The organism is Pseudomonas sp. LAIL14HWK12:I10 (genome assembly GCF_900184205.1).
Lineage (GTDB): Bacteria > Pseudomonadota > Gammaproteobacteria > Pseudomonadales > Pseudomonadaceae > Aquipseudomonas > Aquipseudomonas kermanshahensis.
In genome coordinates this window covers 1-56827 of record NZ_FXWU01000012.1, presented here as the reverse complement: position 1 = coordinate 56827, position 56827 = coordinate 1, and the positions used below count along the sequence as shown (strand labels likewise).

Below are 56827 nucleotides of genomic sequence, written 5' to 3'. Positions count from 1 at the left end.
GTGCATTGTACAGGTTTGCCTGACAGCGTAGTCTGCTCACAGCAAGGTTTGAAGAGGCCATCATGACAGTACCTATTGCCATCATCGGTGCCGGTATCGCCGGTCTGTCCGCCGCCCAGGCGCTACAAAAGGCCGGGCAATCCGTGCACCTGTTCGACAAAGGCCACGGCAGTGGCGGGCGCATGGCCAGCAAGCGCAGCGACGCTGGCGCGCTGGACCTGGGCGCCCAGTACTTCACTGCCCGTGATCGGCGCTTCGTCGAACAGGTCCAGCAATGGGTAGCCGCCGGTTGGGCCGAGCAGTGGAAGCCGCAGCTGTACAACTACCGCGATGGCGAACTCACCCCCTCCCCAGACGAGCAAACACGCTGGGTCGGCGTGCCCCGCATGAGCGCCATTACCCGTGGCCTGCTCAAGGATGTGACCGTCAACTTTGGCTGCCGCATTGCTGAAGTGTTCCGCGGCAAACAGTACTGGCACCTGCAAGACACCGAAGGCTGCAGCCACGGCCCATTCAGCCGCGTGGTAATCGCCGTGCCGGCGCCACAGGCCACGCCGCTGCTGGCCTCGACCCCCAAACTCGCTGCGGTGGCCGCAGGCGTGCAGATGGAGCCCACCTGGGCGGTTGCCCTGGGCTTCCAGACCCCATTGGACACCCCGATGCAAGGCTGCTTCGTGCAGGACAACCCGCTCGACTGGCTGGCCCGCAACCGCAGCAAGCCAGGGCGGGACGAGCACCTCGATACCTGGGTGCTGCATGCCACGTCGCACTGGAGCCGGCAGCACATCGACCTGTCGAAGGAAGAGGTGATCGAGCAGTTGTGGGGCGAGTTCGCCGAACTGGTCGGCTGCGTGGTACCGGCCCCCACCTTCGCCCTCGCCCACCGCTGGTTGTATGCACGCCCCACCAGCAACCACGAGTGGGGCGCCTTGGCCGATGCCGATCAAGGCCTGTATGCCTGTGGCGACTGGTGCTTGTCCGGGCGTGTCGAAGGCGCGTGGCTGAGCGGCCAGGAAGCGGCCCGACGGCTGCTGGAACACCTCGACTGAGCGGGCGCTGAACCTGTACAAAAAAACTTGTTTGCATAACTCCGTAGCTGTGCTGGAATAAACTTGTACAAATTTGATTTCACGTACAGGTTTTCCGGAGACAGCCATGCAAGCCGCCACCGCCCACAGCAAGCCTCGCATCGCGATCAGCGCCTGCCTGACCGGCCACAGTGTGCGCTACAACGGCGGGCACAAGGCCTCCGACCTGTGCCGCACACAACTGGAAGCGCATTTCGAATGGGTGCCCGTTTGCCCAGAAGTGGCTATCGGCCTCGGCATTCCACGCGATCCTATCCGCCTGGTCGGCAACCCTGAGCAACCCGAAGTGGTCGGCACCCGCAACCCCGGCATGGACCTGACCGGCCCGCTGCGCACCTATGGCGAGCAGATGGCCGGCGAGCTCGATGATATCTGCGGCTACATCTTCATGCAGAAGTCGCCCTCCTGCGGCCTGGAGCGGGTCAAGGTCTACCAGGACAACGGCCACCCCGCCTTCCATGGCGGCCGCGGCGTTTATGCCCACGCTTTCTGCAGCCTGCGCCCGGACCTGCCGGTGGAAGAGGAAGGCCGCCTGCACGATGCCGTGCTGCGCGAAAACTTCATCAGCCGCGTGTACGCCTACGCCGATTGGCAGCGCCTGTTGGCCGAAGGCCTCAGCCGCGGCGCGCTGGTGCGCTTTCATGCGCGCTACAAGTACCTGTTGATGGCCAACAACCCCCAAGCCTACCGCACGCTGGGGCGGCTGCTCGGCACCATGAGCCGCGATGACGACCCACAGGAGATCGGGCCACGTTACTTCAGCGAGCTGATGCAAGCGCTGCGTCGCTGTGCCAGCCGTGGCACGCACTGCAACGTGCTGCAGCACCTGAGTGGCTACTTCAAAGATGCCCTGACCGCACAGGACAAAGCCGAATTGCAAACCCTCATCAGCCAGTACCAACAAGGCGTGGTGCCGCTGGTCGTGCCACTGACCTTGCTCAAGCATCACCTGCGCAAACACCCCGACCCTTACCTGATGCAGCAAGCCTACCTGCAACCACACCCCGAGAGCCTGGGGCTTCGTAATGCCGTCTGAAAGCCTGCTGCCTATCGGCGAGCTCGCCCGCCGCACCGGCGTCAACCCCGTCACCCTGCGTGCCTGGGAACGTCGATACGGCCTGCTCAAGCCGCAACGCACCGCTAAAGGGCACCGGTTGTATTCCATCGAGCAGGTCGAACGGGTCGAAGCGATCCTGGCCTGGCTGCAGCGCGGCGCGTCGGTGGGCCAGGTGCGTGAGCTGCTCGACAAACCCACCAGCAGCGCCCCGCAAAGCGACTGGCAGGCCCGGCAGGCGCAGTTGATCGAGGCCATCGCCAACCTCTCGCAACGTGCACTCGACCAGCAACTCAACCAAGCCATGGCGCTGTACCCCGCCATCACCCTGTGCGAGCAACTGCTGCTGCCCCTGCTCGACAGCCTGGAGCTGCGCTGGCGCAACTATTTCAATGCCCGGCTTGAACAGGTGTTTTTCCATACCTGGCTGCGCAGCAAGCTCGGCGCCCGGGTGTACCACGACAACCAACTGCTACAAGGCCCAGCGGTGCTGCTGGCCGAAGACAGCGAGCAGGCGTTCGACCCCGCCTTGTGGCTATGCGCCTGGCTATTGAGCAGCAATGGCATCCCTGTCGAAGTGCTGGAACAGCCGGTTGGCGGCCCGCAGTTGCAACGGGCGATCGCCGCACTGCAGCCGCGCGCCCTCCTGCTGCACCTGGGGCCACGCATCGACAGCAAAGCCTTGCAGCGCCTGCTGCAAGGCATACCGGGGCCAAAACTGCTGGGCGGCGCCACGCTCGCCCTGCATCAGGCCCACCTGAACGCCCTCGACCTTCCCGAGCTCTTCCTGTTCGATACCCCACAGTCGGCATTGCGCGTGCTTCAAGGCAATGGCCGCCGGCCTGTAGAGATGAATGCACCATGCAACTGATCTGGCTGCGCAGTGACCTGCGCATCGACGACAACACCGCCTTGAGCGCAGCTTGCGAACGCGGCCCGACCCTTGCCCTGTGGCTGGTCAGCCCCGGCCAGTGGCAGGCGCATGACGACGCCGCCTGCAAAGTCGACTTTTGGCTGCGCAACCTGCGCACGCTGCGTCAGTCGCTGGAGGCCCTCAACATCCCGTTGCTGATCCGCACCGTCGATACGTGGGATCAGGCGCCACAGGCCGTGTTGGACGCCTGCCGTCAGCACCGGGTCGAGGGCGTGCACTGGAACGAGGAGTACGGCATCAACGAAGAGCGCCGCGACCAGGCTACACGGGCACTGCTGGAACAGTCAGCGATCCAGGCGCACAGCTACCTCGACCAGCTGTTCTTCCGCCCAGGCACGGTCCTCACCCGCAGTGGTGACTACTTCCAGGTCTTCAGCCAGTTCAAGAAAAACTGCCTCGAACACTTGCACCGCAGCCTCCCGGCGTTAGCCCCTCGGGTTAAACCGCAGTCGCCCCTGAAAATCGCCAGCGATCCCATACCCGAGCAAATAGAGGGCTTCGACACACCGCCGCGCACCTTGAGCGACCACTGGCCAGCAGGGGAAGCCGAGGCGCAGAGCCGCCTGACGCGCTTTCTTGATGAGGTGATTGACGACTACCATCACCTGCGCGACCTCCCCGCCAAGCCGGGCACCAGCCAGCTCTCGGCTTATCTGGCCGCTGGGGTGATCTCGCCCCGGCAATGCCTGCACGGCGCCCTGGCGTGCAACCGGGGCGAGTTCGACAGCGGCAGCACGGGCGTCCAAACCTGGATTAACGAGCTGCTGTGGCGGGAGTTCTACAAGCACATCCTGACGGGTTATCCACAGGTCTCCCGGCACCGCGCCTTCCGCACCCACACCGAAGCCTTGCCATGGCGCGATGCGCCTGAAGACCTCGCGGCCTGGGAACAGGGGCGCACCGGCTTCCCGATCATCGATGCCGCCATGCGCCAGTTGCTGGACACCGGGTGGATGCACAACCGGCTGCGCATGATCGTCGCCATGTTTCTCAGCAAGAACCTGCTGATCGACTGGCGCAAAGGCGAACGGCATTTCATGCGCCATCTGATAGACGGTGACCTGGCGGCCAACAATGGTGGCTGGCAATGGAGCGCGTCCACCGGGACCGATGCAGTGCCCTACTTCCGCATCTTCAACCCGGTTTCGCAGTCTCAGCGCTTCGACCCGCAAGGGCGATTCATTCGCCACTGGGTACCGGAATTGCAAGCACTGGATGAGAAAGCCATTCATCAGCCCGTAAAGGCTGCGGATCTTTTTGCACCTAATTCGTATCACAATCCAATAGTCGATCTCGGCAGCAGTCGCCAGCGTGCATTGGAAGCCTTCAAAGGCCTTCCGCGCCGGCAGGATCAGGGGGCAGTATCGTGAACAGTACTCGCAGTTTCTGGGTAACAGGGGCCAGTAACGGATTAGGGCTGGCTTTGGTAGAGCGGCTGCTCGAGCAAGGGCATCGGGTGGCCGCCAGTGCCAGGGAATGCGAAGCACTGGATACACTGGGCGAACGTTTCGCCCCGCAGTTGGTGCGGCTGCCGGGGGAGTTGCAGGTACTGGAACAGGCGGATGCAGCCAGTACATTGTTGCTGAATACTTGGGGTTCGCTGGATTGCCTGATCATCAATGCCGGCACCAGTGATTACCTGGCCGACGACGTGCCCGATGACGAGCTGTTCGAGGCCATCGCCAGCGGCAACCTGGTGGCCAGCGAACATTGCCTGACCAGTGCCTTGCCGCTGCTGACGAAGGGTGATGCACCTCAGGTAATGGCCATCCTCAATCGCTACTCGGCCTCGCAGCTGTTTGCACCCACCCAGGTTGCCAGCGGCTTCAACAGCACTGCCCAGTGGCTTCGCGAGCAACGCCAGGTACTGGATAAGCTGCAGATCAGCTTGACGGTAGTGGGGCCACAATCGTTGAAAACACCCGTGACAACGGCGCAAGCGATACCCGAGGCCTGGACGCCTGAAAGCGCTGCCGAGGAACTGTTGCAGCGATTACCGCAACGCGAGCCGGAATTGGTACTGGAGACGCTGGACCTGAGCAGCTTGTGGCCACTACGGCCCTGATCTTGTAGGAGCAGCCTTGCGCTGCGAAGAGGCCGGTGAAATCACAAAGAATCTCGGCTGACATCACCGGCCTCTTCGCAGCGCAAGGCTGCTCCTACAAGGGTGCGGGGCAGCTTAGAGCGCCATGCGGTAACGCAGGCTGTAGCGCTCTACACCGTCATTGAGCTGCTTGATACCAGCATTGGAAGACGCCAGGTACCGGAAACGCTGGACCTGTAGGAGCAGCCTTGTGCTGCGAAGAGGCCGGTGAGACCACAAAGAATCTCTGCTGCTATTACCGGCCTCTTCGCAGCGCAAGGCTGCTCCTACAAGGGTGCGGGGTAGCTAGAGCGCCATGCGGTAATGCAGGCTGTAGCTCTCTACACCGTCGTTAGGTTGCTTGATGCCAGCATTGGAATAGTGAATGGCACGCACACCAATTTCATGCCCGCCCGCAAAGCGCAGTCCAAAACCGATTCGGTCTTCGAACTGGAACGCCGAGCCCAGTTCATTGCTTTCAAGCTCAGTGCTGGAAAAGGCCGCGACGCCAATCCCGGCCTCGATATAGGGCTTTACCGAATCCCCCGCAAACTCATAAACGAATACCGGTGCGAACGACAGGCTGTGGTTGCTCGCGGTCTTGTCGCCATCCCAGTAGGTGTAAGCCCCATCCCAATACCCGGTCAGGCGGCCAACGTTGGTCTGCCACCAGCTCGCGTCCCAGTTCGATTGCAGACCCAGCCGGTAGACCATGGTCGAGTCACCCGTCTGCCCCACCGAAAATGAAACATCGGCCGCCTGCGCCGACACTGCTTGCCCCAAGGTAAAGACGGCAGCCGCCGCCAAGCCGAGCAGTTTCCTCATAAGAAACATCCTTCTTCCTAATGCTGTTGTTAGTGTTCGCCTCGTGTCAGGCAAATCGGTAGAAATCGGCAGTGGTACGATAGTTCAGCTGATTTTCACGTTTTTTTCACAACGTAAAGCGTTGCACACTGTCGGACTTCTGCCACAGCAACGGTAGGATTTTTCTCAGGGATTGTGGGTCGGCACTGGTCCAGAAGCGGGTATCCACTGCCGGGCCCTCAGCCAGCAGGTCGCTGGCGCCCAGCAGACGCTGCAGTTGACGTGCCACGGCGGCGCCGGTATCGATGATGGCTACGTCCGCCGGCACCATGTCGGCCAGCAGCGTGCGCAGGAAGGGGTAATGCGTGCAGCCCAGAATCAGCGTGTCGCAGCCAGCCGCCAGCAGCGGCTGCACGTAGCCGAGCAACAACTGGCGCAAGGCCGGGCTGCTCAGGTCGCCGGTTTCGATCCGCTCGACCAGGCCGGGGCAAGGCTGGGTGACCACGCGCACATCGCTGGCGAAGCGGTCGAGCAACGCCGCAAACTTGGCGCTCTGCAAGGTGCCGGTCGTGGCCAGCACGCCGACTACACCGGAGCGGGTGGCTGCAGCAGCCGGCTTTACCGCTGGCTCCATGCCCACCAGCGGCCATTGCGGGTACAGCTCACGCAGGTCGGCAACGGCCGCCACTGTCGCGGTATTACAGGCCAAGACAAAGGCCTTGGCGCCCTGCTGCTGGAAGAACTCGGCAATACGCCGGCAGCGCTGGCGGATGTAATCCGCCGACTTTTCACCGTAAGGCACGTGCCCGCAATCGGCCACATACAGCAGTGATTCGTTAGGCAGCAGGCGCTGGATCTCGGCCAGTACCGACAAACCGCCGACCCCCGAATCCATTACGCCAATCGGCGCCGAACGCTCAGCCATCGCGCTTGCCACAGACCGCGCAAGCCGGGTCGCGCTTGACCCGCAGCTCACGAATGCGCGTGCCGAGGGCATCGATCAGCAATAGGCGGCCCACCAGCGGCTCGCCAAACCCCGCCAAGAGTTTCATGGCTTCCAGGGCCTGCAGGCTACCTACCAGCCCCACCAGCGGGCCGATTACACCGGCTTCGCTGCAGGTCAGTTCAGCCTCGCTGCCATGGCCATACAGGCAGTGGTAGCAAGGGCTGTAGTCACGCCGCGGGTCGAACACCGACAGCTGGCCTTCGAGGCGGATCGCCGCGCCACTGACCAGCGGTTTACCGGCAGCAACGCACGCAGCGTTGACCGCCTCGCGGGTAGAAAAGTTGTCGGAGCAGTCCAGCACCAGGTCGACCGCCGCCACCGCAGCGGCCAGCGAGTCCTCGTCCAACGCCTGGCGATGAGCGACCAGGCTGATCTCTGGGTTGATCGCCTCCAGGCGCTGCAGCGCCGAGTCCACCTTGCTCATGCCGACACTGGCGCTGTCGTGGATCACCTGGCGTTGCAGGTTGGTCAGGTCAACGGTGTCGAAGTCCGCCAGGTGCAGCTCACCCACGCCCGCTGCTGCCAGGTACAGCGCGACAGGCGACCCCAAACCACCGAGGCCGACGATCAGGGCCTTGCTCTGCTTGAGCCGCAGTTGGCCGTCGATATCGATCTGCGCCAGCAAGACCTGCCGGCTGTAGCGCAACAGTTCCTGATCACTCAGCATGGCAGGCGCCCCAGGGTAATGCGTTCATGGCGGCCCAGGTCCGTGCGGCTGGCCACCTCGCTAAAGCCGTGTTCAGCCAGCAAGGCACGCACCGCTGCGGCCTGATCGTAGCCGTGCTCCAACAACAACCAGCCACCTGGCAGCAGGTGACGTGGCGCCTGGGCGGCAATCACCCGCAGGTCGTCCAGGCCATCGGTGCCCGCCACCAGCGCGCTGCTGGGTTCGAAGCGCACGTCGCCGGCGACCAGGTGCGGGTCTTCACTGGCGATGTACGGCGGGTTGCTGACAATCAGGTCAAAGCGCGCATCGCCCAGGCCATCGAACCAGTGGCTGACACGCACCTGGACGTTAGCCAGCCCCAGGCGCTGTCGATTACGCTCGGCCAACGCGACCGCCGCCTCCACCCGGTCTACCGCCGTCACCTGCCAGGCCGGGCGATCGCCGGCCAACGCCAGGGCAATGGCCCCGGTCCCGGTGCCCAGGTCGAGCACCTTGGCCGGGGTTGCTGGCTGAAGCTCAAGGGCAGTCTCGACCAGCAGCTCGGTGTCCGGACGCGGGATCAGCGTATGTGGCGCCACTTCCAGGTCGATGTTCCAGAACCCTTGCTGCCCGAGGATATAGGCGACCGGCTCGCCACTACGGCGGCGCTGCAGGTAACCGGCGTAGGTGTCGGCCGCTTCGCTGCTGACGATGCGCTCGGGCCAGGTATGCAGGTAGCTGCGCGACTTGCCGATGGCCGCAGCCAGCAACAGTTCGGCATCCAGCCGCTCGGTGGGCGATTCGGGCAACTGCGCATTGCGCAGCAAGCTGGCGATGATGGTCATCAGTCCCCCAGGGCGGCCAGTTGATCGGCCTGGTATTCGGCCAACAGCGGTTCGATCACGGCGTCTACGCCACCGGCGAGGATGTCGTCCAGCGAATACAAGGTCAGGTTGATGCGGTGATCGGTGACCCGGCCCTGTGGATAATTGTAGGTGCGGATACGCTCGGAGCGGTCACCGGAGCCCACCAGCAGCTTGCGCTCACTGGCAATGGCGTTCTGCGCGGCACTGGTCTGCATGTCGTTGAGCTTGGCCGACAGCCAGGACATGGCGCGGGCGCGGTTTTTGTGCTGCGAACGTTCTTCCTGGCACTCGACCACCATACCGGTGGGTAAGTGGGTGATGCGCACCGCCGAGTCGGTCTTGTTGATGTGCTGGCCGCCGGCGCCGGAGGCGCGGTAGGTGTCCACGCGCAAGTCGGCCGGGTTGATTTCGATCGCGGCCTGCTCGTCGGGCTCGGGCAGCACCGCCACGGTGCACGCCGAGGTGTGGATACGGCCTTGGGACTCAGTTTCCGGCACGCGCTGCACGCGGTGTGCGCCCGATTCGAACTTGAGCTTGCCGTACACGCTTTCGCCTTCGACGCGGGCAATGATTTCCTTGTAGCCGCCGTGTTCGCCTTCGTTCTCGGAAAGAATCTCCAAGCGCCAGCCACGCTTCTCGGCATAGCGCGAATACATGCGGAACAAGTCGCCCGAAAAGATCGCCGCCTCGTCGCCACCGGTGCCGGCGCGGATTTCGAGGAACACGTTGCGCCCATCGTTAGGGTCCTTGGGCAGCAGCATGCGTTGCAGCTGGGCTTCCAGCGTCAGCAATTGCTCCTTGGCTTCGCGCACTTCTTCCACGGCCATTTCACGCATGTCCGGGTCGCTGTCCTTGAGCAGCGCCTGGGCGCCTTCGAGGTCGTCCTGGACTTTGCGCCACGCTTGATAGGCAGCGTAGACCGGCTCGACTTCGGCGTATTCGCGGGAATAGGCGCGGAAACGCGTCTGGTCGGAGATGACTTCAGCGTCACCGAGCAGTGCGGTCAGTTCTTCGAAGCGGTCCTGGATGATATCCAGTTTGTTCAGCAGCGACGCTTTCATTGCGAGGATTTGTCCGTCGAGCCCTCGTTGAGGGCAAAGAGTTCCTGGGCCATGGCCAGCGCATCGAGGCGGCCCTCGGCCGAGAGCTTTTTCAGCTGCACGCTGGGGGCGTGCAGGAGTTTGTTGGTCAGGCCCCGGGCCAGTTGGGCCAGCACGTCTTCGGGGTTGCCGCCGTTGGCCAGCAGACGCTGGGCTTTTTGCAGTTCTTCATCCCGCAGCCGCTCGCTTTGCTGGCGGTAGGCCTTGAGCACGTCCACCGCAGCCAGCTCGCGCAGGCGCACCATGAAGTCTTCGGCGCCCACCGACACCAGCTCTTCGGCGGCCTGGGCAGCGCCCTGGCGGCTCTTGAGGTTTTCTGCGACCACATCGTGCAGGTCATCGACGGTGTAGAGGTAAACGTCGTCGAGTTCGCCGACTTCGGGCTCGATGTCACGCGGGACGGCAATGTCGACCATGAAGATCGGCTTGTGCCGGCGTTGCTTCAACGCGCTCTCGACCGCGCCCTTGCCGAGGATCGGCAACTGGCTGGCGGTGGAGCTGATGACGATGTCGCTGTTGGCCAGCTCTTGCGGGATGTCGGCCAGCAGCACGGCATGGGCGCCAAACTGCTCGGCCAGGGTACTGGCGCGCTCCAGGGTCCGGTTGGCCACGACGATACGCCGCACGCCTTGCTCGTGAAGGTGGCGGGCGACCAGGGTGATGGTCTCGCCGGCGCCAATCAGCAGCGCCTGGCTGCGCCCCAGGTCACTGAAGATCTGCCGCGCCAGGCTCACTGCGGCGAACGCCACCGAGACCGGGTTCTCGCCGATCGCGGTGTCGGTGCGCACCTGCTTGGCGGCACTGAAGGTGGCCTGGAACAGGCGCCCGAGCAGCGGGCCGACAGTGCCGGCCTCACGCGCCACGGCGTAGGCGGACTTCATCTGGCCGAGAATCTGTGGCTCGCCAAGCACCAGCGAGTCGAGGCCCGAGGCCACGCGCATCATGTGCCGCACAGCGTCGTGCTCTTCATGGATGTAGGCGCTGGCGCGCAGTTCATCCAGGCTCAGGCGGTGATAATCGGCTAGCCAATGCAGCACCGCGTCGGCAGACAAGTGGTCCTGCTCTATATAAAGCTCGCTACGGTTGCAGGTCGACAGGATCGCCGCTTCACGGCTGGCGGTCAGTCGGCAGAGCTGCTGCAGGGCGTCCACCAGCTGCTCTGGGGTAAACGCCACGCGCTCGCGTACGTCTACCGAGGCAGTCTTATGGTTGATACCAAGTGCAAGAAAGGCCATGCAAGGTCGCTGGTTGTGACGAGAAGCCGATAATTGTCCTCTTTCGCAGGTTCCAGAACAACCACCGTTCGCTATTGTCGTGATGGCGCCGGAATATCCCCTGCCAGCGCTCACCCGGAACCTGCTTGCCCCTGCCATGGTCGCAGTTAACCAAATGCTTCGCAGGTGGGTTTGCCACCGCGCTTGTGTCATCATGCTCCGACCGCCGGTGAGTCCTTTTAAGCCTTTTTATGAACAGACCCTACGCACTGCTGCTTGCCTTCGCCCTGCTCCAGGGTTGCCAGAGCCTGGCCCCGCAAAAAGCCGAGCCTCCCGTTGCCGAGGCCGGCACAGGCGAGGCCGAAAAACCCGTGGTGTACGGTTCGTTCAAGCAAGACACCCTTTATAGCCTGCTGGTCGCGGAGCTGGCCGGCCAGCGCAACCGCTTCGACATCGCCCTGGCCAACTACACCGACCAGGCCGAAAAGACCCAGGACCCTGGCGTGTCCGAGCGTGCCTACCGTATCGCCGAATACCTCGGCGCCGACGAGCCGGCCTTGGACAACGCCCTGGTCTGGGCCCGCAACGACCCTGACAACCTCGACGCCCAACGCGCCGCCGCCATCCAGTTGGCCCGTGCCGGGCGCTACGACGATGCCATGGTCTACATGGAAAAAGTCCTGCAGGGCCAGGGCGATACCCATTTCGACTTCCTCGCCCTGTCCGCCGCCGAGACCGACCAGAGCACCCGCGACGGCTTGCTGCAGAGCTTCGAACGCCTGCTGGTCAAGTACCCGGACAACGGCCAACTGGTGTTCGGCAAGGCGCTGCTGCTGAACCAGGACGGCAAGACCGAAGAAGCGCTTGAGCTGCTTGAGGCGCACCCGCCGCAAGACGGCGAGATCGCCCCGGTCCTGCTGCGCGCCCGCCTGCTGCAAGCCCTCGACCGCGGCAAAGAGGCCCTGCCCCTGCTTCGCGGTGCGATCCGCGACAACCCGGATGACAAACGGCTGCGCCTGACCTACGCCCGCACCCTGGTCGAGCAGGACCGCATGGCCGATGCCAAAAGCGAGTTCATCAGCCTGGTCCAGCAGTACCCCGAAGACGATGAGCTGCGTTACTCGCTGGCCCTGGTCTGCCTGGAAAACAAAGACTGGGATGAAGCCGAAGGCTACCTGCAGGAGCTGGTCGAGCGTGACAGCAACGTCGATGCCGCCCACCTGAACCTGGGCCGCATCCGCGAAGAGCGCCACGACCCCGAAGCCGCCTTGCGCGAATACGCCCTGGTCGGCCCCGGCCCCGACTACCTGCCGGCGCAACTGCGCCAGGCCGATATCCTGATTGCCAACGGCCGCGGCAGCGAGGCCTCGCGCCTGCTCGCCGAAGCCCGCGAGGCGCAGCCGGACGTCGCTGTGCAGCTGTACCTGATCGAGTCGGAAAGCTACAGCAACAACAACAAGGATGCCCAGGCCAACCAGGTGCTGCAGCAGGCCATCCAACGCTACCCGGACGACCTCAACCTGCTGTACACCCGCGCCATGCTGGCCGAAAAGCGCGACGATCTGCCGCAGATGGAAAAAGACCTGCGCGCCATCATCGCCCGCGAACCCGAAAACGCCATGGCGCTGAACGCCCTGGGTTACACCCTGGCCGACCGCACCACCCGCTACGCCGAAGCCAAGGCGCTGATCGACAAAGCCCACCAGCTGACGCCGGACGACCCGGCTGTGCTCGACAGCCTGGGCTGGGTCGCCTACCGCCAGGGCAAACTCGACGAAGCCGAAGGCTACCTGCGCCAGGCCCTGGCGCGCTTCCCCGACCATGAAGTGGCCGCCCACCTGGGCGAAGTCCTGTGGGCCAACGGCAAGCGCCGTGAAGCCCGCCAGGTCTGGGCCAAGGCCTTCGAAGCCCAGCCCGACAGCCCTATCCTGCGCAAGACCGTACTGCGCCTGACCGGATCAGAGACCCTTTAACGCCATGTTCCTGCGCCATTTCATCACCTTCACCCTGATCGCCCTGCTCGCGGGCTGTGCCGGCTTCGGTAGCCGCGAAGCCCTGCAGGGCCAAGGCGACCCGCAGCAGTGGCGCCAGCACAAGGCGCAACTAAGCACCCTGGATGGCTGGCAGATCAACGGCAAGGTCGGCATCCGCGCCCCGCGCGATTCCGGCAGCGGCACGTTGTTCTGGCTGCAACGCCAGGACTACTACGACATCCGCCTGGCAGGCCCATTGGGCCGTGGCGCCGCCCGCCTGACCGGCCGCCCCGGTGGCGTGGTGCTGGAAGTGGCCAACCAGGGCCGCTACGAAGCGACCAGCCCCGAGGCCCTGCTGGAAGAACAACTGGGCTGGCAACTGCCGGTATCGCACTTGGTCTGGTGGGTGCGTGGCCTGCCCGCGCCCGACAGCAAGAGCAAGCTGACCCTGGACGGCGACAGCCGCCTGGCCAGCCTCGACCAGGATGGCTGGCAGGTCCAGTACCTGAGCTACACCGAGCAGAATGGCTACTGGCTGCCCGAGCGCCTGAAACTGCACGGCAAGGACCTCGACGTGACCCTGGTGGTCAAGGATTGGCAGCCACGCCAGCTGGGGCAATGATCGATGAACACGCTCACCCTGCCGGCCCCGGCCAAGCTCAACCTGTGGCTGCACATCATCGGCCGCCGCCCGGATGGTTACCACGAGCTGGAAACCGTCTTCCAGTTCCTCGACCACGCCGACGAATTGACCTTCGCCCTGCGTGAAGACGGCGTAATCCGCCTGCACACCGACATCGAGGCGGTGCCCCACGACAGCAACCTGATCGTACGCGCCGCACGCAAACTGCAAGCGCAATCCGGCACAACGCTTGGCGCCGACATCTGGTTGACCAAGGTCTTGCCCATGGGCGGAGGTATCGGTGGCGGCAGCTCGGATGCCGCGACCACCCTGCTGGCGCTGGCGCACTTATGGCAACTGGGCTGGGATGAAGACCGCCTGGCGGCCCTGGGCCTGAGCCTGGGCGCCGACGTGCCGGTATTCGTTCGCGGCCACGCGGCATTCGCCCAGGGTGTCGGCGAACAACTGACCCCGGTCGACCCCGACGAACCCTGGTATGTCGTGCTGGTGCCGCAAGTGTCTGTCAGTACTGTAGAAATTTTTTCACATCCGCAGTTGACACGTGATTCCCTCCCCCTTAAGATGCGCCCCGTTCCCGAGGGAAACAGTCGAAATGACTGCCAACGGGTGGTTGAGCAGCGTTATCCAGAAGTTCGAAACGCATTGAATTCTCTGGGTAAATTCACCGAAGCTCGGCTAACCGGAACTGGAAGTTGTGTGTTTGGGGCCTTCCCAAGCAAAGCCGAAGCTGATAAAGTTCTGGCCCTTCTTTCAGCGACCCAAACAGGGTTTGTGGCGAAAGGAAGCAATATTTCGATGTTGCATCGCAAGCTACAAAGTCTGGTCAAGAAGTCGAGTGCATAGCGCTCGCAGCAACAGATACAGGGGCGTCGCCAAGCGGTAAGGCAGCAGGTTTTGATCCTGCCATGCGTTGGTTCGAATCCAGCCGCCCCTGCCATTTTCCTTATACTCATCCAGGTATACCCTCAGCCTTCAGGTACTGCGCGTGTCCAAGATGATGGTCTTTACGGGGAACGCTAACCCCGATCTGGCTCGGCGTGTCGTACGTCAGCTGCATATCCCTCTCGGTGACGTCTCTGTCGGTAAATTCTCCGACGGCGAGATCAGCACTGAGATCAATGAAAATGTCCGCGGTAAAGACGTCTTCATTATTCAGCCGACCTGTGCCCCGACCAACGATAACCTGATGGAACTGGTAGTGATGGCCGACGCCTTCCGCCGCTCCTCAGCATCCCGAATCACCGCCGTGATTCCTTACTTCGGATACGCCCGCCAGGACCGCCGTCCGCGTTCGGCACGTGTTGCTATCAGCGCCAAAGTCGTCGCTGACATGCTCACTGTCGTAGGTATCGACCGTGTACTCACCGTCGACCTGCACGCTGACCAGATCCAGGGTTTCTTCGATATTCCTGTCGACAACATTTATGGCTCGCCCGTATTGGTCGACGATATCGAAGACCAGCGTTTCGAGAACCTGATGATCGTCTCTCCGGACATCGGTGGTGTCGTGCGCGCACGCGCCGTCGCCAAGTCCCTGGGTGTCGATCTGGGTATCATCGATAAACGCCGCGAAAAGGCTAACCACTCCGAGGTTATGCACATCATCGGCGACGTCGAAGGGCGCACTTGCATCCTGGTAGACGACATGGTCGACACCGCCGGCACCCTGTGCCACGCGGCCAAAGCCCTGAAAGAACACGGCGCTGCCAAGGTTTACGCCTACTGCACGCACCCTGTCCTGTCGGGCCGCGCGATCGAGAACATCGAGAAGTCGGTACTGGACGAGCTGGTGGTGACCAACACCGTTCCGCTGTCCGCCGCTGCTCAAGCCTGTGACCGTATCCGCCAGTTGGATATCGCACCGGTTGTCGCTGAAGCGGTACGCCGCATCAGCAATGAAGAATCGATCAGTGCGATGTTCCGCTAAGCGGAACACGTGTTGATGTGAAGCGCCCCGCCCCAGCATGTGTTGGGGCGGGGCTTTTTTGCCCACCCCGTTTGGCGCTGGTCGCAAACGCCTGCGGGAGATGGCTATTTTGGAGAAGCAAAATGACTGATTTCATCCTGAACGCCCAAAAGCGTACTGACCTGGGGAAAGGTGCGAGCCGCCGCCTGCGTCACTCGCTGAGCATCCCTGCCGTTGTCTACGGTGGCGGTAAAGACGCCGAGTCCCTGACCATCGTGTCGAAGGAAATCGCCAAACTGTTCGAAAACGAAGCTGCCTACAGCCACGTGATCGAGCTGAACGTTGACGGCGTCAAGCAAAACGTCATCGTCAAGGCCATGCAGCGCCACCCAGCCAAGCAATTCATCATGCACGCTGACTTCGTTCGCGTCGTTGCTGGCCAGAAGCTGACCGCCAAGGTTCCGGTTCACTTCATCGGCGAAGAAGCCCCGATCAAGAAAGGCGGCGAGATCTCGCACGTTGTTTCCGAGATCGAAGTTTCTTGCGAAGCCAAAGACCTGCCTGAGTTCATCGAAGTTGACCTGGCCAACGCCGAAGTCGGCAGCATCATCCACCTGTCGGACCTGAAAGCTCCGAAAGGCGTAGAGTTCGTCGCTCTGGCCCACGGTGATGACAAAGCTGTTGCCAACGTTCACGCGCCACGCGTTGCTCCAGAAGCTGAAGGCGCTGCCGAGTAATCCACTCGCACGCCGGTGTTGATCGGGTTACAGTGCCCCGCGCCCTGTAACCCACCAACTCCAAGGAAGAGCCCCTGACGTGACCGCCATCCAGTTGATCGTTGGCCTGGGTAACCCCGGCCCCGAATACGAACAGACCCGGCATAACGCAGGGGCTCTTTTCGTTGAACGCATTGCCAGCGCCCAGCGCGTCTCCTTGACCGCTGACCGCAAGTATTTCGGCCTGACGGCTAAATTCAGCCATCAGGGCAACGACGTTCGTCTACTCATTCCCACCACCTACATGAACCGTAGCGGCCAGTCCGTGGCGGCCTTGGCCAATTTCTTCCGCATCAAGCCGGAAGCGATCTTGGTGGCGCATGACGAACTCGACCTGCCTCCAGGCGTCGCCAAGCTCAAACGCGGCGGCGGCCATGGTGGGCACAACGGCCTGCGCGACATCATCGCGCAGCTCGGCAACCAGAACGACTTCCACCGCCTGCGGCTTGGCATTGGCCACCCGGGCGACGCCAAACTGGTCTCCAACTTCGTCCTGGGCCGCGCGCCGCGCGCCGAGCAGGAGAAGCTCGATGCCAGCATCGATTTTGCCCTCGGCGTGCTGCCAGATGTCCTCGCTGGCGATTTCGCCAAGGCGATGCGCGAACTGCACAGCCAGAAGGCCTGATTTCCTAGAGAGGGAATACCCATGGGTTTCAATTGCGGCATCGTCGGCCTGCCCAACGTCGGCAAGTCCACCCTGTTCAACGCCCTGACCAAGTCTGGCATCGCGGCGGAGAACTTCCCTTTCTGCACCATCGAGCCGAACAGCGGCATCGTGCCGATGCCCGACGCGCGCCTGGCTGCACTGGCGGAAATCGTCAAGCCTAACCGCATCCTGCCGACCACCATGGAATTCGTCGACATCGCAGGCCTGGTGGCGGGCGCTTCGAAGGGTGAAGGCCTGGGCAACAAGTTCCTCGCCAACATCCGCGAGACCGATGCCATCGCCCACGTGGTGCGCTGCTTCGAAGACGAGAACGTGATTCACGTTTCCAACAGCGTCGACCCCAAGCGTGACATCGAGATCATCGACCTCGAGCTGATCTTCGCCGACCTCGACAGCTGCGAGAAGCAACTGCAGAAGGTTGCCCGCAACGCCAAGGGCGGCGACAAGGAAGCCCTGGCGCAAAAGGCCATCCTGGAAAAGCTGATCCCGCACTTCACCGAAGGCAAGCCAGCGCGCAGCCTGATGAAGCACATGGCTGACGACGAAAAGGCCGTCATCCGTGGCTTCCACCTGCTGACCAGCAAGCCGGTGATGTACATCGCCAACGTCGCTGAAGACGGCTTCGACAACAACCCGCACCTGGACGTAGTCCGTGCCATCGCCGAAGAAGAAGGTGCGGTCGTGGTGCCGGTCTGCAACAAGATCGAGGCCGAAATCGCCGAGCTGGACGACGGTGAAGAGAAAGACATGTTCCTCGAGGCCCTGGGCCTGGAAGAGCCTGGCCTGAACCGCGTGATCCGTGCCGGTTACGAGCTGCTGAACCTGCAGACCTACTTCACTGCCGGTGTGCAGGAAGTCCGCGCCTGGACAGTCCGCGTCGGCGCCACCGCGCCACAGGCCGCCGGTGTTATCCACACCGACTTCGAAAAAGGCTTCATCCGCGCCGAAGTGGTAGCGTATGACGACTTCATCCAGTTCAAGGGTGAAAGCGGCGCCAAGGAAGCCGGTAAATGGCGCCTGGAAGGTAAAGACTACATCGTCAAAGACGGTGACGTGATGCACTTCCGCTTCAACGTCTGATGGGAGCCGTGGGATTCCACGGTCCTTGAAAGACTTCAAAACCCCCGTGATCGCCAAGCGATACGGGGGTTTTGTGTTTTTGGGCCACCATTTTCATCCATTGAGATCCGAGCGTTCCTTGACTAGTCTTCCGGGTACAACGCCCATAACCCGATTTCAAAAACCGGGTATGGCGAAAACCGGAGATCAGACGATGCTTACTGATACCCAATGCCGCACCGCGAAGCCCAAGGACAAGCCTTACAAACTCACGGATGGAAAAGGCCTGTATCTCGAGGTCAAACCCAACGGCACCAAAGCGTGGCGTTACCGCTTCAGCATCCGTATCACAGACACCGCCAAGGAAAGCACCTTCGCGGTGGGGTGACTATGCCATTGCGCCCCGTGGTGAGAGTGATGAGGACGCCTTGGCACGTCGTAAAGGTCGACGCTTCACACTGGCAGAAGCACGCGAAGAACGCCTCAAAGCCCGAGACCTGGTGAAACAAGGTATCAATCCCGCCAGACATCGACAACTGCTGCGCATCAAGCAGCAGCAAGACAACGCCACTACATTCGAGGCGGTCGCGCGGGAGTGGCTGGCACTCTAAAGACTGGGAAGACATCACAAAGGTCAAGCGCCTAGAAATGCTCGAACGCGTAGTGTTTCCGAAGATTGGTCCGTGGTCGATCAAAAGCATCACCCCCGCCCACATCCTGGACGTGCTCACCACCTCAGCGAAGAAAAAGGGTCTGACGGTCGCTGCGGCGGCCAAACGGAACATATCCGGTATTTTTGAACTCGCCGTCTCGACGCTGCGAGCAGATACAGACCCGGTCTATCCAGTGCGCCGCGCCCTGCCCGCTAACAAAACGCAGCACAAACGTCCGCTGACGACCGATGAAATTGGCCAGCTTTTACGCGACGTGGAAGGCCACTGCGGGCGCCATGAAACCGAAGTCGCCTTTCGCCTGATGTGGCTAACGTTATGCCGCCCAAATGAAGCGGTCGAAGCCCGCTGGGAAGAGTTCGACCTAGACGCGGCTCGCTGGCGTATCCCGGCTGAGCGAATGAAGAAGCGTAAAGAGCACAACGTGCCCCTGCCAACTCAGGCTGTCGCAGTGTTACGAGGCTTGCAAACCGTCACTGGCAAATACGAGCACCTCTTCCCCCATCGAGATGAACGCTCGAAACCCATGGTCGCGGCGTCGTTTCGCCAGATGCTGAAATCCCTGGGCTGGAGTGGGAAGTACAGCCCTCATGCCACCAGGACCACGGGGAGCACCCGCCTCAATGAATTGGGCTATCCGGGAGACTGGATTGAGCGTTAACTTGCCCATGCTGAACCGAACGCGGTGCGACGCACCTACAATCAGGCGGAATACTTGGCAGATCGCACAGTCATGATGCAGCAGTGGGCAGATATGCTCGACGCATGGATGCGCGGGCCAACGAATATTACGCCGATCACCAAGAGCATGGCCCGATAATGACGCGTCCACGGTGTGGCGACAGCGGCGACACTGGCGACATCCCACGTGCGACTTGGCCGGCAGCAGGCGACATCGGTGGCGACTGTCGCCGTGGTACGACGTGAACGACGGCTTTTCAGTCAAAGTCCCTGCGCATAGGAAGGCTCCGCATTCCCATGCACAGGGGCTCGCATCAAGAAGGCGACAAACGGCCCATCGTCCACTCACCACCACTCACGGTTACCTCTTTCCGCTATTGAATTTTGGCGCAATGAGCAGTGCCTAACTTGATTGACCCAGCCATCCCACCGGCGCTAGAAAGAAGCCTCGAAGCGCTGCCGCTGGCAGCACCCAGGTGACCCGAACCTTCAAGGTCACGCCGCGTTATGCGGTGGTTCTCCCAAGGGCGATTAGCATCCGGCAGCTCGCCCGGTCACCTTCCAGGTGATGGGTGCTCGCCCTCGTGCGCCAGCTACACCGTACTGCGCTGTCCTGCAGCAACCTAATCGCTTGGCCGATTCTTGCGCCAACTTGCGCCCGTTTCTTTTTCCAGAAAAGAGACGGGCGCTCCTGACACTGCTGCAGCCCTGATCGCACATGGCTTTGCGGCAATCCCCCTCGTGACAATCGGCGTGACAAACGCCGATGTCACCAGCAACAGCGCTGTAGATGATGGCGCCGCAGCCCAAGGAATGGACTGCACCTGACTGACAGTCAGGCATGCCCAGGTCATCGCATTGCTGCTTGCTTGTGGCTCAGGATCTCGCGGCGCTGGTCTCGTCAGTCAGTGCAGCCTCCACCCGCCCACCGCTATCGGTGATCAGGAGGCCAGATCATGAGATGCCCTTGCTCTTGGTCGTAAGGAGCCGCCAGTCCCGCGTCAGTGGACACCCTCACAGGTCGCAGGGGCCTTGATCCCTGATAACACTCAGCATTCTTGGCGGGATGACGTGAGGATGGACTTCAGGCTAGCTAAGAGAGGACACAGATCATGGCTGTAGTTGAAACGCGAGGTGGGTGGAAGGCCAGTCCCAAAACTAGCGAAGCCGGCCCCGTTCAAGCTTCACGAAAACCTGAAGTTGGACACCTCGTCATCGCAAGGGCTATTGTTTGGTAACCTCTACGCTTACCGGTTCACTGAGGATTGTAGCGAGAGGCTACAAGCTTCACCTGGGACGTAGAGGCTGAAGACGGTGATAGATACTAGCCTGGTGGCGAAGCTAAAGGCTGAGAATGCAAGATTGGTCGCCTTGCTGGATGCGCATGGCATCGATTGGCGTCTGCCGGCCGAGCCAGTCAAGATCGAGGTTGTTCAAGCAGAACACACACAACAATTTGGCACAGAAGCAAAGCTTGCCCTATTCCGGAGCTTGTTTCGTGGTAGGACAGACGTTTATCCAATTCGCTGGGAAAGCAAGGCAGGCAAATCAGGATACACACCCGCCTGCGCAAATGAATGGAAACCTGGCGTTTGTGAAAAGCCCCGAATTAAATGCGGGGACTGCGGTAATCGTCAGCTACTTCCTCTCACCGATGAGGTCGTTTATCGCCATCTCGCTGGTGAAGTGGTTATTGGCATCTACCCTCTACTCCCGGATGACACCTGCTATCTTCTGGCGGTCGACTTTGATGAAGCCGAATGGCGTGATGATGCACGAGCCTTCGCTCAGTCGTGTCATGAACTGAACGTACCAATGGCACTGGAAATATCCCGTTCAGGTAAAGGCGCTCATTGCTGGATTTTCTTCAAGCAAAGTGTTCCCGCTCATGATGCCCGACGTCTTGGTGCGGCAATCATCAGCCATGCATGTGAACGTACACGCCAATTGGCACTCACTTCTTATGATCGGTTGTTCCCAAATCAGGACTACATGCCTAAAGGCGGCTTCGGAAATCTCATCGCACTTCCATTGCAAAAGCGAGCCAGAGCTCACAACAACAGCGTTTTTGTCGACAGCGAGCTTGAACCTTATCTCGATCAGTGGGCCTTCTTAGCATCGGTTCAGAAAATGCCTCCGGAGGATATTCCGTTCGTTGTCACCCAAGCGATGGGGAAGCAGGACCCTACAGGAGTCATGTATGTTGACGACGACGGCGATGCAGAACCTTGGAAGGCTCGTGAGTCAAAGTCACCAAAATTGACGTGCCCATTGCCAGCCTCTATCAACGTCACGCTGGCTAACATGATTTACTTTGAAAAGTCGGCGTTGCCGCAACCATTAGCAAACCAGCTTGTCCGGCTAGCCGCGTTTCAAAATCCCGAATTCTACAAAGCTCAAGCCATGCGCATGTCGGTGTGGAACAAGCCGAGAATAATCGGTTGCGCCCAGAACTTCCCCAAACATATTGCGCTGCCACGTGGCTGCCTGGATGCTGCACTGGAGCTGCTAGGGGTAAATGGCATCTCCCCTGAGTTTCAAGATGAACGCTTCGCCGGTGACCCGATTGACGTGAGTTTCCTCGGGACCTTGCGTCCAGACCAGGAAGATGCCATCGGCAAAATGCTGAATCATGATACCGGAATTCTTTGCGCACCTACGGCGTTCGGCAAAACGGTCAGCGCAGCTGCATTGATTGCTAGACGTGGCGTTAACACATTAATACTTGTGCATCGGACCGAATTATTAAGACAGTGGCAAGAACGCGTGCAAGCGTTCTTGGGTGTTGGCAAGGGTGTGGTTGGAACGATTGGGGGCGGAAAAGCAAAACCTACAGGCATCATCGATATTGCCGTAATGCAATCGTTATCGCGAAAAGGTGAGATCAGCGATCACGTAAAAAACTACGGGCAAATTATCGTCGATGAGTGTCATCACCTGTCAGCAGTGTCATTCGAGGCACTACTGAGAACCGCGACTGCGCGATACGTGCTGGGCCTTACGGCAACCCCAGTGCGACGAGATGGGCAACAGCCAATCATTTTCATGCAATGCGGACCGATCCGACACTCTGCCGCTCGACCGGCGAGCGCACCTCATGATCTATCTGTCGTACCTCGACTGCTGCCAAAGCCTGTGGTGGTCCCCGACGGTTCTGGAATCCAAGACGTTTTTCGGAAGTTAGCAGACGACTCTGAGCGCACAGCCAAAATCGTCTCGGAGATCGAGCTGGCGTACAGCCAAGGTAGAAAAATTCTGGTGCTAACAGAGCGGACGGAGCATGTGGATACCTTGGAGTTGGAGTTGAAGCAGCGCGTGAACAACCTTTTCACACTTCATGGGCGAGTGCCTAAAAAACAACGAATTGCCCGTATGCATGAGCTTGAGTGCCTCCCCCCTGATGCACCACGAGTACTCTTGGCGACGGGAAAACTAGTGGGTGAAGGCTTCGATCATCCGCCATTGGACACGCTGGTGCTGGCAATGCCTATCTCATGGAAGGGAATCCTCCAGCAGTATGCAGGACGGTTGCATCGATCACATGCCGACAAAGCTGACGTGCGAGTGATCGACTTCGTTGACGAGGGGAATGCCGCGCTGGTGAGAATGTGGGATAAGCGCCAAGCAGGTTACAAAGCGATGGGCTACCGCATGACCGACCCCTTGATTACCATGGACTTACTTTGAATACGGTTTGACGGTTCATACGCCACTACTCCGCTGCAATCGCGAAACCATAGTTATCCTCAATATCCGGTTCGTTAGCCGCTTACACTCGAAACCCAATATCAGTCAGGTACTGCTCGGCAGTAGTGCCCAGACAAAAACGAATGGTGGTAAAAAAACCCGGCCAACGTTGACGGTAATAGCGCTCCGCAAGTGAGCGCAAGGCTTCCTCAGGGCGAATGTTCTGAAGGCGCAAGCTCTTCTTATTGCGTTCTATATCCCAGTGAACACGTAAGCGCGCCTCACACAAGCGAACGCAATTGAGATTGAGCATATCGATTGTGTGCTGCACCAACTCCTGGGTACTAGGGTGCTTGTTCCCCGGCAGCGCCGTGCGGGCACAGGCCTGCTCATCGGGAAGCAATCGTCCTGTACTTCTCTCCAGGAAAAACAGGCTTGGGAAAGAAGGTAAATTTATTGGATTGATGACCCAGCCCTCGCAGCTTTCAGCAAGCTTGCCAGTTCCAATCATCTGATCCTTGTAGGCATCACAACTGAGGTTGGACGGTAACGGATCTAGCGCATAGGGCGCCGGCACATGGCGCTGAGATCCGCCCATGCAGACTGCGATCATGTTCTGCCAATCAAGTGCCCAGTTATGGGCCATCGCGGTATCCGATTTGGGATGAAAATGCTCCACTCGACACTTAAGTGAATCATTGTCGCGGATGTCAATTTCACAGTAGCCACACAGTCCGCCCTGCCCATTGACTAAGCGAAACCGGATAGCCTCGTACGCAGTTCGACCAGTTGCGTCGCCCCGCATCTGATCCCAAGTACTCCGCAAATTCCCTGCACGATACCCCGCCAGCTCATCGGGTTCATCAAGCCTAATGACTTGCTTCATTCACCCAACTCCCACTTACGATTCTCAATCTGAAGATCAGCATCAAGCAGTGCTGGCTCCTGCCCCTGATAGCGCTCATCTAGCTTTTTGCGCAGTTCCAGAGCTCGCGGACTACTCCACTGGTCTCTATCAACCAACGCCAGGTACTCCTTCAACTCTTGAGTCGCAAGGCTGGCTGGAGGACGTACTTCATCAAGACCCAGCACCTGCCGAAGCATACGCTCCGGCTCCGAGCCTTCGGTGCCTGGTGGCGCGGAATAGACCTTATTGTCCTTCAGTATGCGGATGCACTCGGAAGGCACGGACGTCAACACTTGCGGGCTATGAGTGGTTATAACGAACTGGATTTGCGGGAATACTTCTCGCAATTGGGTAAGGATGATTTGCTGCCAACGTGGGTGCAGGTGCATGTCCACTTCGTCGATCAGCACCACGCCGCGTGTTTGCCTTGCTGCATCGCCCCCCAGATGAGGGTTGAGTTTGATACAGCGATAGGCGATATCACCGATCATGGCTAGCACACTTCGGATGCCATCGCTGAGTTGGTCAACATCCAAGGTGCCATGTAGGCCATGGCTGAGTACCAACGAGCTTTCCTGAGTTACGCTGAATTCCAACTGGTGCCATCCGGTCGTCGTACTGAGAAAGCTATCGATGGCTTGCTGAACAACACGAACACGATCTTCTGCAGCCTGCAGTTCCTCAACACGTGCGCGCCTTTCAAGCTGGCGAATTTGCTGTTCGCGCAGACTCTGAAATGCCCAGATGAACCATTCCTTGAAGTGCTTGTAGGATGAGGCCGGATCCAGGCAGTTCAGGTAGGCGAATGTGCGGACATAAAAGTCGGTTTCGCGAGTGTCATCTTTGCCTTTCAAATTTTCAGTCAGGCGCTTCTGCGCCCAGAGCCGCCCAGTACCGTAGTAGCCAAATACCGGCAGATCCAAAGTCGGCTTTTCCGGGTCTCGGATTTGATCCTGGACAGCACCAGCCCACTGCCGCATAAACCCAGTATCTCCGTCATCCTTGGTCTTGGTAGCTCTGGCTTCTTTATCTCGATAGCGAACCCATGTAGAGACTGCCCCGCTACCAAAGTCTCCAGACATAGTTACCCGAGCTGGTAACTGCCGGGCCATATCTCCACTGGTCAAACGCAACAGGCGCACGTCATCAATAGCGATAGCGTTACCAGGGTCATTGAATGCATTACGTGCGAGGTCGAAGCTATTGACAAAGGGCCAGAGCGCGATACGAATAGCATCCAACAGGGTTGATTTGCCCTGGCCATTTTCAGCCACCAATACGGTTAGCTGTGAATGCAAGGGGACTTCCAGATCTGCGTAACAGCGGAAGTTTTCCAGACGCAACAGATCCAGCTTCACAGGCTTTCCTCCGGCTTAATCACTAGGGATAACATCTCACTCAAGTAGCATTTGACTCTGGCAATGTCGAACTCCAGCTCGCTCTTGAATGGATGCTTAATGTAATAAAGGCTACTCACCTATCGGCCATCCACCAGTAAATTGGCAAGAATGTATTTTTCGCCCGGATTGTAGCGGGAGAAGATCTCGTTCTTGGTGTGCTCCGCGATCATCGGATCGAATAGATGCGCCAGTTGGATACAACACGCCTTCAAGGCCAGCTTGAATTCGCTAGCTGGGGCATCAACCGCCAGAGCTTTACCAGCCTGGGCCAGCTCAAGGCGGGGCTCGTCGCTGCGAAGCAGTATCTGGTCACCGTGACCACCGGCACATTTCTGGTAGCCGACGCGGACCGCCGAGTCACCAGCCTTGTCGACACTTGTGCCTTTAACCACCTCGTCGCCATGCAGGCCGCGAATCTGAGCGTCTTTTGCGATGTCCTCCAGACTGGCCATTCGAGTTTCTACAAATTGTCAACTTTATCAGTCTACTTGAATGCCGCCGACCTCGTCACTCGACCCTCTCAGAAAGAAAGCCCCGATACACGACGGCTTGGGCATCTGCTTGACGGGACGTCGGCTCCACCGAGGCAAATTCACCTGGCTTGGCCCGCGCCACGGTTCACAAATGAAGCTGAGCACCGAACTGCTACACACCTTGATACCGGGCTCACCATAGCAGAGAGGTTTGGTCAAATGCCTCAGCGTGCGGAGAAAAACGCAACCGCAGTGACAGCAAAGTCACACGCCACTCAAACCGGGCGCTAAACCGGGTATGACACATATCGACCCGTACTAAAACCCAGACCTTATGAGGCCTAAGCGCTCTGACTTCTGGTTTAACGTCTGACGTTCAGCGTTTGCCCGCCGACAAAAGCCTCCGAACGGGGGCTTTTGTGTTTCTGCAGCGTTACGGACGCTGTGGGAGCAGGCTTGCCCGCGAAGCATGCAACGTGGTTTATGGCACCGGCTTCGCCGGTGTTCGCGGGTAAACCCGCTCCCACAGGGCCCGCGTTCGCGACCACCAACTAAGCTTTCTCCAACGGGACCTCAAGCGGTTCATGCCCCCGCCCCCTGGAGCCTGCACCATGCCCGATACGCCCCCTCCCCCACGCTTCGACTGGCAACACTGGCTGCCCGGCGTGGTCACCCTGCTTCACTATCAGCGTGCCTGGCTGCCCAGGGACATCGCTGCCGGGCTGGTACTCACCAGCATGCTGGTGCCCGTGGGCATCGCCTACGCCGAAGCCTCTGGCGTACCCGGCATCTACGGCCTCTACGCCACCATCATTCCGCTGCTGGCCTATGCGCTGTTCGGCCCCAGCCGCATCCTGGTATTGGGCCCAGATTCGGCACTGGCCGCGCCCATCCTGGCGGTGGTGGTGCAGTACGCCGCCAGCGACCCGCAGCGCGCCATCACCATCGCCAGCATGATGGCCTTGGTCGCTGGGGTGTTCTGCATGGTCGCCGGCCTGCTGCGCCTGGGCTTCATCACCGAATTGCTGTCCAAGCCGATCCGCTATGGCTACATGAACGGCATCGCCTTGACCGTGCTGATCAGCCAACTGCCCAAACTGTTTGGCTTATCCATCGACAGCCAAGGCCCGCTGCGTGACATCTGGGGCCTGATCCAGGCCCTGCTTGCAGGCCAGGGCCACTGGCCCAGCTTCGTCATCGGCGCCGGCAGCCTGGCGCTGATTCTGCTGCTCAAACCCTTCAAGCGCTTGCCCGGCATCCTGATCGCCGTGGTGCTGGCGACACTGGCGGTGAGCCTGCTCGACCTGGACCAGAGCGGCGTCAAAGTCCTCGGCCAGTTACCCCAGGGCCTGCCGGACCTGGTCTTCCCTTGGTTGAGCGATATCGACCTGGTGGAAGTGCTGCTCGGCGGCATCGCAGTGGCGCTGGTGTCATTCGCCGACACCAGCGTACTGTCACGCTCCTACGCGGCCCGCCTGAAGATGCCGGTCAACCCGAACCAGGAAATGTTTGGCCTGGGGGTGGCCAACCTGGCCAGCGGGCTGTTCCAGGGCATCCCGATCAGCAGCAGTTCGTCACGTACCCCTGTGGCTGAAGCAGCCGGGGCCAAGACCCAGCTCACCGGCATCATCGGGGCGCTGGCCGTGACCGTTCTGCTGCTGGTGGCGCCCAACCTGATGCATTACCTGCCCAACAGTGCCCTCGCCGCCGTGGTGATCGCCGCCGCACTGGGGCTGTTCGAATTCGCCGACCTCAAACGCATCTTCCACATGCAGCAATGGGAGTTCTGGCTGTCGTTTACCTGTTTTGTCGGGGTGGCAGTGTTTGGTGCCATTCCGGGTATCGGCATTGCCGTGGCGATTTCAGTCATCGAATTTCTCTGGGATGGCTGGCGGCCGCATTTTGCAGTGCTCGGCCGGGTGGATGGCACCCGCGGCTACCATGATGTGCAGCGCTACCCGCAAGCCCGGCGCATCCCGGGCCTGGTGCTGCTGCGGTGGGATGCGCCGCTGTTTTTTGCCAATGCCGAGCAGTTCCAGAGCACCGTGCTGGCGGCTGTGGAACAGTCCCCTACCGCCGTGCAACGTTTGGTAATTGCCGCGGAGCCTGTGACCAGCATCGACGTGACCTCCGCAGACATGCTCGCTGAACTGGACCGGGCGCTGGAGGCGCGCGGCGTGGAGTTGCAGTTCGCGGAGATGAAAGACCCGGTGAAAGACAAGATGAAGCGCTTTGAGTTGTTCCAGCACATGGGGGAAAAGGCCTTTCACCCCACCGTCGGTGCTGCGGTGGATGCCTACCTGGAAGACACCGGGGTCGACTGGCAGCCCTAATGCACCCACTGCCGAGCCCTGCGCCGGTCGATCCAGATCAGCAGGGCACTGGCATACACCGACACCGCCAAGAACAGCGCCATGCGCACGGCGAACGCGCGGTAGACATCCTGCCCGGCCGCGCTGTCCTGCACCGACTGCCCCAGCAGTATCAACATCGTAGTCAGGCAACTGACCCAATAGGCCGGGCTATGCCGCGTCGCCACCGCGCGGTACAGCCGCCGGGCCTGCCAAAGCGTGAACAGCAGCACCCACAGGAAAAACATCCACAGGTGCACGAACAGGCTCAATGCCCCCCACAGCAGGATCGCCAGCAGCCCGGCCAGCAAGGTCGAGCCAATCAGTTCTCGGCTGGCGTTGCGGGCATGGGTCTCGCTGGCCTGCTGACCGAGGCTCACCGACTTCATGATCAGCGGCATGAACGCGTCCGGTGCGATCAGCGCCAGCAAAAAGGCCGGCATGACGATCAGCGTGGCGCGCAGTGCGACCCAACTGGCCCGTTCAGCGGCGAGCGGTGGCGGTGTCGGTTGCACAGGTGCGTCAGCCGGTTCGGGGAACATCACATGCGCCAGCGCCGTGCCCAAGGTTGCCAGGAGCATGCCTTTGGACAAGGCCTCGACCACCGACAGCGCCAGGGTGAAATCGCTGGTGCCCGCTGCGGCGATCATGGTCAGGCCGATCACCAGCAAGTTGGCCAACAGGCCGTTGCCGCCCTTCAGGGCATAACGCAGCACCAGAAACACACCAACGCCGACCATCAGCACACCACTTACCGGTGCATGGCGCAGCAAGGGAATCAGCAACAGGCCACTGCCACAACTCAGCAGCACCAGCACGGCCAACGCCGGTGCCGCGCGCAACGGCAGGGGCTGGCTACGCATGGCCAACAACAGCACCGCGAACACCGGCGCCAAAATCGGCACCGGCAGGCCAAAACCGAAGCTGACCGCCAGGCACAGCGCCACGCCCCAGGCCAGGCGAAGCGCACGCTGGCGCCGCAGCTCAATAGGCATACGAGAGCCAGCTCATCAGCCACATGAACACCCGGCCAAGCACGTTCAGCGGGTTGCCCTCGCTGGGCAGCGCCATCACCTCGGCTTGGCCCCCCACCCGCAAGCCGGACTTGTCTTCCAGCTGCTCCCGGTCAAGCTCGACAATGACCGGAAAGCGTTGGGCCGAGCGCAGCCATTCACGGCTGTTCTGCACGCTCGGCAACGTGCCCGGCGGGTTGCTCTGGCCCACGCTGACGCCATAACCGATGCTGCGTATGCGCCCCTTCAGCACCGTCCCAGGCAGCGCATCGAGCACCACCAGCACCGGTGTGCCGGGGCGCAGGCGGCCGAGGTTGTTCTCGGTCAGGTCGGCGCTGATCCACACGTCATGGATCGCAATCAGGGTCATCATCGGGCTGCCCGCGCCCACGTAGTGGCCCACGTCGGTGCGCAGGTCGGTGATCAACCCGTTGGTATCGGCGCGCACCACCGTTCGCTCCAGGTCCAGGCGGGCCTTTTGCACATTCGCCGCCGCGCTGCGCACCTGCGCATTGTCCGCCTGCGCCCCACCCTGCTGCTCACGTGCCCGCACCACTTCGGCACGGGCTGCCGCGACTTGGCTGATGGCCTGGTCGCGCGTGGCCTGCGCGCCTTCCAGGCGGCGCTGCGAAACCGTGCCGGGGTCTTCCTCGATCAGCCGCTTCAGCCGCTCGGCGTCTTGCCGGGCCTTGCGCTCGTTGGCTTGGGCCGCCATCAACGCCGCCTGTGCCGAGTCGATGCCGGCCGTGTGGGCGCCGATCTGCCGGCCCACCGTGTCGAAGTCGGCTTCGGCGCGAGCCAGGGCAATGCGGTATTGCTCCTGGTCCAGTTCGAACAACACTTCGCCCTTGCGCACTTCCTGGTTATTACCCACGGCCACGCGCTTGACCTGGCCGGCCACCTCGGCGCTCACCGGCACCACGTAGGCTTGCAGGCGAGCCTGCTGGGTGTACGGTGTAAAACGGTCGGCCAGCAGGTACCAGAGCAGGCTCACAGCAATCAGCAGCAATACCCAGCGCAGGCCACGGTCGGGCGCTTGCGCGGGCGATTTTTGCGGGGTGTCGGTCATTTTTGCTCACCTGGTGGCTGTGCGCTGGGGGCAGGCTCATCCAGCAAGTCTCCCCAATCGGTGCGTTGCTGCATCTGGCGACGGGTGGCCGGGTCGATCGGCGCACGGCCTGGGTCCCAACCACCCCCCAGGGCCTTGTACAAGGTCACCAGGCTGCTGACGGCATTGCCGCGGCTGACCAGGTAGCCATCCTGTTGTTGCAGCAGCAACTGTTGGGCGTCGAGCACCCGCTGGAAATCAGCGAACCCTTCGCGGTACTGCGACATGGCCAAGCTCAACGAGCGCTGCGCGGCTTGCGAGGCTTGATCACGAATGCCAGCACTTTGCAGCGAGCGCACCAGGCCACTGGCAGCATCGTCAGCCTCACGGGCGGCTTCGCGCACACTTTGCTGATACAGCTCGATCAATTGCTGCAAGCGCGCATCTTCGACACGCACGGCGTTCTTGCGCCGGCCGTAGTCGAACGGGTTCCAGATCAGGCTTGGGCCGGCGGCGAGGTCAAGCGTGTTGGGCAGGTGGCTGGCCGAGACGAACGTCCAGCCGAGGCTGCCCAAGAGGCTCAGCTGTGGATAAAGGTCAGCTTCGGCCACCCCGACCAGTGCCGATTGTGCCGCCACGGCCTGTTCGGCAGCGCGGATGTCTGGGCGCCGCTGCAACAGGCGAGCAGGCACGTCCTGCAGCAGTGCGCGGTCCGGCAGTGGCAACTGGCCGTATTGCGACTGCAGCTCCGGCAGTGGGCCGGGGGGGCGCCCGAGCAGGGAGCAGAGCACGTTGCGCAGGGCGTTGAGCTGGTTCTCGAACTCGGGGATGGTCGCCTGGGTCGCCAAGTACTGCGTGCGGGCCTGCTGCCAATCGAGTTCGTCATGCTCGCCATGGCGGAACAGCCGCTCGGTGATCTCCAGGCTGCGCGCCTGGCGCTTGGCGTTTTCTTCGGCAATGGCAAGGCGCGCCTCCGCGGTACGCAATGCAAAGTAGGTGTCGGCTACCTGGGCACGCAATAGCAACATGGCATCGGCGTAGTTGGCCTGTGAGGCGAAATACAGGGCATCGGCAGACTCGATGGCGCGGCTGAAGCGCCCCCAGAAGTCAATTTCCCAGGCGATGTCGAACCCTGCGCTGGACTGCCAGAACACCGAATCGCGGGCAGTGTCGGTGCCAGACTGGTCCTGCTTGAGGTAGAGGCTTTGCGCCCGCACCTGCTGCAACTGCGGGTAACGCCCAGTCTGCACGATGGCCAGCTGTGCACGTGCCTCGGCGATACGCAGGCCGGCCACGCGCAGGTTGCTGTTGTGGGCGTCGGCTTCGGCGATCAGCGCATCCAGTGTCGGGTCGGCGAACACCTGCCACCACTGGCGAAAGTCCACCGTTGCATCGCGCCGCCCGGCCTGCTCCAGCAGGGGGGTGCTCCACGGGTCCAGCCAGGCCGTTTGCGGGGGGTGAAAGTCTGGCCCGACCTGGGTGCAGCCTGACAGCAAGGCAACCAGGCCCAAGGCGCGACGCCAGGAAGGTGCAGGCATGCCAGGCCCCGGCTCAGGCCGACGGTTCGACAGGGTTTTCGGGTACCTGCAGCGCGACCCATTGCCAGAACAACACGTAAGTCACGCCAAGAATCACCGGGCCGATGAACAGGCCGATAATGCCTTTGACCACCATGCCGCCCAGTGCGCCGATCAGCACCACAGGCATCGGCACATCGACCCCGCGCCCCAGCAGCAGGGGCTTGAGCACATTGTCAGCGAGGCCGGCAACGAAGGTGTAGACGGCAAACACGATGGTCGCCAGGGTGAAGCCCTCGGCATGGAACACGTAGGCGATCACCGGCAACGTGATCAGCGTGGCCGGCGCCTGGGCAATACCCAGCATGAGGATGGCAATTGCCAACATCCCCGCCCCCGGCACGCCCTTGATAACAAAGCCAACGCCGATCAGCAGCATCTGGATGAAGGCGATGCCGATTACGCCCTGGGCAACGGCGCGAATGGTGGCGGTACACAGTTTGGCAATCGACCTGCCGCGCTGCTCGCCGGATACGCGCATGGCAATGCGCTGCGCCGCCAGCTCGCCACGCGCGCCGAAGGCCATGATCACCCCCGAGATGATGATCGCCGCGATGAACATCAAAAACGCCCCCCCGGCACTGGCCGCGGCCCCCAGCAGCACACGCCCGGCGTCCTTGAGCTGCGGCATCATGCTGTTGAGCACCTCGCTCAGGCTCTCGGATGCTGCCAGCCACAAGGCATACAGGCGCGGCCCGATCAACGGCCAGGAAGCCACCGACTCGGGGGGTGTCGGCACGCTCCAGGCGCCGCTCTTGAGCAGCGTCAGCATGCTGTCCACCGACTCGGTGATCGACACCACCACCAGGTAGATCGGCACCAGCAACACCACCAGCACCAGCAGCACCACCAGTGTCGCCGCATAGCCGTCCTTGAGCCCCCAGCGCCGCGTGATGCGGCCGTGCAGCGGGTACAGCGTGACGGCCAGGATCACCGCCCACAGCATCAGCTCGAGGAAGGGCTGGAACACCTGGAAGGAGAAGATCACCAGGGCAGCCACCAAGCCTGCCTTGATCAAGACATCGAGCAAGCCCTGCGACAGGGCACTGTCCAGCTTGAAACTCGGCTGCATGCTTCACCTCCGAACAGTCGTACGCCGTCTTGGCGCGAATCAGTGGTCGGTTTCAGGCGTGGGGCGGGTGGCGTCGGGGTCGCGCAACTGTCGGCTCAGGGCCATCATCACCAACGGCACCACCGCCATCGACAGGGTGATGGCCAGCACCAACAGGTCATGCACCTGCTGCTCTAGCACTTGGTGCGCAAGCGCGAGCTTGAACACCACGAACGCAAACTCACCGCCAGACGCTAACACCACCCCCAGGCACAACGCCTGGGGCCGGTTCAGCCCACCGGCCGTACGGCCCAAAGCCACCAAAAGCGGCAGCTTGACGCCCACCAGCAACAGCGTGAGCCCCAGCACCGCCAAGGGCATGCCGAACAACAGGCGCAAGTCGGCGCTCATGCCCACGCCGACGAAGAACAGCCCAAGCAACAGGCCTTTGAGGGGTTCGATCTGGGTTTCGAGCTCGTGACGGAACGGCGACTCGGCCATCAACACACCAGCGAGAAACGCACCAAGCGCCATCGAGATGCCGACATGCTCCATCACCCAAGCGGTGCCCAGTACCACCAGCAACGCGGTAGCGGTGGACAGCTCCGGCAACCCGGAGCCGACTGTCCATTTGAAGACCGGGGTCATCAGGTAGCGGCCCCCCACAATGATCACACCGATGCCGACCGCCACGCCCACCAGCGGCCACGTCCCTTCATCGGCGCGGCTGACATCCCCGCCCAGCAAGGGCACCACGGCAATCAGGGGGATGGCAGCAATGTCCTGGAACAGCAGAATCGCCACCGCCAGGCGCCCGTGCGGCTTGCCCAGGTCCTTGCGCTCGGCCAGCACCTGCAAGCCAAACGCCGTGGACGACAGGGCCAGCCCCAGCCCCAGCACGACGGCCGCCGCCTTCGATTGGCCGAACAGCCAAAAGGCGAGCAGGCCCAGCACCGCGGCGGTCAGCCCGACCTGCAACGAGCCAACGCCGAACAGCGCCCGGCGCATGGTCCACAGGCGGCGTGGCGAAAGCTCGAGGCCAATGACGAACAGCAGCATCACCACGCCCATCTCTGACAGGCGTGCGACGTTATCCGGGTTACCCAGCAAACCCAGCACCGAAGGGCCGATGAGGCTGCCGGCCAGCAGATACCCCGGCACGGCCCCCAGTTTCAAACGCTGCGCCAGTGGCACCAGCAGTACCACGGCCAAGAGGAACACCACCGTTGCCTGGAGCAAGCTGCCGTCATGTGGCATAGGTCTACACCCTGTAGGCTCCCCGCGGGGATGGGGTCAGTAACGCGCTTCGACAACCTTGAACGGGTAGTTCACCGCCTTGTACTTGCCGACCTTGCCGCGCTTGGGCAATTTCACGACCTGGTCGCGGGTGATGTCCTTGTAGGGAATGCGGCCGAGCAGGTGGCTGATGATGTTCAGCCGTGCGCGCCGCTTGTCGTTGGAGTGGGCCATGAACCATGGCGCCCAGGAGGAATCCGACGCGGCGAACATGTCATCGCGGGCTCTGGTGTAGTCATCCCAGCGGGTATACGACTTCAGGTCCATCGGGGACAGCTTCCACAGCTTGCGGCCGTCATTGATGCGGTCCTGCAGGCGGCGGGTCTGCTCTTCGGCGCTGACCTCCAGCCAGTACTTGATGAGGATGATCCCCGACTCGACCATCATCTTCTCGAACAACGGCACCACAGTGAGAAACTTGTTGGCCTGTTCATCGCTGCAAAACCCCATCACCCGCTCGACACCGGCGCGGTTGTACCAACTGCGGTCGAAGATCACCACCTCGCCTGCAGCAGGCAGATGGCCCAGGTAGCGTTGCACGTACATCTGGGTTTTTTCCCGCTCGGTCGGCGCCGGCAGCGCCACCACACGGAACACCCGAGGGCTGACTCGCTCGGTGAGGGCCTTGATGGTCCCGCCCTTGCCCGCACCATCGCGGCCTTCAAAGACGATGCACACCTTCAGGCCCTTGGCCACGACCCATTCCTGCAGCTTTACCAACTCGACGTGAAGGTGCTTGAGCGCCTTCTCGTAGGCCTTGCCGCCCAATTTTTCGGGCTGTGCCTGAGGGTCCTTCTTCCTGGCTGACTTCGACATGGCTCGCTCCCGCTGGCGAATGAAGACTCAGTATGGTCGATCCATGGCGGTTTGCCGCTTCGCTTATTACTCCCGCGCCGAGCTTGCTCAGGCATGGCTTGCTCGGTCTCTGCGTGTAGGAGCAGCCTTGCGCTGCGAAGAGGCCGGTGACTGCCTGAAAGATTCACTGTGCTACACCGGCCTCTTCGCAGCGCAAGGCTGCTCCTACACAGAGCCGTCCGCCGTGCGAGGCAGGGCGCTACTTGGCCAGCTTGTCGTAACTGGTCATCAGGTTGCGGTAATCGGGAAGGTGGTTGGAGAACAGCGTCCCCAGCCCTTCGACGTCATTACGCCAGTCGCGGTGCAGCTCGCAGGCCACGCCGAACCAGGTCATCAGTTGTGCCCCGGCAGCCTCCATGCGCCGCCAGGCCGAATCGCGGGTCAATTCGTTGAAGGTGCCAGAGGCGTCGGTGACGACGAACACCTCGAAGCCCTCCTCCAGTGCCGACAGTGCCGGGAACGCGACGCAGACCTCAGTCACTACACCGGCGATCAACAGTTGCTTCTTGCCCGTGGCCTTGACGGCCTTGACGAAGTCTTCGTTGTCCCAGGCGTTGATGTTGCCGGGGCGAGCGATGTAGGGGGCATCGGGGAACTGCGCCTTGAGCTCGGGGACCAACGGGCCGTTGGGGCCGGTTTCGAAGCTGGTGGTGAGGATGGTCGGCAGCTTGAAGTACTGGGCCAGGTCTGCCAGGGCCAGGACGTTGTTCTTGAAGCGGTCCGGGTCGATGTCACGCACCAGCGAAAGCAAACCCGCCTGGTGATCGACCAGCAGGACTGCGGCGTTGTTCTTGTCCAGACGCTTGTATTGGAAGGCCATGGTGAAGCTCCTTGCATCAGCAGATGGGGAGTATCAGCGTAGGCAAGGATCAGAGATGGCGGAGACCGTCAGTCGGGGCGCATGCCGCCGTCAGTATTCACGCCGCTTGCGAAACGCCCAACGCCCCACCAGCACGGTGAAGGTCGCCACCAGTGCCACCAGTACCCAGAAGCCATGTGGGTCGTCCGACAGCGGCACGCCACCGACATTCATGCCGAAGAAGCCGGCGATGATGTTGATGGGCAGCGCCAGCACGGTCACCACCGTCAGGGTGAACAGGGTGCGGTTGGTCTGTTCGTTGAGCTTGGCGGCGATCTCTTCCTGCAGCAACTTGATCCGCTCACCCAGGGCGGTGAGGTCGCTGATCACCAGGGTGAACTCTTCGGTCGCCGCGCGCAGCTGGCGCATGTCCTGTTCCTGCAGCCAGTCCGGTGGGCGGTTGAGCAGGCGCAGCAGGGCCCCAGGCTCGAGCGCCAGCAGGCGCTGCAAGCGCACCAGTACCCGACGCATGCTGCTGAGTTCGGCGCGGTTGTCACTCAGGCGCTGGGACAGCAACTGGTCTTCGATGCGATCGACGCTGGTGGTGGTCTCGCGCACGATCTGGGTCAACACATCGCCCTGGTCGCGCAGCAGATGCACCAGCAGTTCGATGGACGAATGGAAGCGCTCGCCTCGCTTGACCGACGAGCGCAGCTTGTCCACCGAATGCAACGGCTGCAAACGCGCGCTCACCAGCAGTTGGCTGCTGGCGCAGGCCCACAGCGTGGAAATGTCCGACGACACCAGGCCGAAGTTGAACACCACATCGTTGACCACCGCCAACAGGGCCGAATCGGCATGTTCGATACGGGTCGAACGGGAGCCCTCGCGCAAGGTTTCGAAAAACGCCTCGGGCAGCGTCAGGTGGGCGCGCAGCCAGCGCTCGCAAGCGGCATGGGCCAGGTTCAGGTGCAGCCATAAAAATTCGTCGGGCTCAGGCGGTTCGCCGAGCTTGCGCAGCAACTGCGCCGAATCGATCTCGCGACCGGGCTGGCCTGGGCGGAAGGCAAAAGCATAAAGCAGGCCGAACAGGTCATGGTCCTGTTGCGGATGCAGCGCGGGATGACCCATTCGAACTCGCAATGAGGCATTGAGGTTGATGGCAGAAAGGGTGCGGGATGTAGGTTGCAGTTCGATGACAGCGGGTTTGGCGTATGCCGGTCATTTGGGGATAGCCCCGCCAGTTGGCCCATACAAGCGGATCGTCGCTTACTTGGCAACTCGACGATATTGCTGTCTAGGACTGCGAGCAGAATGAGGATCAGTCATTTCGATCAAACCCATAGCAATTGCTGGTTTAAGGTAATTCTTGCTGAATGTGGGACGGTGCGAGAGCCCAAGGCGATCCATCAATTCATTGGCCTTCAATGAAATCCCAATGGGCAGAACATTGAGCAGTCTCGCTACTTGATCGGTTACTTGATCGCCTACTTGATCGCTACCCACTGCTTCGCTGAGGGCTTGAAGCAGTGCTTGGAGCATATACTCGACAAACGGGGTTGCTTCACCAGACTGATCGGCTGCGGCAAGCGCCAAATAGTAGGCTTCTTGCTGCTCACGGATTACCGTTTCTACCGGAAGGTATGCCAGGACTGGTCGCCAACGGCTAAGCAACAGCGTCTGCCAGAGCCGTCCCATTCGCCCATTTCCATCAGCAAACGGGTGGATGAACTCAAACTCGTAGTGAAATACACAGCTGATGATCAGGGGGTGCCAATCGTTTTTTACGAGCCAGTGCAATAGGCCCTGCACGAGCGTCGCGACCCGACTGGCTGGGGGCGCCATGTGCAGTAAGCGTACCCCGCGATAGATCCCTACGCCCCCCTTGCGAAAATGGCCAGCGTCATCAATCAGCCCTTGCATCAGCATACCGTGTGCAGCGAGGAGATCGTCTTGAGAATCCACGGGCAATACGAGGGTAAAGCCAGCCAAACATCACTTCACACTTTCCTGAACTGATTATTTGCCCCCAGCGATTTTTCCCCCCGCCAAGCGCCACCAGAATCGCTCACCACAATCACAAAAAGCGTGAGGCCACTCCCGTGGACCAGACACTCCAGGTACGGCAAGCCGCCGCCGACCTCATCGATGCCTTTGCCAGCAACGACACCGCCCGCTACTTCGCCTGCTTCAGCGAAGACGCCACCTTCCTCTTCCACACCTTGGCGCAGCCGCTGTTGTCGCGTGGCGCTTATGAAGCCGTGTGGGCCCAGTGGCAGGCCGACGGTTTTGCCGTGCTGGCGTGTGAGTCGGGCAATGCGCAAGTGAGCCTGCAAGGTGACGTGGCGATCTTCATGCACGATGTGGCCACGCACATCCGCATCGCCGGTGAAGAGCACCAGCTGGCCGAGCGCGAGACCATCGTGTTTCGCCGCCAGGGCGAGCGCTGGTTGGCCTGCCACGAACACCTGTCGGTCGTCACCACCGCCTGATCCTCTTTTACGCGGCCTTGCCGCTCTGCCATCGCACCCACAATAAGGCCGGCACACTGCGCCGGGCGACAACAACCGCGCTGGAGTATCACCATGAGCCACTCGACCGGTATCGAGACCAACGGCGTCGAACAGATTCCCGACGACCAACGCCACGCCTCCCCGCTTGACCTGTTCCGCCTGATTTTCGGCGGTGCCAACACCTTTGCCACGGCCGTGCTGGGCAGCTTCCCAGTGCTGTTCGGGTTGTCGTTCCAGGCCGGGGTCTGGGCGATTGTGCTCGGGGTCGGCATCGGTGCCATCATCCTCGCCCCCATGGGCCTGTTCGGTGCGCTCAACGGCACCAACAACGCGGTGTCGTCGGGCGCGCACTTCGGCGTGCACGGGCGCATCGTCGGCTCGTTCCTGTCGCTGCTCACCGCCGTGGCGTTCTTCTCGCTGTCGGTGTGGAGCTCGGGCGATGCCTTGGTGGGTGGCGCCAAACGCCTGGCCGGCCTACCAGAAACCGACCTCACCCTGGGCCTGGCCTATGGCCTGTTCGCGGTGTTGGTCCTGGTGGTGTGCATCTTCGGCTTCCGCTTCATGCTGTGGGTCAACAAGATTGCCGTGTGGGCGTCGAGCTTGCTGTTCTTGCTGGGCATCGCGGCCTTCGCCGGGCCGTTCGATGCGGGCTATGCCGGCAGCGTCAACCTTGGCCAAGCGGGTTTCTGGGCAGCCTTCGTCGGTGCGGCGATCCTGGCCATGAGCAACCCGGTGTCGTTCGGTGCGTTCCTGGGCGACTGGTCGCGCTACATTCCGCGGACCACGCCCAAGTCGCGCATCATGCTGGCGGTGATCGGCGCCCAGGCCGCGACCTTGATCCCGTTCCTGTTCGGCCTGTGCACCGCCACCTTGGTCGCCAGCCAGGCGCCTGACTACATCGCGGCCAACAACTATGTCGGCGGCCTGCTGGCGATCTCGCCGAGCTGGTTCTTCCTGCCGGTGTGCCTGATTGCGGTGATCGGCGGCATGTCCACCGGTACCACCGCGCTGTACGGTACGGGCCTGGACATGTCCAGCGTGTTCCCGCGCTTGCTCAGCCGCGCCGCCGCCACCTTGCTGATCGGCGTGCTGGCGATCGGCTTCATCTTCATCGGCCGCTTCACCTTCAACCTGGTGCAGAGCGTGTCGACCTTCGCCGTGCTGATCATCACCTGCACCAGCCCATGGATGGTGATCATGATCCTCGGCCTGATCACCCGTCGCGGCTTCTACCATGCCGATGACCTGCAGGTGTTCACCCGTGGCCAGCGCGGCGGCCACTACTGGTTCACGCACGGCTGGAACTGGCGCGGCATGGGGGCGTGGATCCCCAGCGCGGCAGTCGGCCTGTGCTTCGTCAACCTGCCGGGTCAGTTCGTTGGCCCGCTGGGCGACCTGGCCGGCGGCATCGACCTGAGCCTGCCAGTAACCTTAGGGCTGGCGGGAGTACTGTACCTCGCCCTGCTCAACCTGTTCCCTGAACCTGCTGGCGTGTATGGGCCCAATGGCCCGCGCTGGGTGCGCTGCAAAAGCACCTCGCATGCGCCGGTAATCACTGCCGAAATGGCCTGACTGGAATTTGCCCATGACCACTTCTCACTACATCGCCGGCCGCTGGGTCGAAGGCCAAGGCAGCGACTGCATCAGCGTCAATGACCCTGCACTGGGCCAGCCCTTCGCCGAATTGATGGCCGCCAGCGTTGCCCAGGTCGACCAAGCCGTGGCCGCCGCGCGCGAAGCCCTGCCGACCTGGAAGCAGACCAGCGCCAGCGAACGTGCAGCGTACCTGCGCGGTTTCGCCGAGCAACTCGGGCAGCGCCGTGAAGCGTTGATCACCCTGCAGATGCGCAACAACGGCAAGCCGCGCCACGAGGCCGAAATCGACCTGGACGACGCAATTGCCACCTTCAGCTACTACGCCGACCTGGCGGAGCAGTTGCCGCAAAAGAACCGCGACGTGCCCCTGGCCGCGCCCGGCTTCACCGCCCGCACCCGCCTGGAACCGGTCGGCGTGGTCGGCCTGATCGTGCCGTGGAACTTCCCGCTGGTGACCAGCGCTTGGAAGCTCGCCCCCGCCTTGGCCGCAGGCTGCACCGTGGTGCTCAAGCCTTCGGAAGTCACCCCGCTGATCGAGCAGGCGTACGGCCAGATCGCCGAGGCCCTCGGCCTGCCCGCCGGCGTGCTGAACATCGTCAACGGCAAGGCCGAAACCGGCGCGGCGCTGAGCAACCACGCAGGCCTGGACAAGCTGTCGTTCACCGGCAGCAACAGTGTTGGCAGCCAGGTGATGCGCAGCGCTTCTGCCCAATGCCGGCCCGTGACGCTGGAGCTGGGCGGCAAGTCGGCGATCGTGGTGTTCGATGATTGCGACGTCGACCAGGCCGTGGAATGGATTGTCGCTGGCATCAGCTGGAACGCCGGGCAGATGTGCTCGGCCACCTCACGCCTGCTGGTGCAGGACGGCATCGCCGATGCGCTGCTGCCGCGCTTGCAGGCGGCACTGGAGAACCTGCGGGTGGGCAACCCGTTGAGCGAAGAAGTGGACATGGGCCCGCTGACCAGCCAGGCGCAATGGCTGAAGGTTGCCAGCTACTTTGCCACCGCACGCGAAGAGGGCCTGCAATGCCTGGCCGGCGGCAAAGCGCTGGACCGTGACGGCTGGTTCGTCAGCCCCACGCTGTATGTGGACGTCCCTGCCCACAGCCGCCTGTGGACCGAAGAGATCTTCGGCCCGGTGCTGTGTGCACGGCGCTTCACCACTGAAGCGCAGGCGATCGCCGAAGCCAACGACAGCCGCTTCGGCCTGGTGGCCACGGTCTGCTCTGCCGACCTGGAACGCGCCGAACGCGTTGCCGATGCGCTGGAGGTTGGCCACGTGTGGATCAACTCGGTGCAGGCAGTATTCGTCGAGACCTCGTGGGGCGGAACCAAAGGCAGCGGCATCGGGCGCGAGCTCGGGCCCTGGGGGTTGTCGGGGTACCTCTCGGTGAAGCATGTGACGCGCTGCCTGGGTTAACCCCAGCGGCTGGTCAAAAAGCCCCTTGCTGACAGATGTCACAAGGGGCTTTTGCTTTGCGCTTGATTCCGTTTCACAAAGGCCCTCATGTCCACGTGACTTTTCAGTCATCGCGCAAAGTCCCACTTCTTGGTACCCCCACAATCACAACACCAGGCCGGACCACCATGCACCCTCAACGCACCGCCTTGCACAACGAACTGCACGCTCGCCCGTCGCTGTATTTCGACGGCCCGGCCCACGTCTTCCACCTCGCCTTGCTCGGCGGCGATGCAGCGTGTGCGGCGCTGCTGCAACGCTGCTGCCCAGAGGCGCAGTACATCAACGCAGCGCAGGGCATTACCCGGCTGGACGGGCACCCGTTCAAATGGGAACGGCACACCGAGTTCTTCACCCTGACCCTGGTGGTGCCCTGCTCCACCGCCAACACCGAGTGGCAAGCCCTGCCACAGGTGCTGGCCGAAGCCATCGCCCCGCAAACGGCGCAGGTGATCAATGCGGTGCAGGTGCTGGTCCGCGACGAACAGGACCTCGACCTGACCCACTATGGTTTCAAAGACCCCTGCGGCTCCTGTGTGGGCGGTGGCGATGCGTCGGTGTGGAGCGATTTTCGCCTGACCGAGGACGGTACCAACCGCTTCCTGTTCATCAATCGCCGCCTCAATGCCTACCGCCAGGGCCGCATGATCCGGCGCCTGCTGGAGATCGAAACCTACCGCATGATGGCCTCGCTGACCCTGACCACGGCCAAGGCCCTGAGCCAGGAGCTGGACGCCTTCGACAAGACCCTGGTGAGCCTGTCCGAACGCAGCGCCGGGGGCGATGGCCACGACTCCAAGGGGCTGCTCGACGCCATCGCCCTGCTCTCGCGCCAGGTGGTCAGCCATACGGTGAAGACCCGCCACCGCTTCGGCGCCACCCAGGCGTATGCGCAACTGGTGTTTGAGCGGTTGGCTGAACTGCGCGAGAGCCACGTGGGCGATTGCCAGCGGTTGGGCGTGTTCATCGAGCGCCGCTTCAAGCCCACGGTGCGTTACTGCGCAGCCACCGAGCAACGGCTGGAGCAGTTGGCGAAGAATGTCGCCAACCTGGGGGACCTGCTGCAGGCCCGGGTGCAGGTGGAGATGGAAGAGCAGAACGCAGAGATCCTGCGCAGCCTCAATGCCCGGGCCGACGCCCAGGTGAAGATTCAGCGGGCGGTGGAGGGGCTGTCGATCATCGCCATCACCTATTACCTGTTGAACCTGTTCAAGCTGCTGTATGGCGGGCTGAACGTGCTGGGGGTGGGGCTGACGGCGCGGGATGGGTTGTTGGCGATGGCGCCGCCAGTGCTGTTAGTGCTGCTGGTGATACTGGTCAGGATCAGGCAGGCCAAGCAGCATTGAAACCGGGGCCGCACAGCGGCCCCGGCTTCACGCCGGCTCGTCAGCCGGGCGCGCGCCCTCTTGCACCAACACCATGCTTTGCGGCGACGACAGCGGGATGCCCTCATCGCGTAACCGGCCAAGAATGGTAAACAGCAGGTCACTGCGCGTGCCCGACACCTGCCGCGGCCCCGCCACGTAACCACTGACGCCAATGACCATGCCACTGCTGGTCAGGTCCTTGAACGACACCGAACACGCGGGTGCATCCAGAATCGCTTCGTGCTCCTGGTACGCCGCCAGCAGCAACTCCCGCACACGGTTGGCATCGGTTTCCAGCGGCAAGGTCAGGGTAATGCTGACCACCCCAAGGGCATTGCCCATGGTCACGTTGCGCACGTTTTGCGAGATGAACTGCGAGTTGGGCACGATCACCGTCGAGCGGTCGGACATCTGAATCTCGGTGGCGCGCACGTTGATGCGGCGGATATCACCCTCGACACCGGCCAGGCTGACCCAGTCACCCACCTTTACCGGGCGCTCGGTGAGCAGGATCAGGCCGGAGATGAAGTTCTGCACGATCTGCTGCAGACCAAAACCGATACCGACCGACAGCGCACTCACCACCCAAGTCAGGCTGGTCAGGTTGATGCGCAGGGTCGACATCACCAGCATGGCCAGGAACAGGAAGCCCAGGTAACCCACCAGCGTCACCAGCGAGGCGCGCATGCCGGCGTCCATGTCGGTTTCCGGCAACAGGCGCTCGCTCAACCAGCGCTTGAGCACACGAATACCGAACATGCCGCCGAAGAACATCACCACCGCCAGCAGGATGTCCTGCGGCACGATGTTCATGTTGCCGAGCATCTTGCCGCCGGTGTCGTCCCAATCCCCCAGGCTGAGCAGCAATTCGCCGGGGCTGGTGCCCGACGGCGTCAAGGCCAGCAGTACCGCCAGGAACAGCAACACAGTGCGACCAATGCCGGCGAGAATCGTGCTGGCCTGGGCCTGATGACGCGGCGCCAGGCCCAGTGTCGACGCCAAGGCCAGGCCACCGGGCTGACGAGGCGACAGCAGGGTCTCGCACAGGTCACCGAGGAAGGTGGTCAACAGGTAGGCACAGGTGGCCACCACGCTGATCCACAGCAACTTGGCGGTCAGGAAGTAGGCCAGGGTCAGGAAACCGGCCAGCAGTGCCAGCACGATCAGCCCTACCCACACCACGATGACGAAGGGGATCAGCCCCGCCAGGCCGGTCGGGCGCTCCAGGTCATGCTTGCGCAAGGTGCGGCGGTAGCGCAGCAAGGCCACCGAGAAAATCACCGCCACCACCAGCGCGGTCAGGCCGTTGGTGGCCACGGTCAGCGCCAGGCTGGTGCCGATCACGCTGTTGATGCGCTCCTGGGTCAGCAGCACCATCAATGCCAGGGCCAGCAGTTTGGGGAACCAGCCCAGGGCGCTGGCCACTTCATCGTGGATCGGCGGCAGGCGCCAGGACGGGCGCTGCAGCATCAACATGGCGCGGCCCAGGCCCGAAATGAAGGCGCTGAACACCACCAGGGTAAGGATATGGTTGGTCAGGCTGGCGATGTCCGAACCCAGCTCGGCGCTGCTTTCCAGGCCCCAGCGCAGCAGCGACACGGAGCCAGCGATGGTACCCAGCGTCGCCAGGCTGACGCTCAGGGCCAAGGCGCTGCGGCGCAGGCGGCCTTCCGGCAGCCAGCGGATCATGGCGTCTGCCAGCAGGCGTTCGAGCAGGCGACGGACCAAGGTCCAGACCAGGATTGCCGCCACCAGGCTGGTCAGGAACAACCAGCGATGCTCGGCACTGAACGCGCTAGCCACGGCATCGGCCGCCTCGCCGCGCAGGTCTCGCAGGCGACTCAGGTCTTCAGCGGTAGGGCGGATCAGCGATTGCCAGAACGCCGGGGTCAGCGGGCTGGTCGCGCGGCTGGTGACCTGCGAGTTGAACTGGCTGCGGCGCAGGTTGACGATCTGCGTGGACAGGTCGCGGGCCGACTGGGTCAGCTTGGTCGCCTGTTCCTGCTCGGCCAATACAGACTTTTTCTGCGCCTCGAGGTCCTTGCGCTGAAGCGTGATGGTCGCGGTCTCGTCCGGCTGGGGCGGGCCAAGCACCTTGAGTTTGTCGTCCAGGCCCTCAACGTCGGTGGTCCGTAGCGCACTAAGTGCATCGGCCTGACGCTGAACCTGCATGGCGGCCTGGCGCAACTGCGAGAGCACGTCGTCATTGGCGTTGCTGGTGACGCCCTGGCGGATCTCGTCGAGTCGGTCATTCAGTTGCTCAAGGCTCGCGTTTTCTTCGAGCACCGGCAGTTCGGCAGCGGCCAGGCTGGACACTGGCGTGGCCGGTGCGGACCAGGCCGGGGTGGCCAATGCCACCATCAGGGCCAATACGCCTAGGCAATAACGGGCAAGGCTGACACGCCTCATCGAACATTCCTCTATACATTTCGATTTGGCGGGGGATTCTACGCGGCTTGAGGCGATCAGGAGAGTGCCGTTTCTCGCGTGAGCAGTTGCTGCTTGCGCTCGACGCCCCAGCGGTAGCCACTGATATCGCCATCGCGGCGAACCACCCGGTGGCACGGGATGGCCACGGCAATGCGGTTGGCGGCGCAGGCCATGGCCACCGCGCGCACCGCCTTGGGTGCGCCGATACGCTCGGCGATGTCGGTGTAACTGACCCGACAGCCGGCCGGCACCTCGCGCAGGGCCTGCCAGACCCGCTCCTGAAAAGCCGTGCCTTGTACATCCAAAGGCAGCGCCAGGCCCAGTGCCGGCGCTTCGACAAAGCCCACCACCTCGGCGACCACGCGTTCATATTCGTTGTCGCCGCCTATCAGCCGGGCGTTGGGGAACTGGTCCTGCAACGCGTGCAGCAGTGGCTCGGGGTCATCACCCAGCAGGATCGCGCAAATGCCCTTCTCGCTCTGCGCCACCAATATCGCCCCCAGCGAACACTGGCCCAGCGCAAAGCGAATGGTCGCCCCCTGCCCGCCGGCACGGTAGGCCTTGGGGCGCATGCCCAGGCGTTGCTCGGCACTTTCGTAGAAGCGGCTGTTGGAGTTGTAGCCGGCGTCATAGATGGCATCGGTGACTGAGCGCTGATCATTGTCCAGGTGCTCGCGCAGGCGCCTGGCACGAAATGCCGAAGCGTAAGCCTTGGGGGTCAAGCCCGTTTCGGCCTTGAACAGGCGGTGCAGGTGAAAGGGGCTGACGGCCAGTTGTGCACTGAGTTGGTCGAGATTCGGCGAAATCTCGTCGCCCTCGAGCAGGCGGCAGGCGCGGGTGACCAGTTCGCTACGCCGGGTTGCAGTGGCACGGCTCGCGCTCGTGCAACGCTTGCAGGCCCGGTAACCCGCAGATTCGGCAGCGGCGGCATCGCTGTAGAACGCGACGTTTTCGCGCTTGGCCATGCGCGCTTTGCAACCAGGGCGGCAGTAGATACCGGTGGTGCGCACGGCGTAGACGAAGTGACCGGCGGCGTTGCCGTCGCGAGCCTGCACGGCCTGCCAACGTTGTTCGGAGGTTGTGTAGGGTTTCATCGCGGGTTACCTCTTATCTTTATCGCCTGTACCGGCCTCTTCGCGGGCAAGCCCGCTCCCACAGGTACACCACGGGTCCCGACGACAGTGGAGACCTTGTGGGAGCTGGCTTGCCAGCGAAGAGGCCGGTGCAGGCACAGCAAATACCTCAGGCCCGCCACAGGTACCAGGCCGCCACGGTCCGGAACGGGCGCCAGCCACCGCCCAGCGAGCGCATCTGCGCCGGCGTCGGTGCTTTCTCCAGCCCCTTGAGCCGACGATACCCCTCACGCACCGCGAAGTCGTCGACCGGCAGAATGTCCGAACGCTCAAGGCAGTAAATCAGCAACATCTCCACCGTCCAGCGCCCGACCCCGCGCAAGGCCACCAGGCGCTCGATCAATGCGTCATCGGGCATGGCCAGCGCCTCCTCGCGGCTGGGCACCACCCCCGCTAGCCGGGCCTGGGCAATGCCCTGAACCGTGGCTGCCTTGCTCGCCGAAAAACCACACGCACGCATCGCCTCTGGCGTTACGGCCAGCAATTGCTGCGGTGCGGGAAAGCCGCCTTCAGGGAACAGCGCCAACAGCCGGCCCAAAATCGACTCGGCAGCGCGTGCATGCAACTGCTGGTAGGCAATCGCCCGTACCAGCGCCTCATAAGGCTCGCGTCCCGGCGTCGCCTGGTGCAGGCACGGCCCGATCGCTGCGATATGCCGCGCCCAGTCCGGGTCCGACTCGGCCAGGTAGCGGGCAGCTTCCCGGTAGGCTTCGGGCGAAAGGTCAGCCAGGATCATAGCGGCTCCAACACGTCGACTAGAGGCCTAGCTTAGCCCAACCGTTCATCGGCGAAACGCCGGATCTTGCGCGGCTAATTCCTGGCATACCATTGCTCTGCGGCGCGTTACCCGCATAGAATTGAGAACTATTCACAATCGCGCACGCTCACGGGATCAGGCCTTCGATACGATGCAGATCAACGACACGCTCAAGCCCACCGAGGTCGCTCTGCTCTATCAGTCCCACCACGCCTGGCTAAGCAGCTGGCTGCGCAGCCGGGTCGGGTGCCATGAGCATGCCGCCGACCTGGCCCAGGATACCTTCGTCCGGGTGTTGCGTGCCCGTCAGGCATCACCGCTCAAGGAGCCCCGCGCCTACCTCAGCGCCATCGCCCGTGGGCTGATGATCGACCAGTTCCGCCGCCGCGCCCTGGAGCGGGCCTATCAGGAAAGCCTGGCCCACCTGCCGGAAGCCGAAGTGCCCAGCGAGGAACACCGGCTGGTCATCCTCGATACGCTGGAACGCCTCGACCGCGCCCTGCAGGCGCTGAAGCCGCGGGTGCGGCAGGCCTTTCTGCTGGCCCAGATCGACGGGCTGAGCATCGCGCAGATCGCCCTGCAGCTGGATGTGTCCCGCGCGACCATCGAGCGCGACTTGGCCAAGGCCCTGGGTGTCTGCTACCGGTTGCGTTATGCCGAACGCTGAGAACGCCCCCGCGCAAACCCAGGTCGACCAGGCCATCGACTGGCTGGTGAAACTGCGCTTCGACACCCCCAGCCCGCGTACCGAGCGGCAATTCCAGCAATGGCTGGCCAGCCACCCACAAAACCCTCAGGCCTGGCAGCGTGTCAGCAGCCTCAGCGACGAGCTGGCCGGGTTGCCCAAGGCACTGAGCCGACGCACCCTCGACGCCAGCCAGCGCCAGCACAGCAGCCGCCGGGACCACCTCAAGCTGCTGGCGCTGTTGGCCGTTGGCGGCAGCCTGGGCTGGGCCGCGCGCGCGCCCTTGGGCCTGCCGCAGCTACTGGCCGACAGCAGCACCGCGGCAGGTGAGCGCCGGCAATTGCAAGGCAGTGATGGCAGCCGTATCCAGCTCAACACCGCCAGTGCCATCGACCTGCACTACAGCAGCCAACAACGACTGCTAGAACTGATACGGGGCGAGGTTAGCCTGGACGCCAACGCCAACGACAGCCGCCCCTTCCGCATCGATACCCGTGTCGGCACCTTGGGCACACTCGACGGCCAACTGCTGCTGCGCGAAAACGACAATGGCTTGTTGTTGGCCGTACGCCGTGGCGAGGTCACACTGTTCCCCGCGTCGCCTTCAGCGCGGTTGGTACAGGCTGGCGAAACCTTGCAGGTGCAGGCCAACGGCAGCTCGCAGGCCGTGAGCCTGCGCAGCGACCCGTGGGGCTGGACCGACGGCGTGCTCAGCGTGCAGCAGATGCCGCTGGGCGAATTCGCGGCGGAGCTGGCCCGCTACCGCCCGGGCCTGCTGCGCTGCGCCGACGAAGTGGCAAACCTCAAGGTCTCCGGCACCTACCAGCTGGCCGATACCGGGCAGATTCTGCAATTGCTCACGCGCAGCCTGCCGGTGCGGGTCGAGTACCGCACACGCTATTGGGTGAGCATCGACGCCGCCTGAACCCCGCGTGGTCAGTCCGCCACCGCGCGCAGGCGCCCTGCCCGCCGGTACGACTGCCGGGCAAAACAGACGAACAACCCTGCCATGATCGCCAGCGCCATCGGCAACCCGTGCGGTGCCACATCCATCGCCGCGCCACTGACCAGCGGCCCGATCAGGCTGCCCACACCCCACAGCAAGCCGACGCTGGCATTGGCCGTGACCAAGTCCTGCCCTTTGAAGCGCTGCCCGATCAGCACCAGCGCCAAGGTGTAGATGCCCCCCGCCACTGCGCCCAGCACCACCAACAGCGGCCACAGCAACCAGGTCATCTGCAGCAGCCACGGCAGGCCGATGCCGATCAGCATCGCCACCAGGCCGCACACCAGGTGCAGCCCGGTGCGCTCGACCCGGTCGGCCAACCAGCCCAAAGGCAGCTGGAACAGCATGTCGCCAGCAAACACCACCGTCACCATCAGCGCCGCCACACCCACGGCAAAGCCGTGGCTGGTGGCGTACACCGGCAGCAGCGACAGCACCACGGCGTCGAAGAAGGAGAAGAACAGCACCGCCACGCACAAGGCCGGCGCCACGCGGAAGAACCCGGCCAGGCCGAAGCTTTTTTCGCCTTCTTCATGCTCGACGTAGTCGTTGGGCACGGTCAGCACGATGCACAGCAGCGCCAGGCCATAGCAGGCGGTGACTACGCCAGTGATCCATGGGCTGTCGGCGCCCAGCACGGCCAGCATTGCCGGGCCGAGTACCTGGAAGCCGGTAAAGCTGGTGGCATACAGGGCCATGATTTTGCCGCGGTTGTGCTCTGGGCACAGCTCGTTGACCCAGGACTCGCCCAGAATGATGGCGATACCCATGCCGATGCCCAGGCCCAAGCGCAGCAACGCCAGCAACCAGATCGAGTCGAAAGCCGACTCCAGCAAGGCGATGCTGACGGTGCACAGGCTGAAGCACAGCAGGTAGATGGTGCGCCGGGTCAGGCGCCGGCAGCAGGCGTCGACCATGAACGCCGAAAGCATCATCCCGGCTGCCGGGATGGCCGAAATAATGCCGATTTCCAGCGTGCCTGCGCCGGCCTCATGCAGTCGCAACGACACCAACGGCAGGCTGGCCCCCAGGCTGAAGCCCACCACCGACACGGCGAACAACAGGCCCGCCAGCAAACGCATGTTCATTTACCACTCCTTGCAAACCGAAAAGACGAGCAAACACGAGCGCGCACGCCGGGACGGCGGACGACGCAAAGGCGCGGATCAGTTCAGGGCAAGGTGAGGCGAGAAGGTGAAGGCAAACAGCACGCTGCGCCGACGCTTGAGCACCGTGTCGCTCGGCCACGCACGACGCAGGGCCTGGAGTGCAGGCTGGCGAGCAGGTGGGAGGGACGGGTTACGGCGCATTGCTTTGACTACGCAGGTTGGAGAAAAGAGGCGGCACTCTAGGCTAACGGTGGTCGGGCCGTCAATCGTCAGGGGACCGCCGCACGACCTATTCTGGCCGGTCCTGTGCTCGGCAAGGCGGCTCCTTGTAGGAGCGGCCTTGCGTCGCGATTGGGCTGCGCAGCAGCCCCTTACAGGCTCAACGCTTGCCGGTAGACGGCAGGAATACCGCCAACAACCCGAACAACGGCAGGAACGAGCACACGCCATACACGTATTCGATACCGCGCAAGTCCGCGACATACCCCAGCAACGCCGCGCCAATACCGCCGAAGCCGAACATCAGCCCGAAGAAGATCCCGGCAATCATGCCCACGCTGCCCGGCACCAGCTCCTGCGCATACACCACGATGGCCGAAAACGCCGAGGCCAGGATGAAGCCGATCACCACGCTCAGCACGGTGGTCCAGAACAGGTCGGCATACGGCAGCGCCAGGGTGAACGGTGTCACGCCCAGAATGGAGAACCAGATCACCGCCTTGCGCCCGATACGGTCACCGATCGGCCCGCCGAAGAAGGTACCGGCCGCCACCGCGCCCAGGAACAGGAACAGGTGCAGCTGCGAGCTGGCCACCGAGACGTCAAACTTTTCGATCAGGTAGAAGGTGAAGTAGCTGGTGAAGCTGGCCATGTAGAAGTACTTCGAGAACACCAACAGGCCCAGCACGATCAGCGCCGCGATCACCCGCTTGCGCGAGATGCCATGGGTGGCCTGCACCACCTTGCGGGCCTTGGCCTGGTTGAGGTGCTCCTTGTACCAGCTACGCAGCATCAGGGTCACGGCGAAGAAGAACAGCCCCGCCAGGCCAAACCAGGCCACGTGCGTTTGCCCGAACGGGATGACGATCGCCGCCGCCAGCAGTGGCCCCAGCGCCGAGCCGGTGTTGCCGCCTACCTGGAAGGTCGATTGGGCCAGACCAAAACGCCCGCCCGAGGCCAACCGCGCGATGCGCGAGGTTTCTGGGTGGAAGGTGGATGAACCAATGCCCACCAGCGCCGAGGCCAGCAGGATCATCGGGAAGCTGCCGACAAAGGCCAGCATGACGATCCCCACCAGCGTGCACAGGGTGCCCATCGGCAGCAGGTTGGGTGCGGGCCGGCGGTCGGTAAAGAAGCCGACCCAAGGCTGCAGCAGCGAGGCGGTTATCTGGAATGTCAGGGTGATCATGCCGATCTGGGCGAAGCTCAGGTCGTAGTTGGCCTTGAGCATCGGGTAGATCGCCGGCAGCACCGACTGGATCAGGTCATTGATCAAGTGCGCCAGGGCGCAGAAGCCGATGATGCGCATCACCAACGGGTTGGCAGGGTTCGCCGCTGCGCTGGTGGACGCCGTGGAGGTGCTACTGATGGCCATGTGCCTGAATCTCCGTCCGCAGGTTTGGGATCCGATTATCGGGAAACAAATAGATACATAGCTACCTTTTTTATCCCTCCGTCGAAACGTACTTGTAAATGGTTCTCAATATAATTAGCATCCTCGACTCATTCCCCTGTCATCGTTGGGCGAAACGGCCCCTATCGTGAGCAGACCGATCCCATGAGCCCGATGCCCGCCAAGCAACTCCAGCCCGACCCTCAGCAGGAAGCCCTGGAGTGGTTTTCCCGTTTGCGTCAGCCCGGCTGTGACGAAGGCGAACGCCAGGTGTTTGCCGCCTGGTGCCAGGCGCCGCAGAACGCCCAAGCCTACGCTGAACTGGAAACCTTCTGGCAACAGCTGCAACCGCCACCGGCACGGCCCCGACCGCGGCAGATAAATACGCGCCGCAGCCACCTGGGCAAATGGCTGGCGCTGCTGTTTTTGCTGGTGCTAGGCGCTGTGGCCTACCTGTACTGGCCACTGATGCAACGCCTGGGCAGCGAACTGCACACCGACGTGGGCGAACGCCGCAGCTTGCGCCTGCCCGACGGCTCGACCCTGCACCTGGACAGCGCCAGTGCGATGAACGTCGACCTGCGTGGCCGTACCCGCCAGCTGCACCTGGTACAAGGCCAGGTGTACCTGGAGGTCCTGCTTGACGGCCGGGCTATGGAGGTAGAAGTGGGCGATGCGCGCATCCAGGTATTTGGTACCCGCCTGCAAATCGCGCGCTATGCGCACCACGACGAGCTGGTGGTGCTCAGTGGCAAGGCCATGGTTGTGCAGGCCGGCGAGCAGCGCCTGGTCTCGGCGGGTGAACGGGTGAGCTTCGACGGCACACGGATCGATACTGTGCAAAAGGCCGACCCGAAGACCGCCGACAGCTGGCGCAGCGGCCGCCTGCGCGCCACCGATATGCCGCTTGGGCAGGTGCTGGAACGCCTGGCCGGCTACCAGGGCGAACGCCTGTGGATACTCGACGCACACACCGCCCATCGGCGCGTGAGCGGCGATTTCAACCTCGACCGCCCTGCCGAAAGCCTCGCCGCACTGGCCAGCGCCCAGCAATTGCAGCTGCACAGCATGCTCGGGCACTGGCTGATCGTTCGCTGAAGGCGGGCCTGGCGGCTAAGTTTTTGAAAGCGTGCAAATTTTTTTTGAAATGTGTGTTGACAGAGGGGCATCACAAGGGAATAATGCGCGCCATTGGCTACATAGCTCAGTTGGTTAGAGCATAGCATTCATAATGCTGGGGTCCGGGGTTCAAGTCCCTGTGTAGCCACCAATCATGATAAAGGGCTTACCGAAAGGTAGGCCCTTTTTCTTTGCCTGTGAAAAAGTTACGGCGTCTCCGACAACTGACCCAGTGCGATGTGCTAAATCCACACTGCTGTAAGCAATGCCAGCACTGCCATCAGGGCCAGCACTTTCATTGTCGGAGCCGTACGCGCGGCAGGCGCATGCTCGTGCAAATAGGTCTCGATTTCCTGCATGCGCTTAAAGGCTTCGATGTGCTCTTCGTCTTGGGCCAACCAGACACGAAAAGCCTTGCGCTCGCGGCCACTCGGCTGGCCGTTAAGGCGCCCCAGCCATTCGACGGCTTCGTATAGGATTTCGGGGCTCATAACGGCGACCCATTGAGGCATTGGCGCAACCACACCAGCAGCCACGGGTGACAGCCCCTGCACCAGTCATCCAGGCATTTTGCGGCGGGAAATAGAGGTATTTTCATCGCGAGGCTTCGCAAATGGGAATGATTCTATTCTAAATTGCCACTACCCGACATGCAATCACCGGCTTGACGCAGGTTTTCACTTGCCTGTCCGAAGGATCCTGCCTGATGCGATCACATCGCTACAACTGATAGAAATACCAGGTGCCCACCCTGCCCTGTCAGCGCACATTCGCCATTACAACTGCCAGACCAAGGCCGATCAGCGCCAAGCCAATCACTCGGTCCATCATGACTTGCCGCTCGATCATCGCCTTGCGCAATGCCGTGCTGGAGAAGAACACCGCCACCAGGCTGAACCACACCCAATGGGCAAACGACATGAACGCGCCGTAAGCGAAGTCCAGCGCCAGCGGGCTACCCGGCTGCACCACCTGGGTGTAGGCGCTGATGACGAAGAGCATGGTCTTGGGGTTCAGGGCGTTGGTCAGAAACCCGGTGCGCAGTGCCGCCCTCAGGCTGGCACCGGTGTCTTGGCCAACGCCGTCGAGGTGGATGCGCGTGGTGTTGGTCAGCGATTTATAGCCTAGGTAGATCAGGTACCCAGCACCGACGACCTTTATGAACAGGAACAGGGGTGGGCTCTGGCTGATGATCACGGCGATACCCAGCACCGTATACAGCACATGCACCTGCACGCCCAAGGCGATCCCCACCGCAGCCGCCAGTCCGGCTTTACGGCCCTGTGCATAACTGCTGCGGGTGACCATGGCGAAGTCGGCCCCCGGGCTGATGACGGCAAGGATGGTAAACAGGGCTACGGCGATGAGTTCGGTCATTGGCGGGTCTCGATTGGCGATGAAAATGCACAGACGCGCCGATTATCTTGGGCTTATGGGCCGCTAAAAATCGATTTATAGTGGCGGATATTCGATAGTTTTTCTCACAGAGGTGCAGTGCTTGTACTGGCCTCTTCGCGGGCAAGCCCGCTCCTACAGGTGCTGTGCACACTTCATGAATGCGCGATCCTTGTGGGAGCGGGCTTGCCCGCGAAGAGGCCGGAACAGGCACCACAAAACCATGAAACTGCCCCCTCTCAACGCCTTCCGCTACTTCGACATTGCCGCCGAAACCGAAAGCTTCGTGCGCGCCGCCGAGCGCCTGCATGTCACCCACGGCGCGGTCAGCCGGCAGGTACGGCTGCTTGAGGAAAGCCTCGGCATCGAACTGTTCGAGCGCCGCAACCGGGCCATCTTCCTCACCGCCGCCGGCCGTGCGTTGCATGGCACCACCCAGGCCATGTTCGAACAGCTCGAAGGCGCCGTGCAGCGCCTGCAACAGCAGGAGCGCGACAACGTGCTGGTGCTCTCCTGCGAGCCCACCATCGCCATGCGCTGGCTGATCCCGCGCCTGCCGCGCTTCCACAGCGCCAACCCCGACCTGCAACTGCATCTGGTAGCCGCCGGTGGGCCGCTGGACTTCGCGCGCAGCGGCGTCGACCTGGCGCTGCGCCGCGATGACTTCCACTGGGACCGCCAACTGCATCACCGCAAAATCTGCGACGAATGGATCGGCCCAGTCTGCCGCCCCGGCGCCGCCACCGGCCTGGAAGGCCAGCGCTTGCTGCACAGCCGCACCCGGCCCAGCGCCTGGCCTACCTGGCTGCGCCTGAGCCAACAACGGGCCAGGCACACCGAGCGCAGCGACTATGAGCATTTCTACTTGTCGATCCAGGCCGCCAGCGCGGGCCTGGGCCTGGCCATGGGGTCAGCCTTGATGGTGCGCGACGAGCTCGACAGCGGCCAATTGCAGGCCCCTTTCGGCTTCTTGCGCGACGGCTCTGCCTACCACCTGCTCAGCCCGCAGCCGCTGGACGAGGGTGGCAAGCGCCAGCGCTTCGCCGAATGGGTGATCGACGAATGCCAGGCCTGCCTGGCTCACTTGGGTTTGATACAGAACGACGACCCGGCGCTGCCATCGCCACCCCAGGTGCGGTAGCCGGCCGTGTCGACATGGATACGACCTGACGGGTAGCGGCCCAGGCCCATGTTCCAGGCTTGGCCATGCTGTTGCCAGAAACGGCACAACGGGTTGGGGTCGGCCCAGGCCGGCAACAGCATATCGACGGCGAAGGCGCGGGTGTGGGCGCTGTTGGCGGCGCCACCAGCGCAGACGTTAAGGCGCGGGTCACGGTAGGCAGAAACCACCTCGAACTGGCGCAGGATGCCTTGATCGCCGAGGGTTTTGAGCAGCGACAGTGTCGAGCGCACCGCAGGCCATTGGCTGGCCGGCGGCACCGCAAACGGCGACGCCCGGCACAGCTTCCAGTCCGAGGCCGAGCGAAGCAGTTGGTGAATAGGCACCACCCCGTACAAGCGGGCTTCTACCAGCATCTCGCGGAACGGGCGAGTCTGATGATCGCCAGCCCATTGGGCGAACATCCACACGTCGCGGTCATCGGCCTGCGCCGCATTGACCGCCCACATCCCCGCCACCAGCAGTAGCCACTTCGTCCCTGTCATCCCTGTTCCCCTGCTGTGCGATATCACGCACTCTGTTTCAATTCATGTAAGCAGAAACGCAGGGCAACACACTTTCTTGGCATTTACGCCACGCGGTTTTTGCATTCTCGGCCATCATGAGCCCACTACTCAGCCCCGTACGCGATTATTCAGTTCGTCGGCTGTTGGGGTGAAAAAACCGGCCTAGCGCCTAATGCTGTTCACTTAAGTTATCCATCGCCTGTATTGGGGCCGCTTTGCGGCCCCGGCATTCTTAAGTGAACAGCATTAGGCCTAGCGCCGGTTTTTTCGTTTTCAGGGTAATGAAAACCTTGCGTACTGCCTGCTTTCCATCAATTTCCAGATCCGTCCCAACAAAGAAGAAACCGGCAATCAAGCCTGATTACGGGTAGCTACGTGCGGCCTTCTACTCCAACGCCCGCAACCGATACTGCGGCGGCAGTTGGGCGAACCCGCTGATGGTGGTGTCCAGGCTCTTCCAACGCCCGTCCTTGATGCCGTAGATGCAGCCATGCACCGACAGCTCCTGCCCACGGTGCCAGGCGTTCTGCACGATGCTGGTGTGGGCCACGTTGGCGACCTGCTGGATCACGTTCAGCTCGCACAGGCGATCGACCTGCGCCTCTTCGCTTTCAAGCTTGGCCAGCTCACCGCGCTTTTCGTAGTACAAGTCGCGAATCGAACGCAGCCAGCCGTCGATCAAGCCTAACTGGCGGTCCTGCATGGCGGCGCGCACGCCGCCGCAACCGTAGTGGCCGGTGACCAGGATGTGTTTGACCTTGAGCACTTCGACGGCGTACTGGATCACCGACAGGCAGTTAAGGTCGGTGTGCAGCACGACGTTGGCGACATTGCGGTGGACGAACAGGTCGCCGGGCAGCATGCCGACGATCTCGTTGGCCGGCACCCTCGCATCGGAGCAGCCGATCCAGAGGAATTCCGGGGTTTGCTGACGGGCCAGTTTGGCGAAGAAATCGGGGTCACGCTGGGTGATGGCATCGGCCCAGCGCGCATTGTTGTCGATCAGTTCCTGCAGGTCGTGCATGGTCTTGCCTCATCAGGTTGTACCTGTGTGACTGGACCTGCGCCTGAGGGGTCACTCCTCGAACATGGTGCAGGCCATCACCAGGGCGTCTTCACGGCCACCCGCGACCGGGTAGTAGTCGCGGCGGCGGCCGATTTCGTTGAACCCGTAGCGCTCGTACAACCGATAGGCCGACTGGTTGCTGGCGCGCACCTCCAGGAAGCACTCACGCTTCTTCCAGGCGTGCCTGAATGAACCCCTGGACAAAATCGCGTGCAGCGTCCTGGCCTTGGTCCATAAACGATAGATCGACAGATCTCAATCGACGC

The 56827-nt window shown here is 62.3% G+C and carries 49 protein-coding genes, 2 tRNA genes and 4 pseudogenes; 26 read left to right on the top strand and 29 right to left on the bottom strand.

The window, feature by feature from the left end:
• Nucleotides 1–62: 62 nt before the first annotated feature.
• From QOS90_RS23120 to QOS90_RS23100, 5 genes are all read left to right on the top strand, one after another.
• Nucleotides 63–1049, top strand: coding sequence for an NAD(P)/FAD-dependent oxidoreductase (locus tag QOS90_RS23120; protein WP_085274103.1), 987 nt, complete (start codon nucleotides 63–65; stop codon nucleotides 1047–1049).
• A gap of 106 nt (nucleotides 1050–1155) precedes the next feature.
• Nucleotides 1156–2124 carry a YbgA family protein gene (locus QOS90_RS23115; protein ID WP_027594466.1) on the top strand — a complete coding sequence of 323 codons (969 nt, stop codon included), beginning with the start codon at nucleotides 1156–1158 and terminating at the stop codon, nucleotides 2122–2124.
• Nucleotides 2114–3013, top strand: a complete 900-nt coding sequence (locus QOS90_RS23110; RefSeq protein WP_085274104.1) for a MerR family transcriptional regulator — start codon at nucleotides 2114–2116, stop codon at nucleotides 3011–3013. The genes QOS90_RS23115 and QOS90_RS23110 overlap by 11 nt, the downstream gene beginning before the upstream one ends.
• Nucleotides 3004–4446, top strand: coding sequence for a deoxyribodipyrimidine photo-lyase (phrB, locus tag QOS90_RS23105; protein WP_085274105.1), 1443 nt, complete (start codon nucleotides 3004–3006; stop codon nucleotides 4444–4446). The genes QOS90_RS23110 and phrB overlap by 10 nt, the downstream gene beginning before the upstream one ends.
• On the top strand, nucleotides 4443–5141 hold the full coding sequence (locus tag QOS90_RS23100; RefSeq protein ID WP_177323894.1) for an SDR family NAD(P)-dependent oxidoreductase: 699 nt from the start codon (nucleotides 4443–4445) through the stop codon (nucleotides 5139–5141). The genes phrB and QOS90_RS23100 overlap by 4 nt, the downstream gene beginning before the upstream one ends.
• A gap of 114 nt (nucleotides 5142–5255) precedes the next feature.
• On the opposite strand, the pseudogene QOS90_RS27725 reads toward QOS90_RS23100, so the two are convergent.
• From QOS90_RS27725 to hemA, 7 genes and pseudogenes are all read right to left on the bottom strand, one after another.
• A pseudogene (locus QOS90_RS27725) lies at nucleotides 5256–5342 on the bottom strand (acyloxyacyl hydrolase); the annotation flags it as partial.
• A gap of 123 nt (nucleotides 5343–5465) precedes the next feature.
• Nucleotides 5466–5984, bottom strand: coding sequence for an acyloxyacyl hydrolase (locus QOS90_RS23095; protein WP_085274106.1), 519 nt, complete (start codon nucleotides 5982–5984; stop codon nucleotides 5466–5468).
• Between the two features lie 106 nt (nucleotides 5985–6090).
• The gene (gene murI / locus QOS90_RS23090; RefSeq protein WP_027594471.1) at nucleotides 6091–6888 is read right to left on the bottom strand and encodes a glutamate racemase; all 798 of its coding nucleotides are present in this window, start codon (nucleotides 6886–6888) and stop codon (nucleotides 6091–6093) included.
• A complete protein-coding gene (locus tag QOS90_RS23085) occupies nucleotides 6881–7636 on the bottom strand; it encodes a molybdopterin-synthase adenylyltransferase MoeB (RefSeq protein WP_027594472.1) in 756 nt (251 codons plus the stop codon). The genes murI and QOS90_RS23085 overlap by 8 nt, the downstream gene beginning before the upstream one ends.
• Complete coding sequence (gene prmC / locus QOS90_RS23080; RefSeq protein ID WP_085274107.1) at nucleotides 7630–8460, bottom strand: peptide chain release factor N(5)-glutamine methyltransferase; 831 nt, start codon at nucleotides 8458–8460, stop codon at nucleotides 7630–7632. Before prmC ends, QOS90_RS23085 begins: the two co-directional genes overlap by 7 nt.
• Nucleotides 8460–9542: a peptide chain release factor 1 gene (gene prfA, locus QOS90_RS23075; RefSeq protein WP_027594474.1), complete on the bottom strand. Its 1083-nt coding sequence runs from the start codon at nucleotides 9540–9542 to the stop codon at nucleotides 8460–8462. Before prfA ends, prmC begins: the two co-directional genes overlap by 1 nt.
• On the bottom strand, nucleotides 9539–10816 hold the full coding sequence (hemA, locus tag QOS90_RS23070; RefSeq protein WP_027594475.1) for a glutamyl-tRNA reductase: 1278 nt from the start codon (nucleotides 10814–10816) through the stop codon (nucleotides 9539–9541). Before hemA ends, prfA begins: the two co-directional genes overlap by 4 nt.
• Nucleotides 10817–11046: 230 nt before the next feature.
• Between hemA and QOS90_RS23065 the strand changes: the two genes are divergently transcribed.
• From QOS90_RS23065 to QOS90_RS23020, 10 genes and pseudogenes are all read left to right on the top strand, one after another.
• Nucleotides 11047–12768, top strand: coding sequence for a tetratricopeptide repeat protein (locus QOS90_RS23065; RefSeq protein ID WP_027594476.1), 1722 nt, complete (start codon nucleotides 11047–11049; stop codon nucleotides 12766–12768).
• A 4-nt stretch (nucleotides 12769–12772) separates the two neighbouring features.
• Complete coding sequence (gene lolB, locus QOS90_RS23060; RefSeq protein WP_085274108.1) at nucleotides 12773–13390, top strand: lipoprotein insertase outer membrane protein LolB; 618 nt, start codon at nucleotides 12773–12775, stop codon at nucleotides 13388–13390.
• A gap of 3 nt (nucleotides 13391–13393) precedes the next feature.
• Nucleotides 13394–14254: a 4-(cytidine 5'-diphospho)-2-C-methyl-D-erythritol kinase gene (ispE, locus tag QOS90_RS23055; RefSeq protein ID WP_085274109.1), complete on the top strand. Its 861-nt coding sequence runs from the start codon at nucleotides 13394–13396 to the stop codon at nucleotides 14252–14254.
• Nucleotides 14255–14273: 19 nt separating this feature from the next.
• Nucleotides 14274–14348: transfer RNA gene (locus QOS90_RS23050), tRNA-Gln, on the top strand.
• A 48-nt stretch (nucleotides 14349–14396) separates the two neighbouring features.
• Nucleotides 14397–15338: a ribose-phosphate pyrophosphokinase gene (locus tag QOS90_RS23045; RefSeq protein WP_003247410.1), complete on the top strand. Its 942-nt coding sequence runs from the start codon at nucleotides 14397–14399 to the stop codon at nucleotides 15336–15338.
• Nucleotides 15339–15460: 122 nt separating this feature from the next.
• Entirely contained in the window at nucleotides 15461–16054 is a 594-nt protein-coding gene (locus QOS90_RS23040; RefSeq protein WP_027594479.1) for a 50S ribosomal protein L25/general stress protein Ctc, read from the top strand.
• Between the two features lie 79 nt (nucleotides 16055–16133).
• Nucleotides 16134–16718, top strand: coding sequence for an aminoacyl-tRNA hydrolase (gene pth, locus QOS90_RS23035; RefSeq protein WP_008099045.1), 585 nt, complete (start codon nucleotides 16134–16136; stop codon nucleotides 16716–16718).
• A 21-nt stretch (nucleotides 16719–16739) separates the two neighbouring features.
• On the top strand, nucleotides 16740–17840 hold the full coding sequence (ychF, locus tag QOS90_RS23030) for a redox-regulated ATPase YchF (RefSeq protein WP_027594480.1): 1101 nt from the start codon (nucleotides 16740–16742) through the stop codon (nucleotides 17838–17840).
• 193 nt (nucleotides 17841–18033) lie between these two features.
• Nucleotides 18034–19310: pseudogene (locus tag QOS90_RS23025) on the top strand (tyrosine-type recombinase/integrase).
• Between the two features lie 1175 nt (nucleotides 19311–20485).
• On the top strand, nucleotides 20486–22858 hold the full coding sequence (locus QOS90_RS23020; protein WP_027594481.1) for a TOTE conflict system archaeo-eukaryotic primase domain-containing protein: 2373 nt from the start codon (nucleotides 20486–20488) through the stop codon (nucleotides 22856–22858).
• A gap of 82 nt (nucleotides 22859–22940) precedes the next feature.
• Here the strand turns inward: QOS90_RS23020 and QOS90_RS23015 are convergent, their stop codons facing one another.
• From QOS90_RS23015 to QOS90_RS23005, 3 genes are all read right to left on the bottom strand, one after another.
• On the bottom strand, nucleotides 22941–23744 hold the full coding sequence (locus QOS90_RS23015) for a retron system putative HNH endonuclease (RefSeq protein ID WP_027594482.1): 804 nt from the start codon (nucleotides 23742–23744) through the stop codon (nucleotides 22941–22943).
• Nucleotides 23741–25123: an AAA family ATPase gene (locus QOS90_RS23010; RefSeq protein ID WP_050580752.1), complete on the bottom strand. Its 1383-nt coding sequence runs from the start codon at nucleotides 25121–25123 to the stop codon at nucleotides 23741–23743. Before QOS90_RS23010 ends, QOS90_RS23015 begins: the two co-directional genes overlap by 4 nt.
• Nucleotides 25124–25242: 119 nt before the next feature.
• The gene (locus tag QOS90_RS23005) at nucleotides 25243–25617 is read right to left on the bottom strand and encodes a DUF8742 domain-containing protein (protein ID WP_027594484.1); all 375 of its coding nucleotides are present in this window, start codon (nucleotides 25615–25617) and stop codon (nucleotides 25243–25245) included.
• 40 nt (nucleotides 25618–25657) lie between these two features.
• Here QOS90_RS23005 and tnpB point away from each other — a divergent pair, with 40 nt between their 5' ends.
• Entirely contained in the window at nucleotides 25658–25840 is a 183-nt protein-coding gene (gene tnpB / locus QOS90_RS27720) for an IS66 family insertion sequence element accessory protein TnpB (protein WP_143491101.1), read from the top strand.
• 409 nt (nucleotides 25841–26249) lie between these two features.
• Nucleotides 26250–27971, top strand: coding sequence for a SulP family inorganic anion transporter (locus QOS90_RS23000; RefSeq protein WP_085274110.1), 1722 nt, complete (start codon nucleotides 26250–26252; stop codon nucleotides 27969–27971).
• Here the strand turns inward: QOS90_RS23000 and QOS90_RS22995 are convergent.
• From QOS90_RS22995 to QOS90_RS22955, 9 genes and pseudogenes are all read right to left on the bottom strand, one after another.
• The gene (locus tag QOS90_RS22995) at nucleotides 27968–28984 is read right to left on the bottom strand and encodes a DUF2955 domain-containing protein (protein WP_085274111.1); all 1017 of its coding nucleotides are present in this window, start codon (nucleotides 28982–28984) and stop codon (nucleotides 27968–27970) included. The two genes, QOS90_RS23000 and QOS90_RS22995, sit on opposite strands and share 4 nt — an antisense overlap.
• Nucleotides 28974–30071: an HlyD family secretion protein gene (locus QOS90_RS22990; RefSeq protein WP_085274112.1), complete on the bottom strand. Its 1098-nt coding sequence runs from the start codon at nucleotides 30069–30071 to the stop codon at nucleotides 28974–28976. Before QOS90_RS22990 ends, QOS90_RS22995 begins: the two co-directional genes overlap by 11 nt.
• Nucleotides 30068–31588, bottom strand: coding sequence for an efflux transporter outer membrane subunit (locus tag QOS90_RS22985; protein ID WP_027594488.1), 1521 nt, complete (start codon nucleotides 31586–31588; stop codon nucleotides 30068–30070). Before QOS90_RS22985 ends, QOS90_RS22990 begins: the two co-directional genes overlap by 4 nt.
• Nucleotides 31589–31601: 13 nt before the next feature.
• Nucleotides 31602–32699, bottom strand: coding sequence for an AI-2E family transporter (locus QOS90_RS22980; protein ID WP_085274113.1), 1098 nt, complete (start codon nucleotides 32697–32699; stop codon nucleotides 31602–31604).
• 39 nt (nucleotides 32700–32738) lie between these two features.
• Nucleotides 32739–33935: a monovalent cation:proton antiporter-2 (CPA2) family protein gene (locus QOS90_RS22975; RefSeq protein ID WP_085274114.1), complete on the bottom strand. Its 1197-nt coding sequence runs from the start codon at nucleotides 33933–33935 to the stop codon at nucleotides 32739–32741.
• Between the two features lie 36 nt (nucleotides 33936–33971).
• Nucleotides 33972–34790, bottom strand: a complete 819-nt coding sequence (gene ppk2 / locus QOS90_RS22970) for a polyphosphate kinase 2 (RefSeq protein WP_085274115.1) — start codon at nucleotides 34788–34790, stop codon at nucleotides 33972–33974.
• A gap of 238 nt (nucleotides 34791–35028) precedes the next feature.
• The gene (gene ycaC, locus QOS90_RS22965) at nucleotides 35029–35649 is read right to left on the bottom strand and encodes an isochorismate family cysteine hydrolase YcaC (protein WP_027594492.1); all 621 of its coding nucleotides are present in this window, start codon (nucleotides 35647–35649) and stop codon (nucleotides 35029–35031) included.
• Between the two features lie 90 nt (nucleotides 35650–35739).
• The gene (locus QOS90_RS22960) at nucleotides 35740–36759 is read right to left on the bottom strand and encodes a transporter (protein ID WP_027594493.1); all 1020 of its coding nucleotides are present in this window, start codon (nucleotides 36757–36759) and stop codon (nucleotides 35740–35742) included.
• A 138-nt stretch (nucleotides 36760–36897) separates the two neighbouring features.
• A pseudogene (locus QOS90_RS22955) lies at nucleotides 36898–37587 on the bottom strand (Fic family protein); the annotation flags it as partial.
• 143 nt (nucleotides 37588–37730) lie between these two features.
• Here QOS90_RS22955 and QOS90_RS22950 point away from each other — a divergent pair.
• From QOS90_RS22950 to QOS90_RS22935, 4 genes are all read left to right on the top strand, one after another.
• Nucleotides 37731–38120 (top strand): YybH family protein, encoded by a 390-nt coding sequence (locus QOS90_RS22950; protein WP_027594495.1) that lies wholly within the window; start codon nucleotides 37731–37733, stop codon nucleotides 38118–38120.
• Nucleotides 38121–38213: 93 nt separating this feature from the next.
• Nucleotides 38214–39713 carry a purine-cytosine permease family protein gene (locus QOS90_RS22945; protein ID WP_085274116.1) on the top strand — a complete coding sequence of 500 codons (1500 nt, stop codon included), beginning with the start codon at nucleotides 38214–38216 and terminating at the stop codon, nucleotides 39711–39713.
• Between the two features lie 13 nt (nucleotides 39714–39726).
• Nucleotides 39727–41157 carry an aldehyde dehydrogenase family protein gene (locus QOS90_RS22940; protein ID WP_085274117.1) on the top strand — a complete coding sequence of 477 codons (1431 nt, stop codon included), beginning with the start codon at nucleotides 39727–39729 and terminating at the stop codon, nucleotides 41155–41157.
• Nucleotides 41158–41324: 167 nt separating this feature from the next.
• Nucleotides 41325–42542 carry a DUF3422 domain-containing protein gene (locus tag QOS90_RS22935; RefSeq protein WP_085274118.1) on the top strand — a complete coding sequence of 406 codons (1218 nt, stop codon included), beginning with the start codon at nucleotides 41325–41327 and terminating at the stop codon, nucleotides 42540–42542.
• Nucleotides 42543–42569: 27 nt separating this feature from the next.
• Here the strand turns inward: QOS90_RS22935 and QOS90_RS22930 are convergent, their stop codons facing one another.
• The 3 genes from QOS90_RS22930 to QOS90_RS22920 form a co-directional block, all read right to left on the bottom strand.
• The gene (locus QOS90_RS22930) at nucleotides 42570–44972 is read right to left on the bottom strand and encodes a DUF3772 domain-containing protein (protein WP_085274119.1); all 2403 of its coding nucleotides are present in this window, start codon (nucleotides 44970–44972) and stop codon (nucleotides 42570–42572) included.
• A 56-nt stretch (nucleotides 44973–45028) separates the two neighbouring features.
• Nucleotides 45029–46087 carry a bifunctional DNA-binding transcriptional regulator/O6-methylguanine-DNA methyltransferase Ada gene (gene ada / locus QOS90_RS22925; protein WP_085274120.1) on the bottom strand — a complete coding sequence of 353 codons (1059 nt, stop codon included), beginning with the start codon at nucleotides 46085–46087 and terminating at the stop codon, nucleotides 45029–45031.
• Between the two features lie 148 nt (nucleotides 46088–46235).
• Nucleotides 46236–46862, bottom strand: coding sequence for a DNA-3-methyladenine glycosylase family protein (locus QOS90_RS22920; protein WP_085274121.1), 627 nt, complete (start codon nucleotides 46860–46862; stop codon nucleotides 46236–46238).
• Between the two features lie 172 nt (nucleotides 46863–47034).
• Between QOS90_RS22920 and QOS90_RS22915 the strand changes: the two genes are divergently transcribed.
• Entirely contained in the window at nucleotides 47035–47550 is a 516-nt protein-coding gene (locus tag QOS90_RS22915; RefSeq protein ID WP_027594502.1) for a sigma-70 family RNA polymerase sigma factor, read from the top strand.
• Nucleotides 47537–48493 (top strand): FecR domain-containing protein, encoded by a 957-nt coding sequence (locus tag QOS90_RS22910; RefSeq protein ID WP_027594503.1) that lies wholly within the window; start codon nucleotides 47537–47539, stop codon nucleotides 48491–48493. The genes QOS90_RS22915 and QOS90_RS22910 overlap by 14 nt, the downstream gene beginning before the upstream one ends.
• 11 nt (nucleotides 48494–48504) lie before the next feature.
• Here the strand turns inward: QOS90_RS22910 and QOS90_RS22905 are convergent, their stop codons facing one another.
• Together QOS90_RS22905 and QOS90_RS22900 are read right to left on the bottom strand one after the other, a co-directional pair.
• Nucleotides 48505–49662, bottom strand: a complete 1158-nt coding sequence (locus QOS90_RS22905) for an MFS transporter (protein WP_027594504.1) — start codon at nucleotides 49660–49662, stop codon at nucleotides 48505–48507.
• 400 nt (nucleotides 49663–50062) lie between these two features.
• Nucleotides 50063–51277 carry an MFS transporter gene (locus tag QOS90_RS22900; RefSeq protein ID WP_085274122.1) on the bottom strand — a complete coding sequence of 405 codons (1215 nt, stop codon included), beginning with the start codon at nucleotides 51275–51277 and terminating at the stop codon, nucleotides 50063–50065.
• Nucleotides 51278–51469: 192 nt separating this feature from the next.
• Here QOS90_RS22900 and QOS90_RS22895 point away from each other — a divergent pair, with 192 nt between their 5' ends.
• Together QOS90_RS22895 and QOS90_RS22890 are read left to right on the top strand one after the other, a co-directional pair.
• Nucleotides 51470–52393, top strand: coding sequence for a FecR family protein (locus QOS90_RS22895; RefSeq protein WP_085274123.1), 924 nt, complete (start codon nucleotides 51470–51472; stop codon nucleotides 52391–52393).
• Between the two features lie 95 nt (nucleotides 52394–52488).
• Nucleotides 52489–52565: transfer RNA gene (locus QOS90_RS22890), tRNA-Met, on the top strand.
• A 91-nt stretch (nucleotides 52566–52656) separates the two neighbouring features.
• On the opposite strand, the gene QOS90_RS22885 is transcribed toward QOS90_RS22890, so the two are convergent.
• Both QOS90_RS22885 and QOS90_RS22880 read right to left on the bottom strand, forming a co-directional pair.
• Nucleotides 52657–52905: a DUF4880 domain-containing protein gene (locus QOS90_RS22885; protein ID WP_085274124.1), complete on the bottom strand. Its 249-nt coding sequence runs from the start codon at nucleotides 52903–52905 to the stop codon at nucleotides 52657–52659.
• Between the two features lie 268 nt (nucleotides 52906–53173).
• Nucleotides 53174–53791 (bottom strand): LysE family translocator, encoded by a 618-nt coding sequence (locus QOS90_RS22880; RefSeq protein WP_027594508.1) that lies wholly within the window; start codon nucleotides 53789–53791, stop codon nucleotides 53174–53176.
• Between the two features lie 241 nt (nucleotides 53792–54032).
• On the opposite strand from QOS90_RS22880, the gene QOS90_RS22875 reads away from it, so the two are divergent.
• Nucleotides 54033–54950 (top strand): LysR substrate-binding domain-containing protein, encoded by a 918-nt coding sequence (locus QOS90_RS22875; RefSeq protein WP_085274125.1) that lies wholly within the window; start codon nucleotides 54033–54035, stop codon nucleotides 54948–54950.
• Here QOS90_RS22875 and QOS90_RS22870 read toward each other — a convergent pair.
• The 3 genes and pseudogenes from QOS90_RS22870 to QOS90_RS22860 form a co-directional block, all read right to left on the bottom strand.
• Nucleotides 54890–55474 (bottom strand): D-Ala-D-Ala carboxypeptidase family metallohydrolase, encoded by a 585-nt coding sequence (locus QOS90_RS22870; RefSeq protein WP_256577523.1) that lies wholly within the window; start codon nucleotides 55472–55474, stop codon nucleotides 54890–54892. The genes QOS90_RS22875 and QOS90_RS22870 overlap by 61 nt on opposite strands.
• Before the next feature lie 406 nt (nucleotides 55475–55880).
• The gene (gene can / locus QOS90_RS22865; protein ID WP_085274126.1) at nucleotides 55881–56519 is read right to left on the bottom strand and encodes a carbonate dehydratase; all 639 of its coding nucleotides are present in this window, start codon (nucleotides 56517–56519) and stop codon (nucleotides 55881–55883) included.
• A 51-nt stretch (nucleotides 56520–56570) separates the two neighbouring features.
• A pseudogene (locus tag QOS90_RS22860) lies at nucleotides 56571–56729 on the bottom strand (ribosomal protein S18-alanine N-acetyltransferase); the annotation flags it as partial.
• Nucleotides 56730–56827 lie beyond the last annotated feature (98 nt).

Coding starts and splice junctions, on each gene's coding strand:
- QOS90_RS23120 (WP_085274103.1), top strand. CDS start 63: ATGACAGTACCTATTGCCATCATCGGTGCCGGTATCGCCGGTCTGTCC.
- QOS90_RS23115 (WP_027594466.1), top strand. CDS start 1,156: ATGCAAGCCGCCACCGCCCACAGCAAGCCTCGCATCGCGATCAGCGCC.
- QOS90_RS23110 (WP_085274104.1), top strand. CDS start 2,114: ATGCCGTCTGAAAGCCTGCTGCCTATCGGCGAGCTCGCCCGCCGCACC.
- phrB (WP_085274105.1), top strand. CDS start 3,004: ATGCAACTGATCTGGCTGCGCAGTGACCTGCGCATCGACGACAACACC.
- QOS90_RS23095 (WP_085274106.1), bottom strand. CDS start 5,984: ATGAGGAAACTGCTCGGCTTGGCGGCGGCTGCCGTCTTTACCTTGGGG.
- murI (WP_027594471.1), bottom strand. CDS start 6,888: ATGGCTGAGCGTTCGGCGCCGATTGGCGTAATGGATTCGGGGGTCGGC.
- QOS90_RS23085 (WP_027594472.1), bottom strand. CDS start 7,636: ATGCTGAGTGATCAGGAACTGTTGCGCTACAGCCGGCAGGTCTTGCTG.
- prmC (WP_085274107.1), bottom strand. CDS start 8,460: ATGACCATCATCGCCAGCTTGCTGCGCAATGCGCAGTTGCCCGAATCG.
- prfA (WP_027594474.1), bottom strand. CDS start 9,542: ATGAAAGCGTCGCTGCTGAACAAACTGGATATCATCCAGGACCGCTTC.
- hemA (WP_027594475.1), bottom strand. CDS start 10,816: ATGGCCTTTCTTGCACTTGGTATCAACCATAAGACTGCCTCGGTAGAC.
- QOS90_RS23065 (WP_027594476.1), top strand. CDS start 11,047: ATGAACAGACCCTACGCACTGCTGCTTGCCTTCGCCCTGCTCCAGGGT.
- lolB (WP_085274108.1), top strand. CDS start 12,773: ATGTTCCTGCGCCATTTCATCACCTTCACCCTGATCGCCCTGCTCGCG.
- ispE (WP_085274109.1), top strand. CDS start 13,394: ATGAACACGCTCACCCTGCCGGCCCCGGCCAAGCTCAACCTGTGGCTG.
- QOS90_RS23040 (WP_027594479.1), top strand. CDS start 15,461: ATGACTGATTTCATCCTGAACGCCCAAAAGCGTACTGACCTGGGGAAA.
- ychF (WP_027594480.1), top strand. CDS start 16,740: ATGGGTTTCAATTGCGGCATCGTCGGCCTGCCCAACGTCGGCAAGTCC.
- QOS90_RS23015 (WP_027594482.1), bottom strand. CDS start 23,744: ATGAAGCAAGTCATTAGGCTTGATGAACCCGATGAGCTGGCGGGGTAT.
- QOS90_RS23005 (WP_027594484.1), bottom strand. CDS start 25,617: ATGGCCAGTCTGGAGGACATCGCAAAAGACGCTCAGATTCGCGGCCTG.
- tnpB (WP_143491101.1), top strand. CDS start 25,658: ATGCCGCCGACCTCGTCACTCGACCCTCTCAGAAAGAAAGCCCCGATA.
- QOS90_RS23000 (WP_085274110.1), top strand. CDS start 26,250: ATGCCCGATACGCCCCCTCCCCCACGCTTCGACTGGCAACACTGGCTG.
- QOS90_RS22995 (WP_085274111.1), bottom strand. CDS start 28,984: ATGCCTATTGAGCTGCGGCGCCAGCGTGCGCTTCGCCTGGCCTGGGGC.
- QOS90_RS22990 (WP_085274112.1), bottom strand. CDS start 30,071: ATGACCGACACCCCGCAAAAATCGCCCGCGCAAGCGCCCGACCGTGGC.
- QOS90_RS22985 (WP_027594488.1), bottom strand. CDS start 31,588: ATGCCTGCACCTTCCTGGCGTCGCGCCTTGGGCCTGGTTGCCTTGCTG.
- QOS90_RS22980 (WP_085274113.1), bottom strand. CDS start 32,699: ATGCAGCCGAGTTTCAAGCTGGACAGTGCCCTGTCGCAGGGCTTGCTC.
- QOS90_RS22975 (WP_085274114.1), bottom strand. CDS start 33,935: ATGCCACATGACGGCAGCTTGCTCCAGGCAACGGTGGTGTTCCTCTTG.
- ppk2 (WP_085274115.1), bottom strand. CDS start 34,790: ATGTCGAAGTCAGCCAGGAAGAAGGACCCTCAGGCACAGCCCGAAAAA.
- ycaC (WP_027594492.1), bottom strand. CDS start 35,649: ATGGCCTTCCAATACAAGCGTCTGGACAAGAACAACGCCGCAGTCCTG.
- QOS90_RS22960 (WP_027594493.1), bottom strand. CDS start 36,759: ATGGGTCATCCCGCGCTGCATCCGCAACAGGACCATGACCTGTTCGGC.
- QOS90_RS22945 (WP_085274116.1), top strand. CDS start 38,214: ATGAGCCACTCGACCGGTATCGAGACCAACGGCGTCGAACAGATTCCC.
- QOS90_RS22940 (WP_085274117.1), top strand. CDS start 39,727: ATGACCACTTCTCACTACATCGCCGGCCGCTGGGTCGAAGGCCAAGGC.
- QOS90_RS22935 (WP_085274118.1), top strand. CDS start 41,325: ATGCACCCTCAACGCACCGCCTTGCACAACGAACTGCACGCTCGCCCG.
- QOS90_RS22930 (WP_085274119.1), bottom strand. CDS start 44,972: ATGAGGCGTGTCAGCCTTGCCCGTTATTGCCTAGGCGTATTGGCCCTG.
- ada (WP_085274120.1), bottom strand. CDS start 46,087: ATGAAACCCTACACAACCTCCGAACAACGTTGGCAGGCCGTGCAGGCT.
- QOS90_RS22920 (WP_085274121.1), bottom strand. CDS start 46,862: ATGATCCTGGCTGACCTTTCGCCCGAAGCCTACCGGGAAGCTGCCCGC.
- QOS90_RS22915 (WP_027594502.1), top strand. CDS start 47,035: ATGCAGATCAACGACACGCTCAAGCCCACCGAGGTCGCTCTGCTCTAT.
- QOS90_RS22910 (WP_027594503.1), top strand. CDS start 47,537: ATGCCGAACGCTGAGAACGCCCCCGCGCAAACCCAGGTCGACCAGGCC.
- QOS90_RS22905 (WP_027594504.1), bottom strand. CDS start 49,662: ATGAACATGCGTTTGCTGGCGGGCCTGTTGTTCGCCGTGTCGGTGGTG.
- QOS90_RS22900 (WP_085274122.1), bottom strand. CDS start 51,277: ATGGCCATCAGTAGCACCTCCACGGCGTCCACCAGCGCAGCGGCGAAC.
- QOS90_RS22895 (WP_085274123.1), top strand. CDS start 51,470: ATGCCCGCCAAGCAACTCCAGCCCGACCCTCAGCAGGAAGCCCTGGAG.
- QOS90_RS22885 (WP_085274124.1), bottom strand. CDS start 52,905: ATGAGCCCCGAAATCCTATACGAAGCCGTCGAATGGCTGGGGCGCCTT.
- QOS90_RS22880 (WP_027594508.1), bottom strand. CDS start 53,791: ATGACCGAACTCATCGCCGTAGCCCTGTTTACCATCCTTGCCGTCATC.
- QOS90_RS22875 (WP_085274125.1), top strand. CDS start 54,033: ATGAAACTGCCCCCTCTCAACGCCTTCCGCTACTTCGACATTGCCGCC.
- QOS90_RS22870 (WP_256577523.1), bottom strand. CDS start 55,474: ATGACAGGGACGAAGTGGCTACTGCTGGTGGCGGGGATGTGGGCGGTC.
- can (WP_085274126.1), bottom strand. CDS start 56,519: ATGCACGACCTGCAGGAACTGATCGACAACAATGCGCGCTGGGCCGAT.